General features: G+C 29.8%; 55 protein-coding genes and 3 other annotated features (1 of these 58 running past the window's edge). Of the genes, 16 read left to right on the top strand and 39 right to left on the bottom strand.

The window, feature by feature from the left end; all coding sequences use genetic code 11:
- The 5 genes from KM800_RS09125 to KM800_RS09105 form a co-directional block, all read left to right on the top strand.
- Positions 1–102 carry the 3' end of an NAD(P)/FAD-dependent oxidoreductase gene (locus KM800_RS09125; protein WP_217812801.1) on the top strand. Its footprint begins 1128 nt before the window's first position, so only the last 102 of its 1230 coding nucleotides appear in the window; its start codon lies off the left edge, out of view; the stop codon is at positions 100–102.
- Positions 99–467, top strand: a complete 369-nt coding sequence (gene aroH, locus KM800_RS09120) for a chorismate mutase (protein ID WP_217812800.1) — start codon at positions 99–101, stop codon at positions 465–467. Before KM800_RS09125 ends, aroH begins: the two co-directional genes overlap by 4 nt.
- A 96-nt stretch (positions 468–563) precedes the next feature.
- A complete protein-coding gene (cmk, locus tag KM800_RS09115) occupies positions 564–1235 on the top strand; it encodes a (d)CMP kinase (protein ID WP_217812799.1) in 672 nt (223 codons plus the stop codon).
- Between the two features lie 9 nt (positions 1236–1244).
- Positions 1245–3161 (top strand): bifunctional 4-hydroxy-3-methylbut-2-enyl diphosphate reductase/30S ribosomal protein S1, encoded by a 1917-nt coding sequence (locus tag KM800_RS09110; RefSeq protein WP_217812798.1) that lies wholly within the window; start codon positions 1245–1247, stop codon positions 3159–3161.
- A gap of 108 nt (positions 3162–3269) precedes the next feature.
- Positions 3270–4136 carry a GNAT family N-acetyltransferase gene (locus tag KM800_RS09105; protein WP_217812797.1) on the top strand — a complete coding sequence of 289 codons (867 nt, stop codon included), beginning with the start codon at positions 3270–3272 and terminating at the stop codon, positions 4134–4136.
- Between the two features lie 70 nt (positions 4137–4206).
- Here KM800_RS09105 and KM800_RS09100 read toward each other — a convergent pair whose 3' ends face one another.
- A complete protein-coding gene (locus tag KM800_RS09100) occupies positions 4207–4377 on the bottom strand; it encodes a hypothetical protein (RefSeq protein WP_217812796.1) in 171 nt (56 codons plus the stop codon).
- Positions 4378–4524: 147 nt separating this feature from the next.
- Here KM800_RS09100 and miaB point away from each other — a divergent pair, with 147 nt between their 5' ends.
- The 6 genes from miaB (at position 4525) to KM800_RS09070 (ending at position 13018) form a co-directional block, all read left to right on the top strand.
- Positions 4525–5850 carry a tRNA (N6-isopentenyl adenosine(37)-C2)-methylthiotransferase MiaB gene (gene miaB, locus KM800_RS09095; protein ID WP_217812795.1) on the top strand — a complete coding sequence of 442 codons (1326 nt, stop codon included), beginning with the start codon at positions 4525–4527 and terminating at the stop codon, positions 5848–5850.
- A 27-nt stretch (positions 5851–5877) separates the two neighbouring features.
- On the top strand, positions 5878–8487 hold the full coding sequence (mutS, locus tag KM800_RS09090; protein ID WP_217812794.1) for a DNA mismatch repair protein MutS: 2610 nt from the start codon (positions 5878–5880) through the stop codon (positions 8485–8487).
- Positions 8488–8506: 19 nt separating this feature from the next.
- On the top strand, positions 8507–10336 hold the full coding sequence (gene mutL / locus KM800_RS09085) for a DNA mismatch repair endonuclease MutL (protein ID WP_217812793.1): 1830 nt from the start codon (positions 8507–8509) through the stop codon (positions 10334–10336).
- Positions 10337–10361: 25 nt separating this feature from the next.
- Complete coding sequence (gene miaA / locus KM800_RS09080; RefSeq protein ID WP_217812792.1) at positions 10362–11309, top strand: tRNA (adenosine(37)-N6)-dimethylallyltransferase MiaA; 948 nt, start codon at positions 10362–10364, stop codon at positions 11307–11309.
- A gap of 107 nt (positions 11310–11416) precedes the next feature.
- Complete coding sequence (hfq, locus tag KM800_RS09075; protein WP_017753310.1) at positions 11417–11659, top strand: RNA chaperone Hfq; 243 nt, start codon at positions 11417–11419, stop codon at positions 11657–11659.
- Between the two features lie 75 nt (positions 11660–11734).
- The gene (locus tag KM800_RS09070; RefSeq protein WP_217812791.1) at positions 11735–13018 is read left to right on the top strand and encodes an aminotransferase class I/II-fold pyridoxal phosphate-dependent enzyme; all 1284 of its coding nucleotides are present in this window, start codon (positions 11735–11737) and stop codon (positions 13016–13018) included.
- Positions 13019–13027: 9 nt separating this feature from the next.
- Here the strand turns inward: KM800_RS09070 and lexA are convergent, their stop codons facing one another.
- Positions 13028–13636: a transcriptional repressor LexA gene (gene lexA / locus KM800_RS09065; protein WP_217812790.1), complete on the bottom strand. Its 609-nt coding sequence runs from the start codon at positions 13634–13636 to the stop codon at positions 13028–13030.
- Between the two features lie 142 nt (positions 13637–13778).
- Here lexA and KM800_RS09060 point away from each other — a divergent pair, with 142 nt between their 5' ends.
- Positions 13779–14240: a hypothetical protein gene (locus KM800_RS09060; RefSeq protein ID WP_217812789.1), complete on the top strand. Its 462-nt coding sequence runs from the start codon at positions 13779–13781 to the stop codon at positions 14238–14240.
- A gap of 35 nt (positions 14241–14275) precedes the next feature.
- On the opposite strand, the gene KM800_RS09055 is transcribed toward KM800_RS09060, so the two are convergent.
- Positions 14276–15268, bottom strand: coding sequence for a tyrosine recombinase XerC (locus tag KM800_RS09055; protein ID WP_217812814.1), 993 nt, complete (start codon positions 15266–15268; stop codon positions 14276–14278).
- A gap of 710 nt (positions 15269–15978) precedes the next feature.
- Between KM800_RS09055 and KM800_RS09050 the strand changes: the two genes are divergently transcribed.
- The 4 genes from KM800_RS09050 (at position 15979) to KM800_RS09035 (ending at position 20017) form a co-directional block, all read left to right on the top strand.
- Positions 15979–16878, top strand: a complete 900-nt coding sequence (locus tag KM800_RS09050) for an acyl-CoA dehydratase activase-related protein (RefSeq protein ID WP_217812788.1) — start codon at positions 15979–15981, stop codon at positions 16876–16878.
- Positions 16875–17972 carry an acyl-CoA dehydratase activase-related protein gene (locus tag KM800_RS09045; RefSeq protein WP_217812787.1) on the top strand — a complete coding sequence of 366 codons (1098 nt, stop codon included), beginning with the start codon at positions 16875–16877 and terminating at the stop codon, positions 17970–17972. Before KM800_RS09050 ends, KM800_RS09045 begins: the two co-directional genes overlap by 4 nt.
- Positions 17953–18921: an acyl-CoA dehydratase activase gene (locus tag KM800_RS09040; protein ID WP_217812786.1), complete on the top strand. Its 969-nt coding sequence runs from the start codon at positions 17953–17955 to the stop codon at positions 18919–18921. Before KM800_RS09045 ends, KM800_RS09040 begins: the two co-directional genes overlap by 20 nt.
- A gap of 238 nt (positions 18922–19159) precedes the next feature.
- Positions 19160–20017: a YitT family protein gene (locus tag KM800_RS09035; protein WP_217812785.1), complete on the top strand. Its 858-nt coding sequence runs from the start codon at positions 19160–19162 to the stop codon at positions 20015–20017.
- 74 nt (positions 20018–20091) lie between these two features.
- On the opposite strand, the gene KM800_RS09030 is transcribed toward KM800_RS09035, so the two are convergent.
- From KM800_RS09030 to hpsG, 36 genes are all read right to left on the bottom strand, one after another.
- Positions 20092–20313, bottom strand: coding sequence for a DUF3006 domain-containing protein (locus tag KM800_RS09030; protein ID WP_017753319.1), 222 nt, complete (start codon positions 20311–20313; stop codon positions 20092–20094).
- An 88-nt stretch (positions 20314–20401) separates the two neighbouring features.
- On the bottom strand, positions 20402–21157 hold the full coding sequence (locus KM800_RS09025) for an SDR family oxidoreductase (protein ID WP_330655584.1): 756 nt from the start codon (positions 21155–21157) through the stop codon (positions 20402–20404).
- 448 nt (positions 21158–21605) lie between these two features.
- Positions 21606–22394, bottom strand: coding sequence for a tryptophan synthase subunit alpha (trpA, locus tag KM800_RS09020; protein ID WP_217812784.1), 789 nt, complete (start codon positions 22392–22394; stop codon positions 21606–21608).
- Positions 22387–23568, bottom strand: a complete 1182-nt coding sequence (gene trpB / locus KM800_RS09015) for a tryptophan synthase subunit beta (RefSeq protein ID WP_217812783.1) — start codon at positions 23566–23568, stop codon at positions 22387–22389. Before trpB ends, trpA begins: the two co-directional genes overlap by 8 nt.
- On the bottom strand, positions 23565–24164 hold the full coding sequence (locus KM800_RS09010) for a phosphoribosylanthranilate isomerase (protein ID WP_217812782.1): 600 nt from the start codon (positions 24162–24164) through the stop codon (positions 23565–23567). Before KM800_RS09010 ends, trpB begins: the two co-directional genes overlap by 4 nt.
- 24 nt (positions 24165–24188) lie before the next feature.
- The gene (gene trpC, locus KM800_RS09005; RefSeq protein WP_217812781.1) at positions 24189–24977 is read right to left on the bottom strand and encodes an indole-3-glycerol phosphate synthase TrpC; all 789 of its coding nucleotides are present in this window, start codon (positions 24975–24977) and stop codon (positions 24189–24191) included.
- Between the two features lie 5 nt (positions 24978–24982).
- Positions 24983–25993 carry an anthranilate phosphoribosyltransferase gene (gene trpD / locus KM800_RS09000; protein WP_217812780.1) on the bottom strand — a complete coding sequence of 337 codons (1011 nt, stop codon included), beginning with the start codon at positions 25991–25993 and terminating at the stop codon, positions 24983–24985.
- Positions 25983–26564 (bottom strand): anthranilate synthase component II, encoded by a 582-nt coding sequence (locus KM800_RS08995; RefSeq protein WP_217812779.1) that lies wholly within the window; start codon positions 26562–26564, stop codon positions 25983–25985. The genes trpD and KM800_RS08995 overlap by 11 nt, the downstream gene beginning before the upstream one ends.
- Positions 26565–27995, bottom strand: a complete 1431-nt coding sequence (trpE, locus tag KM800_RS08990; RefSeq protein WP_419195465.1) for an anthranilate synthase component I — start codon at positions 27993–27995, stop codon at positions 26565–26567.
- A 47-nt stretch (positions 27996–28042) separates the two neighbouring features.
- Positions 28043–28356, bottom strand: a binding site (T-box leader).
- 82 nt (positions 28357–28438) lie between these two features.
- Positions 28439–28792 carry a stage V sporulation protein AE gene (gene spoVAE, locus KM800_RS08985; RefSeq protein WP_217812778.1) on the bottom strand — a complete coding sequence of 118 codons (354 nt, stop codon included), beginning with the start codon at positions 28790–28792 and terminating at the stop codon, positions 28439–28441.
- A 32-nt stretch (positions 28793–28824) separates the two neighbouring features.
- A complete protein-coding gene (spoVAD, locus tag KM800_RS08980; RefSeq protein WP_217812777.1) occupies positions 28825–29826 on the bottom strand; it encodes a stage V sporulation protein AD in 1002 nt (333 codons plus the stop codon).
- A gap of 1 nt (position 29827) precedes the next feature.
- Positions 29828–30307, bottom strand: coding sequence for a stage V sporulation protein AC (gene spoVAC / locus KM800_RS08975; protein WP_217812776.1), 480 nt, complete (start codon positions 30305–30307; stop codon positions 29828–29830).
- A 147-nt stretch (positions 30308–30454) separates the two neighbouring features.
- Positions 30455–31870 (bottom strand): FAD-binding oxidoreductase, encoded by a 1416-nt coding sequence (locus KM800_RS08970; RefSeq protein WP_217812775.1) that lies wholly within the window; start codon positions 31868–31870, stop codon positions 30455–30457.
- A gap of 49 nt (positions 31871–31919) precedes the next feature.
- Positions 31920–33131, bottom strand: coding sequence for an electron transfer flavoprotein subunit alpha (locus tag KM800_RS08965; RefSeq protein WP_217812774.1), 1212 nt, complete (start codon positions 33129–33131; stop codon positions 31920–31922).
- A gap of 56 nt (positions 33132–33187) precedes the next feature.
- Positions 33188–33976 carry an electron transfer flavoprotein subunit beta/FixA family protein gene (locus KM800_RS08960; RefSeq protein ID WP_217812773.1) on the bottom strand — a complete coding sequence of 263 codons (789 nt, stop codon included), beginning with the start codon at positions 33974–33976 and terminating at the stop codon, positions 33188–33190.
- A 58-nt stretch (positions 33977–34034) separates the two neighbouring features.
- Positions 34035–35309, bottom strand: coding sequence for a nickel-dependent lactate racemase (gene larA, locus KM800_RS08955; protein ID WP_217812772.1), 1275 nt, complete (start codon positions 35307–35309; stop codon positions 34035–34037).
- A 37-nt stretch (positions 35310–35346) separates the two neighbouring features.
- A complete protein-coding gene (locus KM800_RS08950) occupies positions 35347–36873 on the bottom strand; it encodes an L-lactate permease (protein ID WP_217812771.1) in 1527 nt (508 codons plus the stop codon).
- A 677-nt stretch (positions 36874–37550) separates the two neighbouring features.
- Positions 37551–38258 (bottom strand): FadR/GntR family transcriptional regulator, encoded by a 708-nt coding sequence (locus tag KM800_RS08945; RefSeq protein ID WP_217812770.1) that lies wholly within the window; start codon positions 38256–38258, stop codon positions 37551–37553.
- A 21-nt stretch (positions 38259–38279) separates the two neighbouring features.
- Positions 38280–38924 (bottom strand): ribonuclease H-like domain-containing protein, encoded by a 645-nt coding sequence (locus KM800_RS08940; protein WP_217812769.1) that lies wholly within the window; start codon positions 38922–38924, stop codon positions 38280–38282.
- 97 nt (positions 38925–39021) lie between these two features.
- Positions 39022–39747, bottom strand: coding sequence for an HAD-IB family hydrolase (locus tag KM800_RS08935; RefSeq protein ID WP_217812811.1), 726 nt, complete (start codon positions 39745–39747; stop codon positions 39022–39024).
- Between the two features lie 287 nt (positions 39748–40034).
- The gene (locus KM800_RS08930; RefSeq protein ID WP_217812768.1) at positions 40035–40418 is read right to left on the bottom strand and encodes a CBS domain-containing protein; all 384 of its coding nucleotides are present in this window, start codon (positions 40416–40418) and stop codon (positions 40035–40037) included.
- A 28-nt stretch (positions 40419–40446) separates the two neighbouring features.
- Complete coding sequence (locus tag KM800_RS08925; RefSeq protein WP_217812767.1) at positions 40447–41244, bottom strand: ribonuclease H-like domain-containing protein; 798 nt, start codon at positions 41242–41244, stop codon at positions 40447–40449.
- 42 nt (positions 41245–41286) lie between these two features.
- Complete coding sequence (argS, locus tag KM800_RS08920) at positions 41287–42978, bottom strand: arginine--tRNA ligase (protein WP_217812766.1); 1692 nt, start codon at positions 42976–42978, stop codon at positions 41287–41289.
- Positions 42979–43041: 63 nt separating this feature from the next.
- Positions 43042–43260: a binding site (T-box leader), on the bottom strand.
- A gap of 46 nt (positions 43261–43306) precedes the next feature.
- Complete coding sequence (locus KM800_RS08915) at positions 43307–44380, bottom strand: polyamine ABC transporter substrate-binding protein (protein WP_217812765.1); 1074 nt, start codon at positions 44378–44380, stop codon at positions 43307–43309.
- 18 nt (positions 44381–44398) lie between these two features.
- Positions 44399–45187 carry an ABC transporter permease gene (locus KM800_RS08910; RefSeq protein ID WP_217812764.1) on the bottom strand — a complete coding sequence of 263 codons (789 nt, stop codon included), beginning with the start codon at positions 45185–45187 and terminating at the stop codon, positions 44399–44401.
- Positions 45187–46044 (bottom strand): ABC transporter permease, encoded by an 858-nt coding sequence (locus KM800_RS08905; RefSeq protein WP_217812763.1) that lies wholly within the window; start codon positions 46042–46044, stop codon positions 45187–45189. Before KM800_RS08905 ends, KM800_RS08910 begins: the two co-directional genes overlap by 1 nt.
- Complete coding sequence (locus tag KM800_RS08900; RefSeq protein WP_303396674.1) at positions 46041–47120, bottom strand: ABC transporter ATP-binding protein; 1080 nt, start codon at positions 47118–47120, stop codon at positions 46041–46043. Before KM800_RS08900 ends, KM800_RS08905 begins: the two co-directional genes overlap by 4 nt.
- Positions 47121–47293: 173 nt before the next feature.
- Positions 47294–48352 carry a sulfate/molybdate ABC transporter ATP-binding protein gene (locus KM800_RS08895; RefSeq protein ID WP_217812762.1) on the bottom strand — a complete coding sequence of 353 codons (1059 nt, stop codon included), beginning with the start codon at positions 48350–48352 and terminating at the stop codon, positions 47294–47296.
- A gap of 1 nt (position 48353) precedes the next feature.
- Positions 48354–49181: a sulfate ABC transporter permease subunit CysW gene (gene cysW / locus KM800_RS08890; RefSeq protein ID WP_217812761.1), complete on the bottom strand. Its 828-nt coding sequence runs from the start codon at positions 49179–49181 to the stop codon at positions 48354–48356.
- 13 nt (positions 49182–49194) lie between these two features.
- Positions 49195–50013 carry a sulfate ABC transporter permease subunit CysT gene (gene cysT / locus KM800_RS08885; protein WP_217812760.1) on the bottom strand — a complete coding sequence of 273 codons (819 nt, stop codon included), beginning with the start codon at positions 50011–50013 and terminating at the stop codon, positions 49195–49197.
- 33 nt (positions 50014–50046) lie between these two features.
- Entirely contained in the window at positions 50047–51093 is a 1047-nt protein-coding gene (locus tag KM800_RS08880; protein ID WP_254906510.1) for a sulfate ABC transporter substrate-binding protein, read from the bottom strand.
- Positions 51094–51229: 136 nt separating this feature from the next.
- The gene (locus tag KM800_RS08875) at positions 51230–52249 is read right to left on the bottom strand and encodes an aliphatic sulfonate ABC transporter substrate-binding protein (RefSeq protein ID WP_217812759.1); all 1020 of its coding nucleotides are present in this window, start codon (positions 52247–52249) and stop codon (positions 51230–51232) included.
- A gap of 19 nt (positions 52250–52268) precedes the next feature.
- Positions 52269–53051 (bottom strand): ABC transporter ATP-binding protein, encoded by a 783-nt coding sequence (locus tag KM800_RS08870; RefSeq protein WP_217812758.1) that lies wholly within the window; start codon positions 53049–53051, stop codon positions 52269–52271.
- A gap of 20 nt (positions 53052–53071) precedes the next feature.
- The gene (locus KM800_RS08865; protein ID WP_217812757.1) at positions 53072–53827 is read right to left on the bottom strand and encodes an ABC transporter permease; all 756 of its coding nucleotides are present in this window, start codon (positions 53825–53827) and stop codon (positions 53072–53074) included.
- Entirely contained in the window at positions 53827–54744 is a 918-nt protein-coding gene (gene hpsH, locus KM800_RS08860; protein ID WP_217812756.1) for a (2S)-3-sulfopropanediol dehydratase activating enzyme, read from the bottom strand. The genes KM800_RS08865 and hpsH overlap by 1 nt, the downstream gene beginning before the upstream one ends.
- A gap of 28 nt (positions 54745–54772) precedes the next feature.
- On the bottom strand, positions 54773–57250 hold the full coding sequence (gene hpsG / locus KM800_RS08855; RefSeq protein WP_217812755.1) for a (2S)-3-sulfopropanediol dehydratase: 2478 nt from the start codon (positions 57248–57250) through the stop codon (positions 54773–54775).
- Between the two features lie 101 nt (positions 57251–57351).
- Positions 57352–57588, bottom strand: a binding site (T-box leader).
- Between the last annotated feature and the right edge of the window lie 83 nt (positions 57589–57671).

Raw genomic sequence — 57671 nt, 5'->3', positions numbered from 1 at the left:
GCAGGTGAGATTATAGATGTAGATGGATATACTGGAGGATTTAATATACAAATTGCATTATCCACTGGATTTAGTGCAGGAAATGGAGTAAAAAAAATATGATAGCATTAAGAGGAGCTACAACTATTGAAGATAATTCAATAACTGATATTAAAGATGCTTCTATTGAATTGTTTTCACAGATTTTTAAAAAAAATAATATTGAACTACAAAAAATAATATCTATAGAGATTTCTTGTACAAAGGATATTACTAAAGCATATCCTGGAAAATTCATAAGAGAATATTTTAAATTAGATAAAGTTGCTATAATGCATTTTAATGAAATGGAAGTTGAAAAAAATTTAAAAGGGTTTATTCCACTTTGTATAAGGTGCCTTTTATTAGTAGATGAAGATATAGATAAAAAAGAGTTTGTATATTTAAATAATGCAAAAAAATTAAGAATAGATTTGTTAAATGAATAATGGCATAAAATAAAGGATTTTATCATTTTTTATAGAATAGTATTATAGGATAATAAATCTTTAGTATTTCCTTTAATGAGAGGAGAGAATTCTAAATTGAATATATCTGTAGCAATAGATGGACCAGCAGCTGCGGGAAAAAGTACTATAGCTAGTTTAATAGCTAAAAAGTTTGAACTTATGTACATAAATACAGGGTCTATGTATAGAGCAATTACATTAATATGTATGAAAAATAATATTCCATATCAAAATGTAGAGGAAGTAGTTAGTATTATCAAAAATTTGGATATGTATTTTAATAATGACAGGTTGATAATTAATGGAAAAGATATGGAATATGAAATAAGAAGCTTAGATGTAACTAATAATGTATCAAATTACGCAGCTATTAAAGAAGTAAGAGATATTCTTGTATCTATACAGAAAAATATGGCATATAAATATAATGTGGTTATGGATGGAAGAGATATAGGTACTGTAGTTTTGAAAAATTCTCCATTGAAATTTTTTTTAACAGCAACTGCAGAAGCTAGAGCCAAGAGAAGATATAATGAATTAAACAAAAATGGCATTTTAGTAGAATATAATGACATATTAAATGATATACTAAAAAGAGATTATATAGATTCAAACAGAAGGGAATCACCATTAAAAAAAGCTGATGATTCTATAGAAATAGATTCGTCTAATCTCTCAATTGAAGAAGTTGTAAATATCATATCAAATCATATAAAAGAGTACATAGCAAGTTTATGTAGCAATTAAGGTGATAAAATGAAAGTTATATTAGCAAATAATGCTGGATTTTGTTTTGGAGTAAAAAGGGCTGTAGATGAAGTATTAAAAGCAAAGTATAAATATGAAAATAATAATATTTATACTTTGGGACCTTTAATTCATAACAATGATGTAGTAAATAAGCTAAAGTCCCAAAATATATATCCCATAAAATTAGAAGACATAAACAATTTAGACAAGAATGATGTACTTATAATACGTTCTCATGGAGTACCAAAAGACATATTTGATTTTTTGGATAAAAAGGGAATAACAGTAGTTAACGCTACTTGCCCCTATGTATTGAATATACAACAGAAAGTTCAAAAATATAATAAATTAGGTTATTCTATACTCATAGTTGGGGATAAAAATCATCCTGAAGTTATAGGAATAAATGGATGGTGTGAAAATACTGCCATTATATCAAAGGATGGAATGGACTTAATAGATATTCCAAATAAAGTTTGTGTAGTTTCACAAACTACCGAGAAACAAATAAACTTTGAGAAAGTATTAAATGTAGTTATAAAGAATTGTAAGGAATTTATAGCATTTAATACTATATGCAGTGCTACAGAAGCAAGGCAGAAGTCTGTGGAATCATTATCAAAGAAAGTTGATATGATGGTAGTTATAGGTGGAAAAAATAGTTCTAATACTACTAAGCTGTATGAGATATGTAAAAGCAATTGTAATAATACAATACATGTTGAAAATTCAGGAGAAATACCTGATAATATAATTCATTCAAAGAAAGTAAAAATTATAGGTGTTACAGCAGGAGCTTCAACACCGGATTGGATAATAAAGGAGGCAATTTTAAAAATGAGTGATGACAAAAATTTAGAATCAAATGAACAGTTATCTTATATGGATGCAAATGATAAACAGATAATATTAGGTGAAAAAGTAACAGGAAAAGTAATATCTGTAAATGAAAAAGAGGTATTTTTAAATATAGGATATAAGTCAGACGGAATATTACCTAAATCAGAAGTTACAAGAGATGAAAATAAAGAGTTGGAGCAATTAATTCAACCTGGAGATGAATTGGAAGTAAAGGTACTAAGAAGACAAAACGAAGATGGCTATGTAGTTTTATCAAAATTAGAGCTTGAAAGAGAAAATGCATATAAAGAATTAAAAGAGGCAAGTGGAAATAATGAAGTATTAAAAGTAAAAATAAAAGAAGCTGTAAAAGGTGGTCTTGTTGCAAACTATAAAGGCGCAAGAGTATTTATACCTGCATCTCATGTAGAATTGTATCATGTTGATGATCTTTCAATATATACAGATAAAGAATTCGATATAAATATAATAGAATTTAAATCAGAAAGAAAAGGTACCAGAGTTGTAGGATCAAGAAGAGATATATTGAGAAAAGAAAAAGAAAAACAGGAAGAAGCTACATGGAATGCTCTTGAAAAAGACAGCATTGTAGAAGGAGAAGTTAAGAGATTGACTAATTTTGGTGCATTTGTAGATGTACAAGGAGTAGATGGACTTTTACATGTTTCTGAATTGTCATGGGGAAGAATTTCTAAACCTAGTGATATTCTAAAAGCTGGTGATAAAGTAAAAGTTTATATACTTGAGGTAGATAAAGAAAAGAAAAAATTATCACTTTCAATTAAAAAGCTTCAAGAAAATCCTTGGATAAATGCAAATGTAAAATACCCGGTTGGTAGTGTAGTTTTAGGAAAAGTTGTTAGATTTGCAAGTTTTGGCGCATTTATAGAATTAGAACCAGGTGTTGATGCATTAGTTCATATATCACAGATAAGTCATAAAAGAATAGACAAACCAGATGATGTTTTAGAAGTTGGTCAAGAAGTAAAGGCAAAAATATTAGAAGTAAACAAAGATGATGAAAAAATAGCATTAAGTATAAAAGAAGTAGATGAACTTTAATTTTACAATTATATTTATGAGATAATATTAAATAAAATGCGTGTACATACAGATAGATTATTAATGCACGCATTTTTTACATAAAATTATATTTATGGGGAATAGCATATGTATGAGTGTGTAGGATTAGCAAAAAAAAATTTAAGCTATTTTAAAAAATTAAATGATAAAAGAACTTTATTTAATCCATTAAATAAAGATTTTTTTGAGAATTATTATAATTATAATTTTGCCAAACAAATTTTAATGAGAAGAAAAATAAAACTCATAAAAAACAATTTAAATTATATAGGATATATATGGACTGACATTATAGATAAAAAAACATGTTATATAAATTCTATGAACATGATAAATAATAATGACAAAGATTATTCATCATATAAATATCTAATAAATTTCACAAGAAAAAATTTACATATGATTTATATGTGTCAAAAAAAAAATAATAATTTTGAAATATTAACATCAATAGGTTTTAGTAAAAAAGATGGAACTTTGATTTTCAATAAGAAACTTCTTAATGATATTTCTATAATTACCAAAGATAACATAAATTTTCATGTACTTAAAAGAGGAATAGATGAAAAAATAAGATGTGATATACAAAATAAAGTTTTTGAAGATGAAGGAAGAATACCTTTAACTTTAGAAGATATATATTATGATGAACTTCAAAGTTATTATTACGATAATGGTGCAATTTTCATAAAAATAGGAAAAGAATATATAGGATATGGTCAAGTTATACTAGAAAATAAAACAACTCCTGTAGTAGTAAATTTTGGCATAATAAAAAAATATAGAGGAAACGGGTATAGTAAACTTCTTTTAACGTATTTAATTAAAATAAGTTATTTAAAAGGTTTCCAAAATATAAAAATAAAAGTTAAAAGTGCAAATTATGTGGCAGTTAATCTATATAAATCTATGGGTTTTAAAACACAAAATGAAATATATAATTGGGAACTTTAGTCCTAATTATAAGTGAATTATAGAGTATACTAAATTAATCTTAGAATTTAATATACTCTAATTTTTGCATTTAATATTTTATAAGATTTTCTGTAGGTATATGAATGGATTTTAATTCAAATATACTTGCAGACTTTATTTGTGTAAAATATGATCTATCACATATGCAATTAGCTCTTAATTTATTAATACTTTCCTTTGAAAATTCAATTGAATTTTCAATATCCTTTATATCGTACATATTCAAAACCTCCTTAAAAAAAGGTTGCCCTGAAATAAATATTTTTATACAAAATATAGTTATAATAAAAAGGACGTAATATTTACACCTGAACCTATTAACGATATAATTGTATAGTAAAAATACTACATACATTGGAGATTTAAAATGAGCAAAAAAAAATTTTTTATAGAAACATGGGGATGTCAGATGAATCAAGAGGATTCTGAAAAATTATCTGGTATGCTTAAAAATATAGGATATACAAAAACAGCACAAAAAGATATAGCAGATATTATAATATTCAATACATGTTGTGTCAGGGAAAATGCGGAACTTAAAGTATATGGCAACCTGGGAATGCTTAGAAAATTAAAAAAGAATAATCCTGAACTTATAATAGCTGTATGTGGATGCATGATGCAACAGGAAAATATGGCAAAAGATATAATAAAGAGATTTTCTTTTGTAGATATAATATTTGGTACCCATAATGCCTATAAGTTTCCTGAATACTTAAATAGGGTAAGATACGGAGAAAAATCTGTAATTGAAATACAAAGCAAAGAAGACGGAATTATAGAAGGAATACCTATAGATAGAGAAAGTAGTATTAAGGGATTTGTAACTATAATGTATGGATGTAATAATTTTTGTACATATTGTATAGTACCTTATGTTAGAGGAAGAGAGAGAAGCAGATCGCCTGAGAGTATAGAAAATGAAATTAAATCCATGGTACAAAAAGGATATAAAGAAATAACTTTACTTGGTCAAAATGTAAATTCATATGGCAAAAATCTTGAGCCTAAAGTAAGCTTTGCACAATTATTGAGAAGAATTGATACTATAAATGGTATTGAAAGAATAAGATTTATGACTCCTCATCCTAAAGATTTTACAGATGATGTAATAGAAGCAATAAAACAATGTGATAAAATTTGTGAACATATTCATCTTCCAGTACAATCAGGCTCTACTCGTATTTTAAAAAAGATGAATAGAAATTACTCAAAAGAACAATATTTGAGATTGGTAGATAAAATTAAGAAGTCAATTCCCAATGCATCTATAACTACAGATATAATTGTAGGATTTCCTGGAGAAAATGAATTGGATTTTGAAGAAACTTTGGACCTGGCAAAGAAAGTACAGTATGATTCTGCATTTACTTTTATATATTCAAAGAGAAAAGGCACACCTGCTGATGAAATGGAAGAACAGATATCCGATGATATAAAACATGAAAGGTTTAATCGATTAGTTGATATAATAAACGATTCCTCTGCTAAAAACAATAAACTTTATTTAGGAAAGATAGAAGAAGTTCTTGTAGAAGGATGGAGCAAAAATGACAACACTAAACTAATGGGAAGAACTAGAACCGGTAAATTAGTTAATTTTTTAGGAAACAGTGCTAATATAGGCAAGTTAACTAATGTACATATAAACAGTACAAATTCATTCTCACTTTCTGGAGAAGAAGTACAATAAAATTTTATATTTTAAGGGGGAATAATAATGTCATTAACTCCTATGATGCAGCAGTACTTAGAGGTAAAAGATCAATATAAAGACTGTATATTATTTTTCAGGTTGGGAGATTTTTATGAGATGTTCTTTGAAGATGCCAAAACAGCTTCAAAAGAACTAGAATTAGTACTGACAGGAAGAGATTGCGGACTTAAAGAAAGAGCCCCTATGTGTGGTATACCTTATCATGCTGCAGAAAATTATATAGGAAGACTTATAAATAAAGGCTATAAAATAGCCATATGTGAGCAGTTAGAAGATCCTGCTCAGGCAAAAGGAATAGTAAAAAGGGGAATTATAAAGGTTATAACTCCAGGTACATATACTAACTCTTCATTTCTAGATGAAAATCAAAATAATTATATAGCAAGTTTTTATATAAATTCAGAAAATAATACATTTTCCATATGCTTTTCAGATGTATCTACTGGAGAATTTAACTGTACAGAAGCAAAATTAAATACAGCAACTATTTTAGATGAAATATCAAAATACAATCCTAAAGAAATATTAATACAAAAAGATATTGATATTAAACTATACAGTAGAATAAAAGAAGTATTTAATCTATCTATTACTAAATTAGAAGAAGAATACTTTTCTTACGAAGATTCACTTGAAATTTTAAATAACCAATTTATTGATTTGTCAGTTAAAGATTATAGTCAAACTGCAATAATATGCTGTGGATCACTTTTAAAATACATAATAGATACTCAAAAAACATCTCTTTCACATATAAATAAACTTAATTATTATAATATAATTGACTATATGTTTATAGATGCAAATTCAAGAATGAATTTAGAACTTACTGAAAGTTTAAGAGAAAAAAGAAAAAAGGGATCACTTTTATGGATACTTGATAAAACAAATACGGCAATGGGTGGAAGACAAATTAGAAAATGGGTAGAACAACCTCTTATAAATAAAAAAGAAATAGAAAAAAGACTTAATTCGGTAGAAGAACTTTTAAATAATATATCTATACATGAAGATTTAAAGGATTCATTAAATAATATATATGATATAGAAAGATTAGTTGGTAAGATATCTTCTAAAAGTGTAAATGCAAAAGAGTTAATTTCACTAAAAAAATCTATAGAAAAAATACCTTCTGTCAAATCTATAATATCTAATTTTAAAAGTCCGCTTCTTTCAGATATGTATAAAAATCTAGATGAACTAACTGACATTTATAGTCTTTTGGATAAAGCTATTTCAGAAGAACCTCCGATATCAGTAAAAGAAGGTAATCTAATAAAAAAAGGATTTAATGATCAAATAGATCAACTTAAAGATATTAAATCCAATGGTAAAAAATGGCTGGCATCGCTTGAAAACGAGGAAAAACAAAAAACTGGAATAAAGTCTTTAAAGATAAGCTATAACAAAGTTTTTGGATATTATATTGAAGTAACTAAAAGTAATTTAGACTTAATACCCACTGAAAGATACATAAGAAAGCAGACACTTACAAATTCGGAGCGATATATAACTCCAGAGCTAAAAGATATGGAAGATAAAATATTAACTGCTGAAGATAAACTTATAAATCTTGAATATAACATTTTTGTAAGCATTAGAGAAAAGATAGAAGATCAGACAGATAGAATGCAGACTACCGCAAGAATAATTGCAGAGCTTGATTGTTTAAGTTCTCTTGCATCAGTAGCATTAGAAAATGATTACTATAAGCCTCAGATAACTTCATCAGATGAACTCTCCATAAATGATGGAAGACATCCGGTAGTTGAAAAGATGATTGAAAATGGAAATTTTGTATCCAATGATATAAATATAGATACAAATGATAATCAATTGTTACTTATAACAGGTCCTAATATGGCAGGTAAATCTACATATATGAGACAAACAGCTCTTATTGTGATAATGGCGCAAATAGGAAGTTTTATACCCGCTAAAAGTGCAAAAATATCTATTTGTGATAAGATATTCACAAGAATAGGGGCTTCGGATGATTTAGCATCAGGAAAGAGTACTTTTATGGTAGAAATGTGGGAAGTATCTAACATACTTAAAAATGCAACTCCTAAGAGTCTTGTGCTTCTAGATGAAGTTGGCAGAGGAACTAGTACATATGATGGATTAAGCATTGCCTGGGCTGTAATAGAGTATATCTGCAATAATACTAAATTAAAATGTAAAACATTATTCGCAACCCATTATCATGAATTAACAAAATTAGAAGAAAATATACATGGTATTAAAAATTATTCTGTAGCAGTAAAAGAAATGGATGGAGAAGTAATATTTCTTAGAAAGATTATACCTGGTGGTGCAGATCAATCCTATGGTATTGAAGTGGCAAAACTTGCAGGATTACCTGATAAGGTTATAAATAGGGCTAAAGAAATCTTAAATGACTTGAAAAGTGAAAAACATAGTGACAAAAGCGAAATTTGTGTTGATAAGGAAATTAAAGATAACTATAAACCTACAATGCAAATAAATATAGAAGATTTACAAAAACAAAATATACTAAGAGATATAGCTGATATAGATATACTAAATATGACTCCTATGGATGGATTTAATAAGTTATATGATATAATAAAGAAAGTAAAATCCATGTAAAACAAAGGAATGATATATAATGAAAAGAATAAATTTATTGGATATTACAACTTCAAATAAGATTGCTGCTGGAGAAGTAGTTGAAAAACCTTCTTCAGTTGTTAAGGAATTAATTGAGAATGCAATAGATTCAGGTGCCAAAAATATAACTATTGAAATATCAGATGGTGGGAAAAAACTTATACGAATAATAGATGATGGATCTGGAATACATCATGATGATATAAAAAAAGCTTTTCTTCCTCATTCTACCAGTAAAATAAAAAGCATAGAGGATATATCTAAAATAAATACCATGGGATTTAGAGGAGAGGCACTTGCAAGTATTGCTTCCGTATCAAAAGTAACACTTAAAAGTAAAACAGTAGGATATGACTATGGCAGGAAGATATCTATATATGGTGGGAAATTAAACAAGATTGAAGATACAGCTTGTAATTTAGGAACTACAGTTGAAGTGGAAGACTTATTTTTCAACGTACCTGCAAGACAAAAATTTTTGAAATCCAGTAGTAGGGAAACTGCCTATATTTCAGATATAATTCTAAGATTAGCCCTTGCAAATACTGATATTTCTTTTAGATTGTTTAGCAATGGGAAAAAATCAATTACTACTTTTGGTACGGGACATCTTATTGATACGATAAGGTGTCTTTATGGTAAAAATATATATGAAAATATTACTCCAATAGAAAAACATAGTGATATAGCTTCAGTATCTGGTTATATAGGTAATTCAGAAATTAGCAGGGGAAGTAGAAACAATCAAAGTATATTTGTAAATAAAAGATATATAAAAGATAAATCCATAACAGCAGCTGTAGAAAGAGCTTTTAAATCATTTTTAACTATAAATAAATTTCCCTTTTTTATAATATTTTTAGATATATTTCCTGAGTTCATAGATGTAAATGTTCATCCATCCAAGCTTGAAATAAAATTTACTGACTCCAGAATGATATTTAAATTTATATTTGATGCAGTACATGAATCTCTTAGAGAAAGTCTTAAAGATTCATTTACCATAGATACTGAATATGATTCTGAAAAAGCTAAAATCAGAGAAGAACTAGTTCAATTGCCAATAGATCTAAAACCAGCTGAAGATGCTTTAGACAAAATTGAGAGTTATAAAAACATAGGAAATGTAAAAGAACAACCAATACATGAATATAGAGAATCAAATAAAGGATTAGATTATAACTATAATAAAATAGCTGAAATTCCTGAAGAAATTTCAGAAAATGCCGAAGAACCTAAATCCCCTAAGTTCCCAAAACTTAGAATTATAGGACAGTTTAATAATACATATATAATAGGAGAAGCATTAAATACCTTGTTTTTAATAGATCAACATGCTGCACATGAAAAAATATTATTTGAAAAATATAAAAATGAGATAAAAAATAGTAATGTTGTTTCTCAATTATTAATATCTCCTATAGTAATAGAACTAAAAAATTATGACTATTCCTGCTATATAGAAAATAAAGATATATTTAAAAATACAGGATTTAATATAGATATATTTGGTGATAATACAATAAGTATAAGAGAAGTGCCAATAATACTCGGCAGTCCATACATCAAAAATTTATTTATAGATATACTGGATAATTTGAAAAATATGGGTTCAGGAGAAACTTGGGAAGTAAAATATCATCGTATTGCTACTATGGCATGTAAAGCTGCAATAAAAGCACATGATAAATTATCCCAAATTGAAATGGAAAATTTAATAGAAAAATTAAGATATATTGAGGATCCTTTTAATTGTCCACATGGAAGACCTACTATAATAAAATTTACAACGACAGATCTAGAAAAGAAATTTAAAAGAATACAGTAATATTAAATAAAACTATGGAGGTAAAATGAAAGATTTATTTATACTAGCAGGACCTACAGCTGTAGGAAAAACTGATATATCTATAAAACTAGCAAAAAAATTAGATGGTGAGATAATATCTGCAGATTCTATGCAGATTTACAAATATATGGATATAGGTTCAGCTAAAATTACAAAATCAGAAATGTGTGGAATTAACCATCATATGATTGATATAGTTAAGCCAGATGAAAGCTTCAATGTATCAAAATATAAAGATAGTGCCTTGAATTGTATACAAAAAATATATAATAATAAAAAACTTCCTATGATTGTAGGAGGAACGGGACTTTATATAAATTCTCTCATATTCAATTATGATTTTACTGAAGCAAAAGTTGATGAAAATTATAGAAAACATCTGGAATATCTATCTAATGAAAATGGAAAAGAGTATGTTCACAACCTTTTAAAAGAAGTAGATAGATATTCATATGAAAAATTATATCCAAATGACTTGAAAAGAGTAATAAGAGCTCTGGAAGTTTATAAACTTACTGGTAAACCTATAGGAGAATTCAGTAAAAATACAAATGAATATGATATTCCTTTTAATATACATTATTTTGTATTGAATATGGATAGAAATAAACTTTATGAAAGAATAAACATGCGTGTAGATATAATGATGTCAAATGGGCTGGTAGATGAGGTGAAAAAGTTAAAATCAATGGGTTATGATATATCCATGCAATCAATGAAGGGAATTGGATACAAGGAAATCTTAAATTATCTAGATGGAAAAATGTCTCTATATGATACTATTGACCTAATCAAAAAAAATAGCAGACATTATGCTAAAAGACAACTTACATGGTTTAGAAAAGATACTAGAGTAAACTGGGTAAATAAAGATGAATTTAAAAATGATGCTGCTGTAATAGATTATATAATCAACAAATTTCCAGCTACATCAAACTTGTATAAAAGTTAAATACTGGTATAATATAATTATATTATTTGTAAAGAGTTTCAGAATTCTTGAAGGAATTTTGTGATATCCATAGAATTATATATATAAGCAACGGAGGGAGAAAAAATATGAGTAAACCAATAAATAATTTGCAGGATATATTTTTAAATGGAGCAAGAAAAAATAGAGCTTCAGTAATAATATACTTGACCAATGGTTTTCAAATTAAGGGGAATGTAAAGGGCTTTGATAATTTTACGGTTATATTGGATTCAGATGGCAAACAACTTATGATATATAAACATGCCATTTCAACTATTACACCTTTAAAACCAATTTTATTTAACAACATACAAGATGGTGAAGTATAACAGGGGTGGGCAATTGCCTATTCCTTTTTTATATGTTACTATAATATTTGATTTATAAATTTGGAGGTAATAAATTTGTTGGACATAACTAAACAAAAGCTTAAAGATACATATAAAATAAATGATAAAGCAATAAAATTGTATGAAAAGGCATTTGATGATGTAAAGGATCAATTTGAATATTATGACAATATAAGAGAATACAATCAGATCAAAGTATTAAATGCAATGCAGAAAGAAAAAATAAGTGAATCTCATTTTACCAACTCATCAGGATATGGTTATGATGATATAGGAAGAGATGCTCTTGACAGAGTATATGCTGATATATTTAATGCTGAAAGCGCTCTTGTAAGACCTCATTTTGTAAATGGTACTCACGCCCTTGGTTGTGCGTTGTTTGGCAATTTGAGAACAGGAGATACACTTATTTCAGTGTGTGGAAAACCGTATGACACGCTCCATGGAATAATAGGTATAAATGGAGATGACAATATAGGGTCTCTAAGAGAATACGGTGTTAATTATGAACAGGTGGATTTAAATGAAGACGGAACTATAGACTTTGACTCTATAGAAAGTCATTTGAAGAATAATAAATCTATAAAATTGGTACATATACAAAGATCTACAGGTTATGGATGGAGAAAAGCACTCCTAATATCTGAAATTAAAAATATTATCGATATTGTAAAAAAGATAAATCCTAATGTAATATGCCTCGTTGACAATTGCTATGGTGAATTTATAGATACTAAAGAACCAACAGATGTTGGAGCAGATCTAGCAGCTGGCTCCCTTATAAAAAACATAGGTGGTGGAATAGCTCCTACTGGTGGTTATATAGTAGGGAAAAAAGAATATGTTACTCAGGCATCTTATAGATTAACTGTTCCAGGAATAGGAGGAGAATGCGGATCAACTTTCGGAGTTATGAGGCTTTTGTATCAAGGACTATTTTTTGCGCCTCATGTATCTATAGAAGCTTTAAAAGGTGCTTTATTGTGTTCTAGAATTATGGAACTTGCTGGATTTTCCGTGCTTCCTAAATATACGGATAAAAGAAGTGATATAATTCAGGCAATTAAATTTAATGATGAAGAAAAATTAATAAGATTTTGCAAGGGTATACAAAAAGGCTCACCTGTAGATTCATTTGTAGAATGTGAGCCTTGGAATATGCCTGGATATTCCGATCAGGTTATAATGGCAGCAGGTGCTTTTATTCAGGGATCATCCATAGAATTGTCAGCTGATGCTCCTATAAGAAAGCCTTATATAGCTTATCTTCAAGGAGGACTCACTTTCGATCATGCCAAAATAGGAATACTCATAGCGCTTTCAAATATATACGATTAATTTAAATAATTAGTATCGTCTATATATACCAACTAATTTTCCAATAATAGTGCAATCAGGTACTATTATTGGATCCATTGTTTTATTTTCCGGCTGGAGCCTAATATGATCTTCTTCCTTAAAGAATCTTTTCAGAGTAGCATCATTTCCAATTAAAGCTGCCACTATGTCTCCGTTATTAGCAAAGTTATTCTGTTCTAGTATAGCAAAATCTTCATCTAGAATTCCTACATCCACCATACTTTCTCCATGAATTTTCAGCATAAAAAGTTGATTCGTATTTTTTACATAATCTATAGGAAGTGGAAATGTATCTTCTATATTTTCAACAGCTAATATTGGTGTTCCAGCTGCGATGGTACCTATAATAGGTATATTTATCATTTCTTTTTTCTTCGTAGAATTTTCCATAATTTCTATAGTTCGAGGTTTAGTTGAATCCCTTTTTATAAGGCCTGATTTTTCTAAATTTTCTAAGTGTCTATGAACGGTTGATGTAGATCTCAATCCAACTGCTGCACATATTTCTCTGACAGAAGGAGGATATCCTTTATCTGCTACATAACTTTTTATAAATTTATATACTTCAGATCTTTTACTACTTCTTTGTTCTGTCATGAAAACACCCCTTGAATTTTATTCATTTGCATTATAACATATATATTAAGTAAAGACAAACTTATGTTCTGTTATTGACAATTTTTGAATTTATGTTCTATACTAGTCTCTGAGCTAATAATTAAGAAAGGAAAATAATTTTATGAATAGAAGCAATTGTATATTTAGCAGTGAAAAAATATGTACTAACTGTGGTGAATGTGATACCTGTGAATTAGATTCAAATAAAAAATGTAATAATTGTGGCAAATGCCTTGAGATGGAGGGCTATGATATGAGAGCCATAAAAATAGAAGGCATACTAGACAATAAAGATGAAATAGATGATTATGAAAATGAAGTTTCAAGGGAAAATAAAAGTGCTAGTACAGAACATATAAATGAATGTCATTATCATTTACAAGACAATATAAATAAGACTATAGAAGAGCAAAACGATCAAAAATATGAAGATGTTTTTGATAAATGCAATATTGAGTATATAAATGATATAGATGGTTTGAATGAAATTTTAGAAAATGAAGAAGATTTAAAGAAACTAACACAGGAAGAATATCCAGGACTTATAAAAATAAAAAATAGAAAGAGCAAAAATGGAGATTAGGCTAATTAAGCTGAACTCCATTTTATCTAATTCATTTAGCTTTCATCACTTAATGGGTTAGATTTAACTGCCTCCCTTAATTTTTCATCATCTACGTGAGTATATATTTGAGTAGTAGAAACATTTTCATGTCCTAATATTTTCTGTAAACTTCTTATATCTACATTACCATATTTATACATAAGCGTGGCCGCGGTATGTCTCAACTTATGTGGAGTATATTTTTGGGTATCAAGTCCTGCTGTTTTCAAATATTTTTTCAATATAAGCTCTACAGATCTTTTGTTTATTCTGGTATAATTTTTGCTTATAAATAAGGCGTCTTTATCTTTAATTTTGTCATATTCATAGTTTCTTACCGTTAAATAATTATTCAGTGCTTTCAGGCAAGCTTTGTTTAAATAAATAGTTCGTTCCTTGTTTCCTTTACCCACAACAGTTAAAGTATCATCTTTCATCTTAGATATATCAATTCCACACAGTTCGGATAATCTCATGCCACAGTTCAAAAACAATGTTATCATACAGTAATCTCGTTCTTTGAATCTACAGTTCATATATTCAATAGCATTTAATAACGATTTGCTTTCATTCAAAGATAAATAGATAGGATTTCTTTTGTTTATTTGTGGTGATTCCAATTCGGAAGCAGGGTTTTCTGAAATAATTTTAACTTTTCCATGAAGATATTTAAAGAATGACTTTAATGAAGCCACTTTTCTGGCTCTAGCATAATTTCCATTAGCTCTATAATTTTCAGTAAAAGATATAAAGGCAAATAAATCATTCAAATCAATACTTTTTATAATTTCTGTATCTACATCTGATATTTTTATATTCTGGAAGTCACATTCCTTAGGAACCAACCCCCTGTATAATTTTATGAATTTAAAAAACATTGTTAAATCTACCTTATATCCTTCAATAGTATTTTTCGATTTTCCCTTTATTGTTTCAAGGTAATTAAAAAAATCATTTAAGGATTTTGGAAGCTGTGTATTGTAAATATGTTCTAAATTATATTTGATAATGCTCATTCCCTTCTAAAAAAGTCAGTAACTTCGCTAAATGGTTATTTAGCGAACATAATATTTTATATAATTCTATATATTTAAGTAAAATTCCTGCTAATCAGTTAGATATTTTATTAACGATGTTATAATAATTGTCTAATTATATTTGATTTGCAAATATGTATATATCATTTATCGACTAAAAACTCATGAAATTTATATCTATTATTATTATATTAGTTATTGTATTAATTTGTAAAATTGTAGTTTCTTAATAATGCATTTAAATTCAATTGATAATATTGTCAATTGAATTTAAACGGGTACTAAAACTAAAATCATTTATGTCCATATAATGTAATTATTGTGGACATTTATGAAATTGAAAATTTTCCACAATATGGTGATAATTCTGTGACTTCATTTTTCCCTATTCTCCCCTTTTCTTCTCTTTTTTTAAAATTCAATTTAAAAAGAATACACTTTTATATCAAATGCAGGTAAGATTATTTATAAATTAAGAAAATAAAATTTATTGAATGTAGAATTCTGAGGTGCGAATTATTTTAAAAATATTATTTATAAATAATATGGGATCCTCTTCCCTTTCTTTATATCTTCCAAAATGCTGTTGTAATATATTATATTTATGTATATTTTTCTATAATTAAGGCAAAATATACTAGTATAAACACTTAATATAAAAAGGAGGTTTAATATTTTTTATGATACTTGGTATACCCAATGGATTATTACACTGTAAATACTATCCGTTTATAAATAAATTTTTTAGTGAACTAGGTGCTGAAATTATAACTTCACCAGATACAAATAAGCATATCCTAAATCTTGGAACTAAATATTGTGTAGATGAAGCGTGTCTTCCAATAAAAATTTTCCATGGACACGTAGCTTATATAAAGGACAAATGTGATATTATGCTTATTCCTAGAATTATGCAGTTAAATAAAAGAGAATTCATATGTCCTAAATTTTGTGGATTGCCTGAAATGATAAAAAACGATATACCGAATTTGCCTATAATAATTTCTGATCCAATATACGCCTTTTCTAAGTCTAGTATTAAATCATGGGTTAAACATACAGGACTTATATTTACTAAAAATTATATAAAAATAAATACTGCTTATAAAAAAGCTTTGGAAAGTCAATCTAATTATAAGATTGGATTGAGAGATAAAGGCTTTACAATAAATGTTGCATTAGTTGGTCATCCCTATAATATATATGATAATTTTGCAAATATGAATGTGATAAAAAAGCTAAATAATTTGGGAATCGGACTCTTAACTGAAGAAAATCTAAATGATACACAAATAAACAGTGAATCCAAAAATCTTTTTAAAAGGCCTTTTTGGACTTTTGCAAGAAATTCTTATGGATTTTCTACCTATATGGCAGAGCATAAAAAGGTAGCTGGTCTGGTATATATATCTTCTTTTGCATGTGGCATAGATTCTATAGTAATTGAACTTATAAAAGATAAATTAAAAAATTTTCCAATATTAATATTAAAAATAGATGAGCAAACTGGTGAAGCTGGTCTTGATACAAGATTAGAAGCTTTTTCCGATATGCTTAAAAGAAGGTGTGCTGTATCATGAAAGTAACTTTCCCTAATTTAGGTAATACTTGTTTGGCAGCAAAAGCTATATTTGATGGTTTGGGAATTGATTATGTTCTCCCACCTGAAAGCAATAATAATATACTGGAAACAGGGTGCTTACATTCTCCAGAAGAAATTTGTCTACCATTTAAAATAATGATAGGTTCATACATAGAAAGTATTAAAAAAGGGGCTGATACAATACTCTTAGTTGGAAGTTGTGGACCTTGTAGATTTGGAGAATATTGTGAACTTCAAATGACCGTTCTAAAAAAACTTGGTTATGATTTAAATTTCATAGTTCTTGATTCTCCAGGTGATATAGGAATAAAAGAATTTATAAGACGAATATCTCAGATAAATAAAGAAATTCAAGTATCTAATTATGAAAAATTAAAGGTATTATCAATAGGTTTTAAAATAATAAACTTAATGGATTCTATGGAAAAAGATGCTAAATACTTATCGGGATATGAGGTTAATAAAGGCCAATGCAAAACAATTTTAAAACAATGTAGAGAAAAAGCTTTTAGTACTAATTCTCCATATGAGATGTTATCTGTTTTAAAATATTATAAAAACGAACTTAAGAATGTAATTGTTGATAAAAATAAAAATCCACTTAAAATAGATATAATAGGAGAAATATATACTATAATCGAACCATTCTCAAATTTATTTATTGAAGACAGACTTATGAATTATGGAGTATCGGTATATAGAAATTTAACTCCGAGCTGGTGGGTAAAAAATACTATTTTATCTATTATTGGTTTAAATTCACCTTCTATAAAAAAATATTCTAAAAAGTATCTTCCTTTAAATATAGGCGGTCATGCAAGGGAATGTGTTGGAGAGGCCGTCATGGCAAGTAAAAAGAATATTGATGGTGCAATTCAAATTTTCCCTATGGGATGTATGCCTGAAATTGTTTCCAAATCAATATTACCTACTGTATCAAAGAATGAAAATATACCGATACTTTCATTAGTTGTAGATGAATTAACCGGAGAAGATGGTTATATTACAAGAATTGAAGCTTTTTTAGATTTACTTGAAAGGAGAAAAAACAATGTATTATATGGGAATTGATGTTGGATCAGTTAGTACAGATATAGTAATTGTAGATGAAAATATAAATGTAATTGAATCAATATATTTAAGGACAAAAGGAAGACCTATAGATGCAATTCAGGAGGGTTTCAAATTATTATATAATAAATATAAGAATATAAAAATAAACGGAGTAGGTACTACAGGAAGCGGTAGAAAAATAGCTGCTTCCATAGTTGGCGCAGATATTGTAAAAAATGAGATAACCACACATGCTGTAGCTTCATTAAATGTAAATAAAAATGTACGTACAATAATTGAAATTGGAGGTCAGGATTCTAAAATAATACTCTTAAACAACGGGATTGTATCTGACTTTGCCATGAATACAGTTTGTGCAGCTGGAACAGGATCTTTTTTGGATAGGCAGGCTGAAAGACTAGACATTCCAATTGAACATTTTGGAAATTATGCATTAAAATCAAAATCACATGTTAGAATAGCTGGTAGATGTGCTGTATTTGCTGAATCAGATATGATACATAAACAGCAGCTTGGTTATAGTAATAGTGATATAATAAAAGGTCTTTGTGATGCTTTAGTCAGGAATTATTTAAGCAATGTTGCAAAGGGAAAGGATATACAAGGAGATATATTCTTCCAAGGTGGGGTTGCTGCAAACATTGGAATCAAAACTTCATTTGAAGAAGTTCTAGGATGCAACGTAATAGTACCACCCAATTATAAAGTTATGGGTGCTGTAGGCTCTGCGATACTTGCAAAAGAATATATAGAAAAGTCCAAAAAAATTACTAATTTTAAAGGCTTTAATCTGGCAAATACTAATTTTACCTCAAAAAGTTTCGAATGTACTGGGTGTTCTAATAGGTGTGAAGTTGTAAAAATACTTGGAAGCAATGAAATAGTAGGTTTCTTTGGTGACAGATGTGGAAAGTGGAATGATAAAAATTCTAATCTTTCGGCCTAATTTTTACTTTAATTAAGCAGATATGCAAAGTTAAATGACTTTGCATATCTGCTTTCTATTTTATTTACTAATTGACAGTTTGTAAATATATAATATATAATATTTAGTATATAATATTTTAATACATTCATAGTATTTTAAACAAAAATTATATAGTATTCTAATATAATACGAATGTAATAGTTTAAATAAAATATTATTCAATATATAAAAATATTAATATAAAGGATGTGATCTAATGTCAATAAAATATCAGGGATTTTTTTCAGCAGTGAGAAGAGTAATATTTATGTTTATTGGTACTACATTAGCAGCAATAGGCTTAGAAACTTTTTTAATTCCAAATAATGTAATAGATGGAGGGGTAACTGGTATATCCATTATGTCTAGCTATATTACAGGTTTACCACTTGGATTGTTTATATTTATATTAAATATACCATTTTTAATAGTCGGATATAAGCATATTGGAAAAACATTTACCCTTTGTACCCTGTTTTCCGTAACATCATTATCTGTTATGGTATCTATTGTAAAACACTTAAACCCTGTAACAAATGATACACTTTTAGCAGCTATATTTGGAGGAATACTTATAGGAATAGGTATAGGACTAGTTATAAAAAATGGTGGATCAACAGATGGTACTGAAATTATTGCTATAATTTTTGATAAACGTACATCTTTCTCTGTAGGAGAAATAGTCATGTTTATAAATTTGTTTATATTAGGTAGTGCAGGATTAATATTCGGATGGGATAGAGCTATGTATTCTCTATTAACATACTATATTGCATTTAAGGTAATTGATATTACTGTTGAAGGATTAGATGAATCAAAATCTGTTATAATAGTTTCTAATGAATATCAGCAAATAACAGATGCTCTTTTAGCCAGATTGGGAAGAGGTGTTACTCTTTTAGAAGGAAAAGGAGCTTATTCTAATGTTCCTACTAATGTAATCTATGTAATAGTTTCTCGTTTGGAATTATCTAAACTTAAATCCATCGTAACTGGTTTTGACAAACACGCATTGGTAAGTGTATCAAATGTAGATGTATCAGGAAAAAGTCTCAAAAAGAAAACTATACATTAATTAATATTATATACAAAATGAAGATATTTAAACATCTTCATTTTGTATACTTACATGCATATATATAATCCATTTTATTTCCACAAATCCTTAGTAATATTCTTAGTTTTATTTTTTCGCTTTTCAGTTTCTTCTTTGTCTATAAATATACCATTTTGCTCTATTATTAATACACTGCCCTCTTTGGCATCTCTTGGTATATTTATACGTTTTATATCCATCATACTTTTGTCTTCTTTTTCACAGACCGCATATGGTCCTTCAAAACGATCTATTATAACTTTTATAGTGTCCACTCAATATCCCCCTCAATATTATTACTATGTTACCATTATATTACTATAATTATATACTTACAAGCTTAAATTAGAACAAATAAACAAATCAATTAATAGTTACACTCTCTTGAATCTTCCTAACTATTTTTGCACTTATATACCCTGGTAATAATTTAGAAAAAATTATAGCTGTTTTGTTAAAAGTACCTGGAATTATAACTCCCTTTTTCTTTTTTAGTCCTTTATAAGCTATTTCAGCTACTTTTTTCGGAGACATTGAATTTTTTATATCTTTTTTTCCTGCATTTTTTGAAAACGATGTAAGTGTAGCTCCAGGACATAATACTGATACATTAACTTTATAATTTTTTAATTCATTTCTGATAGCTTGAGAAAATGATAATACATATGCTTTTGAAGCATAATATGTAGATATATATGGCCCTGGCTGAAATGCTCCAGTAGAAGCAACATTTAATATATTGCCTTCGCCATTTTTCACCATTTCCTTAGAAAAAAGTTTGGTTAAAATAGTAAGACTTCGTATATTTGTATATATAATATACAAATCTTTTTCTATATTTGTATTATGAAATATTCCACAGTAACCTATTCCTGCATTATTAATTAATGTATGAACTTTTATTTTTTTCTCTTTAATTTCATTAAATATATCTTCTGCAGCGGTATCTTTATTTAAATCTTTTATAATAATTTTTATATCTACATGAAAAGTATTTATTAAATAATTAGATAGTTGTATTAATTTGGTTTTGTTCCTGGCAATTAATATTAAATTAAATCCGTTTCTAGCAAAAATTTTAGATAGTTCATAACCTATTCCACTGGATGCTCCTGTTATTAATACTGATTTTTTATTATTTTCTATAATTTTTCACTTCTTTCGTTTTTGTTTACTTTTTATTTTAATTAACATAATATTTATTATATAAATTAAAATTATTTTACAGTTAATCAATAAAAATATAAATTGTACTCGCCAGTTGGAATTTCATCTTCCAATCCTAAAATCCCAGGCTATAATCCTTATACTCCATAAAACACATTTTGTTTGATTTTTAATTATTTCAGTATAATTTGTTTCATTCATTAACATATACACCTTTCCAAATAATTATTTAAAATTTTTGTTTTGTATTAAATAAATTATATCATTATCTATACATTAATTTATATTTTATAGTTTTTTGTTTACTTTTATTTTTAATTTACATAATATTTATTGTGTAAATTAAGACCATGATTTTATAAATTAATTATAAAATCATGGTCCTGATTACATCAAATACCTATAATACTGACTTCACATCTTTGACAAACTCTTTTACATTTGCGAGCATTTCTTCTCTATTTTCAATTTCATCAACTTTCTTTACAATGGCACTTCCTATAATAATACCATCGCAATATTTTTTGAGCTTTTTAGCCATTTTTGCATTGGATATACCAAATCCAATAGCTTTAGGAATATCCGTACAGTTTGATACTATTCCCATATACTCATCCATATTTGTGCTTATCTCACTTCTTGTACCAGTAACTCCATTGGTTGAAACGCAATATATAAATCCACTTGCATTACCAACTATCTTCTTTATTCTTTCTTTTGAAGTTGGAGCTATTAGTGGAATAAGTGCAACTTCATATTTATTAGCAATTTTAAGAATATCTTTTCTCTCTTCTATTGGCAAATCAGGTATTATTATTCCGTCAATTCCTACTTCTTTGCACTGATTTATAAATTTTTCTATTCCATACTTAAATACTGAATTATAATATACTAAATATACCAACGGTACTTCTGTATTAGTGCGTATACTTTTTACACAATTCATTATTTTTAATATAGTTGTACCATTTTTAAGAGATCTGGCAGAAGATTTCTGTATTGTAGGTCCATCTGCTATTGGATCTGAATAAGGTACACCCAATTCTATTATATCCGCTCCTGCATTTTCCATAGAATATACAAGCTCTGCCGTAGTTTCAAAATCTGGATCCCCTGCAGTTATAAAAGATATCATTGCTTTCTCATTTTTTTCTTTTAATTCCTTAAACTTTGCATCTATTCTATTCATCTAAATTTACCCCCATTACTTTAGCTATAGTATTCATATCCTTGTCTCCTCTTCCTGATATGTTTACAATCATAATTTTATCATTTGATAGTGTTGGAGCTAATTTTATAGCATATGCAAGAGCATGAGAACTCTCAAGTGCAGGTATTATTCCTTCTACTCTTGATACTTCCACGAAAGCATTTACTGCTTCTTTATCATTAGCTGTTACATATTCAGCTCTTCCTATATCATGAAAATATGCATGTTCAGGTCCCACACCTGGGTAATCCAGGCCAGCAGAAATTGAATACGCTGGAAGTATCTGTCCATCATCATCCTGAAGAACATATGTCATCATTCCATGGATAACTCCGACAGAACCTTTTGTTATACTTGCTGCATGTTCATCAGTGTCAATTCCTTTTCCAGCCGCCTCTACTCCAATAAGTCTTACATTTTTATCTTCAGAAAATGGATAAAATATACCCATGGCATTACTTCCACCACCTATACATGCAACAATACAATCAGGTAATCTTCCTTCTTTTTCAAGTATCTGTTTTCTAGCTTCGTCTCCTATAACTCTTTGAAAGTCTCTAACCATAGTTGGATATGGATGTGGCCCCATTACTGTTCCTATTACATAAAATGTATCTTCGATTCTTGTAACCCAGTTTCTCATAGCCTCATTCACTGCATCTTTAAGTGTCCCAGTACCTGATGTAACTGATGTAACCTTGGCGCCAAGTATTTTCATTTTAAAGACATTAAGTGCCTGTCTTCTTATATCTTCTTCACCCATAAATATTTCACATTTCATATTAAACATTGCAGCTATGGTAGCTGTGGCCAATCCGTGCTGTCCAGCACCAGTTTCTGCAATTACTCTTTTCTTTCCCATTCTCTTTGCTAGAAGTACCTGACCTAAAGCATTATTTATCTTATGAGCCCCTGTGTGATTGAGATCTTCTCGTTTAAGATAGATCTTTGCTCCTCCTAATTTTTTTGTCAGATTCTCAGCATAATACAGTGGCGATTCCCTTCCTACATAATCCTTTAAATAATACTTGTATTCATTTATAAAATTTTCATCATTCTTAGCTTTATTGTACTCATCTTCCAGTTCAGTAATTGCATTCATTATAGTTTCTGGCACATATTGGCCCCCAAATTTTCCAAATCTTCCAATCACTTTACGTTCCTCACTCTCTCAATAAATTCTTTTATTTTATTTAAATCTTTATACCCTGATGTTTCAACTCCACTTGAAACATCTACAATATCAGGTTTTACCATGTTTAAAGCTGACTCTACATTTTCTGAGTTAAGTCCTCCGGCAAGTATCAAATCACGTTCAAACTTAAAGCTTCTTGTAATATTCCAATCAAAGCTTTTGCCGCTCCCTGCTACTTTACCATCTAAAACCAACCCATCTGCATATTTATAATTCAAATTTGAAATATCACTTTTATCACTTATTTTTAAAGCTTTCCACAGTCTAAAATTTTTAAAATATTTCATATAATTATTATCCTCTAAACCATGAAATTGAATTATATCCAGTTTAAGTGTTTTAGAAATATTATCTACATAATCTATTGGTTCATCTACAAAAATTCCAACGCTTTTAATATTTTTGTCCAAATTAAATACAAGCTTTTGGGCCTGTTCTAAATTTATCTGACGCCTGCTTTTAGAAAATATGAATCCAGCATAATCTGGTCTGTATCTATTTACATAATCAATATCTTCTATTCTTCTTAAACCACATATTTTAACTTTAACCAATATTGACTTTTCACCTCCAATCCATCAATTATTTTTAAGATCATATATGAATTTTTTCATGGTATCAACATTATCAAGTTTTCTCATAAATCCTTCCCCTATTAAAACACCATTTACAGGAAGACTTCTTATATATTTAAAATCTTCTAAAGTCTTCATTCCACTTTCAGAAATTATAACAGTATCCCCACTTATATATTTAATTAAATTTTCAGTATTTCTTAAGTTTACTGTAAAATTTTCAAGATTTCTGTTGTTTATTCCAATAATTTTAGGACCTATATCCAGTGCTATATCCAGTTCACTTTTATTATGAACTTCTACAATACAATGAAGTCCAATACTGGATGCTAAATTATAAAATTCTCCGAGTTTTTCCCCTAAAACTCTCACTATCAAAAGTATTGCATCTGCACCTAAAAGTTTTGATTCATAAATCTGATATTTATCTATAATAAAATCTTTTCTAAGTACAGGCTTTGAAACTATATTCTTAACTAACTCCAAATACTCATCTTTTCCCTTAAAATAATTCTCTTCTGTAAGTACTGATATTGCATCTATATCCAATTGTTCATATATTCTTGCTATATGTTCAGGATGAAAGTTTTGAACTATAATACCTTTTGAAGGTGAAGCCTTTTTTATCTCGGCTATAATTGATATATTATCTTTAACCAATGCTTTTTTAAAATCTCTTTTATATTCATTATTTAATATTTTAATTTCACTAATAATATTTTCAATGGTTTTTTTCTGCTTTCTAATTTTAAGTTCCTTCTGTTTTACTTCAACTATATCATCTAATATCATGATACTCACTCCTTGCTGTAGTTTAGCATCTCCTGTAATTTTTCATAGGCTTTGTTTGAATCTATAATTTCATTTACATTATCAATACCTTGTTTTATATTTGCAACCTTTTTACCTACATAAAGAGCTGCTGCACTATTCAATACTACTATATCTCTTTTTTTGCCTTTCTTGCCCTTTAATATGTCTAAAATTATATCTGCATTTTCTTTTGGAGTTCCACCTGATATATCTTCATAACTTGCTTTTTCTATTCCATATTCTTCAGGATCTATAGTATACTCTTTTATTTCTCCATCTTTTAATTCACTTACATATGTCAATGCAGTAGTTGTAATTTCATCCAATCCATCTGCCCCATGAACTACCATAGCTCTTTCACATCCCAAATTCATTAAAGTTTTGGCTATAGGATGTGTAAGTTCCTTTTTATATACTCCAAGTATCTGTCCCTTTACAAATGCAGGATTGGTAATTGGGCCCAATATATTGAATATTGTCCTGACACCAAGTTCCTTTCTTATACCAGCTACATTTTTCATAGCACTATGATACATTGGTGCAAATAAAAATCCCATACCTACATCGTCAATGGATTTTTCAACTTTGGACTTGTCTAAATCTATTTTAATACCAAGTTCTTTTAGAACATCTGCACTTCCACTCTTGCTAGATACAGCTTTATTGCCATGTTTTGCAACTTTTATTCCAGCTGCAGCTGCTATAATGGAAGCTGCAGTGGATATATTGAAAGTCTTTCCACCATCTCCACCAGTTCCACAAGTATCAATTGAATATTCAGATCTAAGATTTACAGGGACAGCCATTTTTCTCATTGCTCTGGCACAACCTGTTATTTCAGAAATTGACTCTCCTTTCATCTTAAGGGCTATTAATAGTCCAGATACAGTAGAAACTGGCTCTTTACCACTCATTATACTATTCATGACATCTTCCGCTTCATTTTCAGATAGATCATTGCCTGATACAATTTTTTTTATAGCTTCATTTAACATAACATACCTCCTGCAAAAAATTTTTTATTATATCATGTCCACATTCAGTCAATATTGATTCAGGATGAAACTGCAGTCCATATATAGGATAAGTCTTATGTTTAATGCCCATCAATACCCCATCTTCACTTTCAGCAATCTTGATAAACTGAGATTCTATTGAACTTTCTTCCACAATTAAAGAATGATACCTCATTGCCCTGATAGGATTCTTGATTTTTTTAAACAATTTATTATCCACGTGATTTACCATGGATGTTTTACCGTGTTTTATCTCCTTTGCCCTGATTACATTTCCACCAAATGCCTTGGCTATAGCCTGATGCCCAAGACATATTCCTAAAATCGGTATATGTTTTCCATATTTTTTTATTACATCAATACATATACCGGCATCATCAGGTACACCTGGCCCAGGAGATATTATTATTCCCTGAAGATCTTTAAGTTTTTCAATATCATCTACTGTAATTTCATCATTTCTAACTACCTTTATATCTTTATAAAGTTGTCCTATATATTGATAAAGATTATAAGTAAAAGAATCATAATTATCTATCATGAGTATCAACTATATCACCTCCGTAAGCGCTTTGGCTTTATTAAGTGATTCATTATATTCGTCCTCTGGATTTGAATCATATACTATACCTGCACCGGCCTGTATATATGCATATTTATCTTTGAGTACCAGGGTTCTAATAGCAATACATGTGTCCATATTTTTATTATAGGAAAAATATCCTACCGCACCCGCATACAAAAGTCTCTTTCTATTTTCGATTTCATCGATTATCTCCATGGCTCTTATTTTTGGCGCACCGGAAACTGTACCTGCTGGAATACATGATACAAAAGCATCAAAGCTAGATATATTTTTTTTCAATTTACCTTCAACCTCTGAGACTATATGCATAACATGAGAGTATTCTTCTACTTGCATAAATTTTGTAACTTGAACAGTCCCAAATTCACTAACCTTTCCTATATCATTTCTTCCAAGATCAACCAGCATAACATGTTCTGCTCTTTCTTTTTCATCATTTATCAGTTCAACTTTTAATTTTTCGTCTTCTTTTTTATCTGCTCCTCTTCTCCTGGTACCTGCAATAGGATTTGTACTTACTATACCATCGTGTACACTTACCAATCTTTCAGGTGAGGAGCCTACAATTTGAAAATCTTCAAAATCCATATAAAATAAATATGGTGATGGATTTTCATATCTTAATTTTCTATATATATCAAAAGCATCCAAATCAGTTTTACACTCAAGTCTTTGAGATACTACTACCTGAAATATATCTCCCTTCTTTATATACTCCTTGGCTTTTTCTACATTTTTACAAAACTCATCTTTAGTATAGTTTGAATTAATCTCTGCCTTTTTAGAATTATTATGAATATTATGAATACACGTTTTATTAGTAATTTTTTCATAAAGCTTTTTAAAGTAGTTGGTAATCTCAGAATATTCAATATTATCTTTTGGAAATACATTATATACTAAAATAACTCTATGTTTTAAATGATCATAGCATATGAATGACTTATAAAACATAAAATATGCTTCTGGTATATTCAAATCATCTTCATTCTCATCACTTATTCTTTCGTATTGTTTTATTACATCATAGCCTGCATATCCTATTGCTCCTCCAGTAAATGGTATATCAAGAATATTGTTATTGTAATTTATATCCATAAACTTTTTTACAAATTCAATAATTTTTCCTTTGAATTTTTTAGTTTTTCCTTTCTTTTCTATATATATTTCATTTTTAAAACTTTTCATCTTTATATATGGATTAGAGGCTATAAAAGAATATCTTCCCTTCTTTTTGTCAAATTCCACACTTTCCATTATAATTTTATTTTTACCCTCTAAATTATAAAATACATTTATTGGTGTTATTTCGTCTCCATTCAATTCATAAGTAACTGGAAATGCTTCTTTGTTTTGTCTTAATGTTTCAAATTCATTTTTTTGCATACATATCAAATTTATTACCTCCCAATAGAAAAAATAAAAAAAGACACCACATCCCTAAATGGGACGAAATGTCTTATCGCGGTACCACCCATGTTAATTTTATATTGAGATTAAAAAAGCATTTCTTCCACTAGGAAGAAATGCAAAATTTCTATTAAGCCACCCAAATATAAAACTCAACTCATAAAGTACAGAGATCACTCTCGATACTTTGCCATTTTTAACGGTAGGCAACCCGGTTTACAGCTACTATAATTCACCTAACACCTTGCAGATCCATTCAATACAAGTTTTAGCATCTAGATCTCATCACCCTAGACTCTCTGAAAGCTATAACATAATATTTACTACTTCTGTTCATAGGTTTTATTGCTTTATTTGATAAATTAATTTTAAAACCTTTTTCAAGATTTGTCAACAGTATTGATGAAAATTTTTATGTAATAGAGATTTTATCCTTTAGCTTTAAATAATAAAGATGCTATAAATCCAAAAATTATAGCAGCAGAAATACCTGCACTTGTTACTTCAAAAGTTCCTGTCAATACACCAATTATACCATATCTTTGAGCTTCCATAAGAGCTCCCTTTACCAATGCATTTCCAAAACTGCTTATTGGAACTGAGGCACCTGCTCCTGCAAATTTTATAAGTGGTTCATATAATCCAAGGCCTCCAAGTATAGCTCCTATAACTACAAAAGTTGTCATAGTATGTGCTGGAGTTAATTTAAATACGTCCATCATTATTTGTCCTATAACACATATACCTCCTCCTACTAAAAATGCCCAAAGAAATTTTTCCAAAATAATACACCTTCTTTTCAAAACTAATATAACTATTTCTCTATTGAAACAGCATGAGCAATACTAGGTATACTTTCTTTTTGTTGATAGGACATAGGGGACATTAGTGCTCCCGTTGCAACTACAAGAATTTTATTTATGTTTCCTCTTTCAATCTCTTTTAAGAAATGCCCATAAGTTACAACTGCTGAGCAGGCACATCCACTGCCGCCTGAAAAAACTGGTTGATTGTCATTGTATATGAGCATTCCACAATCCTTAAAACAACCATTTTTAAAATGGAATCCATCTTGTTCTAAAATTTCTTCTGCTATTTTATGACCTATTTTTCCCAGATCTCCTGTAACCACAATGTCATAATATGAAGGATCCCTATTAAGTTCCTTAAAATGAGTTTCAATAGTATCCACGGCAGCTTGAGCCATTGCCTCTCCCATATTAAATGGATCAGATACACCCATATCAACTACTTTTCCTATTGTTGCCGATGTCACTTTAGGTCCTATTCCTGATTTTCCTAAAACTACTGCTCCAGCTCCTGTTACAGTCCACTGCGCAGTTGGAGGCTTTTGGCTTCCATATTCGGTTGGATATCTAAATTGTTTTTCTACTGCTGCATTATGACTGGATGTACCTGCAAGTACGTAATTTGAAGATCCACTGTCCACCAATATAGATGCAGTAGCAAGGCTTTCCATGGAATTAGAGCAGGCTCCAAATACCCCTAAATATGGTATTGCAAGAGTTCTTGCTACAAAACTACTAGTTATTATTTGGTTCATGAGATCTCCACTTATAAAAAAATTTATATCTCCCTTTTTTATATTTGATTTAGTTATAGCCACATTACATGCTTCTTCTAATAATTTTTTTTCAGCTTTTTCAAAGCTGTCCTGACCCATCCATATATCATCAAAGAGTCTGTCAAACTCATGGCTTAACGCTCCTCTCGCTTCAAAGGGCCCTCCTACAGCGGAATGTCCTAATATCACAGGATTTGATTGAAACTTAAAAGACTGTCTCCCTGAAAGCATTTTACATACCACCTAACCATTTAATTACTATACTTAATATAGATACTACAAATGCAGAAAATACTCCAAAAGTTATAACAGCTCCTGCAACTTTAAACATATTACTGCCAACTCCAAGAACATAACCTTCTGTTCTATGTTCTATAGCTGCAGAAGCGATTGAATTTGCAAATCCAGTAATAGGAACGCTAGTTCCAGCCCCTGCCCATTGGGCAATATGATCAAATACACCAAGTCCCGTCAATAGTGCTGCTATGATTATAAGGATAGCTGAAGCAGGGTTTCCTGCAGTTTCCTCAGTAAAATTAAAATATTTTATAAACATGAATTGAAGTGCCTGATCGAATATGCATATTAGACCCCCTATAAGAAAAGCTCTCATACAATTTTTTAATACTTTTCTTTTGGGTATTTTAGTTTCTGCAAATTGCTGAAATTTTTTCTGCTCCGGAGTTAATTTATTATTTTTATTTGAACTCATAATATATGCTGTCTTGTTTTCACAGCGTCCTCCTTTCTCTTTCTTTAATTGATACTAAAAATAGTTTAACCATATGTTTTTCTAAATATACGAATAAAAGAGTCTTTGTGAATTTTCACAAAGACTCTTTTAAAAAACTATATAATTTTATTCACACACTTTACCTGGATTTAATATATTTTTAGGGTCAAAAGCTAATTTTATATTTTTCATCAATTGAATATAATCATCACCATATTGACGGAATAAATATTTTCTCTTAGCATATCCTATACCATGTTCTCCAGAAACAAGCCCATCTAATTCTTGTGATTTTTTATACATGGCATCAAATACATCACTTAATTTTTTATCCCATTCTTCTTTTGAAAGATCATCTCTTAAAATATATACGTGAAGATTTCCATCTCCTGCATGTCCAAAGCTTCTTATTCTTATATTGAACTGCTTTTGAGCATCATTTGTGAATTTAACAAACTCAGCTACTTTATTTCTTGGAACTACAACATCACATTCGTCCATTTCTGTAGTAGTTGCCTTAACTGCTTCAAGGAATGCTCCTCTTGCAGACCATACTGCTTCTTTTCTTTCATCCGTATCTGAAATATATACATCAAGAGCGCCTTCTTCTAAGCATATATCTGCAACTTTTTCATAATCAGCTTCTATTTGTTCTTTACTGTTTCCATCAAAACTAAGTAACAAATATGCATCTGACGAATTATCAGGGAATTTCTTTCCTAAAAATTCTTCTGCTGCAAGTATAACTTCTCTTTGCATGAATTCTATAGCAGTTGGTATTGATTTTGACTTTATTATTTTAGGAACTGTATTTATAGCTTTTTCCAAATTAGGAAATGGTACTAGAAGACTTATTACCTTTTTAGGAAGAGGAAGAAGCTTTAATATAGCTTTTGTAATTATTCCAAGAGTTCCTTCAGATCCACATATAATGTCTTTTATACTATATCCTGAACTGTTCTTTACAACTTTTCCTCCAACCTCTATAACTTTACCATTTGGCAGTACTACTTCAAGTCCTCTTACATAATCTCTTGTTACACCGTATTTAACTGCTCTCATTCCACCTGCATTGGTACTTATGTTTCCACCTATAGTAGCTGATTTTTCACCTGGATCTGGTGGATAAAACAAATCATGGTCTTCTACAAATTTAGCTATTTCCATAAGAAGTACACCCGGTTCTACTGTTAAAGTAAGATTTTCTTCATCTAACTCAACTATTTTATTCATAGGAGTTAAATTTATCATTATTCCTCCTTCAACTGGAACAGATGATCCAACAAGTCCTGTTCCTGATCCTCTTCCTACGACTGGAATGGTATTCTCATAAGCATAAGTCATTATCTTTGAAACCTCTTCTGTAGTTAAAACATTAACTACCGCATCAGGATATTTGCTAACTCCTCCTAATTCATCGTGGCTAAAATCATCGTTTATATCCTTGCCAGTAAAAACCCTATCTTCTCCTAATAAATTCTTTAAGAATTTTACATCTTTGTCATCCAATTTTTTATATTGTTTAGTATATGTTAATTCCATATTAATAACCTCCAAACTAAATTTTTAATTAAAATCTTCATGCCGGATTTTACATCACCTTACATTGAACACCTTGATCATTTTTTATATCTTCTATAAGTTTTGGTATTACTGCATATAAATCTCCTATTATACCATAATGAGCTACATTAAATATAGAAGCTTTAGGGTCGTTATTTATGGAAACTATAACGTCTGAATTATTCATTCCAGCAGCGAATTGAACTGCTCCTGATATACCACAAGTTATTATAAGTTTTGGTTTAACTGTTCTTCCACTAAGTCCAATTTGAAGCTTTGCATCAGCCCAGCCAGCTTCTACTAGTGGTCTGGTTACAGCTACTTGAGCTCCTAGTAAATCTGCAAGTTCTTTTATCATGTCCATATCTTTTTCAGATTTAACACCTCTACCAGCTGCTACTATAACATCTGCATCTGAAATTCCTACTTCAACTTCTTTCTTAGTTACTTTTAGTACGTCAATTCCAGACTTAAACTTGTTTTTATCCATATATTCTACATTTATTTTTCCTGAAATTTCATCTGACCTACAAGGTGCATCCATAACTTTATATCTTACAGTAGCAAGCTGTGGTCTGTGGTTAGGATTAACTATTTGTGCCATTATATTGCCACCGAAAGCAGGTCTTATTTGTACTAAATCTGTATTTTCCTTCATATCAAGTATTGTACAATCAGCTGTAAGTCCAGTTCTAAATCTAGCTGCAACTCTTGGTGCAAGAGATCTTCCAACTGTTGTTGCTCCAACAAGCAATGTTCCTGGTTTTGCTTTATTTATGAAATCTTCCATAGCTGCAGTATACGGTTCTATTCTGAAATCTTTAAGTTCCTCATAATCATATACAAATACTTCATCAACTCCATAATGAAGAAGTTCCTGTGCTTTGTCCTTTATATTGTATCCTACAAATACAGCATATACAGGTTGTTTTATCTTACCAGCAAGTTCTCTTGCTTTTCCTATAAGTTCATAAGTAACTGGATGTATATCACCTTCTACGTGATCTACATATACTGCTACACCTTTCCAAAGACTTTTATCTATCTGTTCAACTTTGTCTTCTACAAACTCCATTACACCTTTAGGACCTTTTTTAACACAGAGTCTGCACATTTTACATGCTGCAGTAACTTCAATCTTTCCATTTTTCTCTTCCATAGCTCCAAAAGGACATATATTAACCAATTCTTTTATAATTTCTGGATTTAATTTTTCTTCATGAACTACCAATCTACCCATATTAATTCCTCCTAAATTTATAAATATTTATAATTTATGATTTGTACTGAGTTTTATTAAACAAATTTAAGTTCTTTAAGTTTGCTCTCCAATCTATCAGCAAGTTCTTCTCCAGTACCTTCCCATTTTTCCTGATCAGTATTTACTTCTGGTGGGAATATTCTTTCAACTTGTGTTGGTGAACCATTAAGTCCATATTTATTTTCATCTTTATCTTCAAAATCTTTTAGAGCCAGCATTCCAACTTTTCTATCCTTAGTCTCTAATTTCTTCTTGTAAGATGGAAGCCTTGGTTGATATATATCTTTTTCTACTGTTAAAAGGCAAGGGAATTTTACATCTGCTATTTCTACTGTATTAGGCATATCCATTTTAACAACTATAGATTTATCTTTAACTTCTTCAATACTCAATACATTAGCTATATGAGGCATTCCAAGGTATTCTGCCATTTCAGGTCCTACTTGTGCAGTATCTCCATCGGTAGTCTGCTTTCCACAAAGTATTAAATCTACATGTCCCATTTTTCTTATACCTTGAGATATAGTATAAGATGTTGCCAATACATCTGCTCCTGCAAATTTTCTATCTGATAAAAGTGTACCTTCATCTGCACCCATCATATAAGCTTCTTTTATTACCTCTGAAGCCTGTGGTGGTCCCATGCTTATTACCTTTATTGTTCCACCTTTTTCAGTCCTAATTCTAAGAGCAGTTTCAAGTGCAAATAGATCATATGGATTCATTTTGGAATCTATTCCATCTCTCTTCAGTACGCCTGTTACTGGATCAACCTCAACTTTTGATGTTCCTGGAACTTGTTTTATACATACTAATATATCCATTTAAACTACCTCCAAAAATTTATTTTTTTATGTGAATGTTATAAAATCAGTTGACTTATTAACTTACAATTACAGCAACTCCATCTGGTACAACTGCTACTTTAGCATCTTTGCCCATAATGTCATAAGCTCTATTCAATGCTTCCTCAAAAGTATTAGCCTGCTGCATATGCATATTTTTTATAAGCTTTGGATCACACATATCAGTCACCATAATAACAATATGCTTGTCTAATATTCTCGCTAATATCTGGGACTCCCATTGATCTGGTACTGTTTCATTCCTTGGAACCTTAGAAACTTCATCCAAATATTCTCTAGGAGATTTAGCATTAGCTAGATTATTATAAAATCCCTCTCCACCATGTCCGTCATTACATGCAGCAACCATTATAATTACGCCACCATCTTTGCAAGTAGCTTCAGCTGCTGTCATTCCCTTAACTGACTGGTATATATTTTGATCTAACGGATATCCTCCATTAGTTGAAATAGCAATATCTGATTCAACCTTATTTACTTTAGATAAATTCAAAACAAATTTACATCCATCTTCATGAGCTAGTTTACTATGTCCTGCAAAAGCATTTATTATTTTTTTATTTCCATCTATAACTACATTTATTATAAAGGCCAATTTTGCCTTTTCTGCTGCATATAGCATGTCCTTATGAATGGGATTGTTCTTTAACTTTCCTGTTCTAGAATACGGACTAGCTATAAATTCAGCACAGTGATTTGCCATAACAGTTGTTGCAGAAGCTATTCCAGGAAGTATGCTTTTTCTACCTCCTGAAAATCCAGCAAAGAAATGTGATTCTATAAAACCTTCTGCAATTAACAATTCCGTCTCCACTGCAACCTTGTTAATTATAAGTTCGCCTCCAGATGGAAGAGTTCCTATTTTAACTAAACTTTTATTATCACGAGAATCGTGTATTATTATGTTTTCATTTTTTACTATTTCTTTTCCAAATTTATTTATAAGTTCTTCCCTGGTAGTAAGTCTATGAAATCCTGTAGCAATCAAAATTTTTATATCAATAGTAGGATTAACTTTTCTTATTCTCTTTAAAAGTATTGGCATTATGATTTTACTTGGAACTGGTCTCGTATGGTCACTGCTTATTATGACCATATTCTTTTTATTTTTAACCAACTCCTCTAATTTGGGAGAACTAATTGGATTATCCAATGCTTTCTCAACTATTTCAGATTCAGTAAGATCAGTTTTGTAAGCTTCTGCCTTAGATTCAAGAACTGTAGAAATATTCTTATCATCTATCTCTATATCAATTAATTTTTTATTATAAGGTAATCTTATCTTAGCCATGATGAATTCCCCTTTCACTTTAATACAATTTTATAAATTATCTAAATCCAAACATAGGGCCGGCAAAGTATGCCATAATACCTAAAATTACTACATATACTATACAGAATTTCAAAGTTGAATTTAGTATCTTTCCCTCTGAACCAACAAGCCCTGTAGCTGCTGTTGCTACAGCTATACTTTGAGGTGATATCATCTTTCCTGCTGTTGCTCCACCTGTATTTGCTGCTGCAAGCCAGAATTCATTTAGATGAAGTGATCTAGCTACTTCTACTTGCAATCCACCAAACAATACATTGGATGATGTATCACTACCAGTTACAAATGTTCCAAGTGCGCCTATTATAGGAGCAATAAGAGGATAGTAACCTCCAGTTATAACAACTAAAACTGCTGATATGGATTTTATCATTCCACTGTAACCCATTACTTTAGCCAGCGCAACTATTGCGACTATAGTAATAGCAGACTTGTACATTTGCTTAAATGTATTTCCCAATACTCCAGCTATTTCACCAAATTTAGCACCTTGAATAAGTCCACCAATGAATGTGGCTATTATAATAAGTGTACCTGGTGTAGATACCCAACTAAATACATATGGTGCTGCACCTTTTCCTGAATAAATTTGTACTGATGTCTTTATTGAAGATAATGCTTTGTTTATTGGTGGGAAAAGTGCACTACTAAGTATTACAAATATAAATACTAATATAAATGGAAGCCATGCTAAAACAGCTTGTTTAATTGGTATATTTTCAGCATCCTTCGAAGCTGTATTTTTATAGAATACCTTGGCAACTCCTATAGTTACTGCCATACAAATTACAGAACCAAGTATTGCTGGAAGTTCAGCTCCTAAATATTTTGCTGCAAATATCTGCGGAATAGCAAATGAAATACCTGAGGCCAGCGATATTCCCCAAACACCTTTTATTGCCTTAACACTTTTACCCGTAAGCATTACAAGTATAATTGGAACAACAATAATTAAAAGTGACAATTGAAGACCTACAGCATAGCTAAGCTGTGTAACATCAATATTGGCAACCTTTGCAAGAGTTGTTACTGGAATTCCTATGGCTCCAAAAGCAGTAGGAGTTGTATTGGCAATCAAACATATAATGGCTGCAAAGATAGGATCAAATCCAAGAGCAGCAAGTATACTAGCTGGTATAGCAACTGCTGTACCGAAACCTGCTATTGCCTCCATAAATCCACCAAATGCCCAAGCTAAAATAAGTACCAATATTCTTCTATCAGTAGTAATGTTTGTCATCATTTTTTTGATTACATCCATACTTTTAGTATAAACTGAAAGATTATAAGTAAACACTGCAGCTATAATTACAATTATAATAGGCCATAATGCAAGTGCTAATCCCTCTATTGCTGCGGTAATAGCATTAAATACTGGCATTTTCCATAAAATTATTGACAATAATATAGTAACTATTAATCCAATAGGACAGGCTTTATGTCCTGGCATTTTTAAAACTCCCAAAGAAACCATTAACCATATTATAGGTATTAATGCAATAAAAAATAACAAGTACATATTCATCTTTATTCCCCCCAAATCTTTATTATGGTACTATGGTAGTACCACCTTTTCTTTAAGTCTAGCACAGTTCCTAGGGTATTTCTATAATTGTTTTTTTATTAACATCGTTTTCAATCTCTGTGTTTTCCCTATAGAATAGAGTTTAATAACGTTTACATGGTTTTTTACTTTCTGAAATTTTTTTATTTTTTTTGTAAAAAGTATTATAAAGTTATAAACCTGTTAAAATATTAACGAATACATTCTAATATATTGTCTCATATCTCAATGCTAAACTTTAAAAACTTGTTGTGAGAAATAAAGTATCTTTGTTTAATTATCAAGTCTACAAATTTTATTATAAAGGATTTGGTATGATGGTATTACCAGTTCCTTTATGTATATACTATCATACATTTTATAATATTTCTATAATAGTTATAAAGATAACACTTTGAAAATATTATTTCGTCTTTAAATGTCAAATGAAAATATTTTCAATTAATATTATACTTTTTTATGTGTTATTATATAGTCCCATAATTTATCTTAATTTATATATTGATTTTTTTTAAACGATAATTGATATGATTTATCATTTGATAATTAGTAAAAAAAATAAAACATCTAATTTTAAAATATATATGTTAAAATACTCTTAATGGTATACATGTTAAAATTAAATGATATATTTTTAACTATTCATTGACGGTCCTCCTCATATATTCATTAGTGAAATCTAAATGCTTCTTCATCTCTTCGGAAGCTCTAACTTCATCTCCATCTCTTATTGCCTCATATATCAATTCATGTTGATTTGCAAGAACTATAACATTTTCTTCATCAACTAATATTTTTTTTCTAGCATCTTTTAAAAAAGAATCCATAAGTGACGACATTGCATTTAATATATTTACTATAAGTAAATTGCCAGAAGCCTTTGCAATTTTATAATGAAACTCCTTATCAAATCTAACATTATCTTCTTCATTTCTGGAAACTTTAAAAGCATCTGCAATATCTTTTAATCCTTTAAGTTCAGATTCATTTATTTTTTTTGCAGCAAGTACTACTGTACCTGTTTCTATTATTTTTCTAACATCAAGTATTTCTTCAGGATTATTTTTCTGAAGCATATACATTATGGATATAGGTTCCAATAGCGTATTCTCAAAATTTCGATTTATAAAATTTCCTTCCCCCTGTCTGCATTCTATAAGCCCCATAATTTGTAAAGATCTTATAGCTTCCCTTACAGAGGTTCTACTTACTTCCAAATGTTCTACCAATTCTCTTTCAGATGGAAGTCTATCACCCTTTTTCAAAGTACCATCAGCAATCATATTTTTTATTTGATCTATTACTTGTTCATAAACTTTTGTACTTTTTATTGGACGAAAAACCATAATCAAGCTCCCCCTATTCTATTAGTTTTTAAATACACTTTTCCAATTTACGTAAATATCAAACAAACTTACTACATCCTGTTCATTATATAACAATATTTTTTCTTTTTTCTCATCAGGCATTCTATTTATATAATCATTATCCTTTACTATTTTGCTGAAAGTTTTTGCTAAATTAGATCCACTTATAACTTCGCTTTCTCTTACAATTCCAAATTCTTTTTCCAATGCTTTTAAACCAATCGAAGAATGAATCTCTTTTTCATATTGCCTTTGTAAATCAATATGAAAAAAGTGTTCATTTATATCAAAGTCTAAGTTGTACTTCTTAAAAAGATAATTTATAACAGTAAAATCATTATTGCCTGAAAAAGTAACAATATATTTTTTACCATTGTTCCACATATTTATAAAATAATCTTCAGCCATCTTCAATATAGATTTTGCATCAGTTTTATTCTCTATCATATATTGAGTAACTTTTAATTTTTCAATATCCTTATCATAAAAACAGCATCCAAATACTCCTATACATATTGGCTTCTTATATATATAATGCTCTAAGTCAAAAAATAAAGCATCTTTAAAAACACATACTCCCTTAATTTCCAGAGCTTTTTGAATTGAAGGCTGCTTGATAAATATACTATCATATTTTTTTATCACTTTACCACTCTTTTCTAAGTCTTTTACTATACATATCTTATATTATATCATTTTTAAATATTAAGCTGATAAATTCAATTTAAAAAATATTAAAAATTTAAATTGGATTTATGTGTGAAGGATTCAAACAATATATCATATCCTTTCTCTCTATAACTATAGTTATTTTATCTTTTAGAGCTTCATTATTGACTGCTTCTCTTACAAGTTCTCTAGTAGGATTCACACAAACAGGATGACCTACTAATCTCAACATATCAAAATCACCAGCAGTATCTCCATAGCTATAACTCTCCTGTAAATTTATATCATATTTTTTTACTAGTTTATTTATAGAATTCATTTTACTCTTGCTATCCCACATTGGAATAACTTCTCCAGTATATATATCATTACTATCAATAATATATTTTGCTCCTATACAATCATCAAAGCCATATTTTTCAGACATTTCCCTAACTAATTCTATTGGGCTTCCAGATATAGTTATTATTTTATGTCCATTTTCTTTGTGCCATTTTATCCTGTCCCTGGTATAAGTATATACCCTGTCCCCTTTTTGTTGTATAACATTTCTTGCAATAAATTCTACTTGAGACTTGTGTAGTCCCTTTATGGCTTCTATATATATATCTGCCATTTTTAATAAATAATTATCATAATTTCCCTGCCTTTTATCCCATTTTTCATATTCAGGTTTTACTTCTTTGTACCATCTATCCGGTGGTATAATTTCATATTTTACAAGTTTTTTAAATACTTCTGTCATAAGTCCTTCCCTATAAAGTGTTCCATCTATATCAAAAAATGCTGCTTTTGCCATCATATTCATCTCCTTTTTTCTATTTAATTCAAAATAATTAATATATAATATTCTATCATAAATAATATGTGCTTTTAAGTAGAATATATAAAGATCCATTAGTTATAAACTTGAGAGGGTTAAATTTAACTATTCGCAAAACGGATGCAGGGAATATCTCAATTACAGATTGATTTTAAAAATTAAAGGAATATTTTAAATGTGTTAATAAATGCACTAGTAAATAATATTAATTTTTATTTATGCACTAAAAAACATATAGCTAAATACGATTAAAAAAATCCAGCTTATTTGCTGGATTTTTTTATAATATAATCGATAATATCTTCAATAGAAATAATTCCCTCTACTATTAAATCATTATCCACTACTGGAATTGCAATTATATTATTTTCTCTCAATCTTTTAGCTGCAGAAAGTATAGCCTCATCTTTATGTGCTGTTATTACCTGTTTTGACATTACCCATTCTACCGGGCAAGTATCAAAGTGACCTTCTTCCATCAAAAATCTATATATATCAGCTTTTACTATCATTCCTACCAACTTACCATTTTCATTTATTACAGGTGCTCCATTTATCTTGTGTTCATGCATTATATTTAGTGCTTTACTTAATATATCAGTATCTTTGATTCTAACTATATCAGAACGCATTATATCACCAATCAAATCAATCAACTCCTTTATAAATATTTGTTTAATAGCTATTATTTGAAATATCTATTATTTTTTCTGGATCTTTTCCGCCTTTTAGTATATAGTCTATTGTCCTTGATGCAGATTTTTTTGAAATTTTATTTATTTCAAAATCAACCTGAATATTATTTCTATTCAAAAGACTTGTCAAAAATTTAAGCTGCTTATAGGTAATTATATCAGATCTTACAAGAGAATCACTATTTTGAACTTTATATATAAATTCATGTATTTTAGGAAGATTTAATACATCTTCATAATTATGAAGCATTATAGTATTTTCCAACTTTTCATCATTAGTACTCAAAAACTGCTTGTATAAATCTACGCTGATTCCTCCATCTATCTGATCTTTTCTTTGTATACCTATATACTTTTCCACTGTTTTCAAATTACATCTTTCCATACCCAATTGTTTATAATAAGGCCTGATAAGCCTGTACAGATCTATATGTTTCTTAGGCGGTTCAAAAAATATATTTGCCTTTACCATTCTTTTACAAATAAATGGTTCATCAAAGGCTATTCCATTATAGGAACACCAGTTGTCATACTTTAAAATATCGCTTCCAAAACTATACAGGACTTCCCCTTCATCTTCCAGATTTTCAGCAAAATATTGTTTTATAGAAAATTTATTATAATCTATAAAGTTTCCAAAAGATATAAGAATTATATTATCATTGTTTTTATCAAATCCTGTTGTTTCTATATCAAAATACGCCACATTTTTCATTTTATAAGTATTAAATATTTTTTCAGGAATATTTAATGCTGTATCATATTTTTTAGTAAACATAATTACCTCCAAACTCACTAATAGAAGTAGAATAAATTACAGTTACATTTTTTCCACTACCTGTATACCAAGCAAGTTAAGTGCATTTTTTATTACCTGACATGAAGCTTCCACAAGATGAAGTCTAAAAGTTTTTATATTGTCATCTTCCGTATTAAGTATACTACAAGAGTTATAGAATTTATTAAAAGCTTTTGCAACCTCTATTACATATCTCGTTACAATAAATGGCTCTAATTTATTTATGGCATTTAATACATGCAAATTAAATTCGGAAAGAATTTTTACAAGATTGAATTCTTCAAATGAATTTATATCAGTATACTTCATTTCTCTATCGAAATCTCCTGCTTTTCTTATTATGCTCTTTCCCCTTGCATAGCTGTACTGAACATAAGGCCCTGTTTCACCATCAAAACTCAACATCTCATCCCAGTCAAAAATTATGTCTCTTTCCCTATTGTTTTTTAAATAAGTAAATATTATAGCACCTATTCCTATCTTTTTTGCTATTTCTGTCTTGTTCTCAAGTTGAGGATTTTTTTCTTTTATTATTTTAAGAGTAGTCTCAACAGACCTATCCAATAAATCTTCTAAAAAGATAACATCGCCCTTCCTAGTAGACAATTTCTTATTTGCAAATTTAACCAATCCAAATCCAACGTGTTTACAAGAATCAGCCCAATTTTTTCCCATAAGTTTTAATGTAGTAAATACCTGTTTAAAGTGGAGTGACTGATCCATTCCAACTACATATATACACTTGTCAAAATCATAAGTTTTCTTTCTATATATTGCAGCTGCTAAATCTCTGGTTGCATATATGGTTGCTCCATCTGACTTTCTTATTATACAAGGCGGAATATTATAATCATCCAGCATTACAACTTTAGCACCATTACTTTCTTTTAAAAGTCCACATTTGTCAATTTCTTCTATTACGGAATCCATCTTATCAGTATAAAAACTTTCACCTGCATAAGAATCAAATTCAACTCCTAATTCTTCATAAACTTTGTTGAACTTTTCCAAACTCATGTCTTTAAATTTTTTCCATAGTTCAACTTCCTCTTTATTTCCATCTTCTAATTTTTTGAAATACATTCTTCCCTTGTCTTCAAGAGAAGGATCTTTCTCTGCTTCTTCGTGAAATTTTACATATATCCTCAACAATTCTTTTATAGGATCTTTTTTTAAAGCTTCTTCATCACACCAAAGCTTATATGCACATATTAGTTTTCCAAATTGAGTTCCCCAATCTCCCAAATGATTTATTCTAGTACAATTATAACCTTGAGAACTCATCATTTTATAAAGAGAATTTCCTATGGCAGTACTAAAAAGATGCCCTACATGAAATGGTTTAGCAATATTGGGAGATGAAAATTCTATAACTACATTTTTCCCATTTCCAACAGATGATTTTCCATAACTATCACCTTCGGATAAAATTTTGTTTAAAGTGTCTTTTGCAAAAATACTTTTATCTACAAAGAAATTAAGATAAGGTCCTAAGTTTTCTATTTTTTCAAAATATTTATTATCAATTTTTCCCTTTAGTTCGCTGGCTATTATGTTAGGTGCCTTTTTATATATTTTAGCTAGCTGAAAACAAGGGAATGCATAATCTCCCATGTCAGACTTAGGTGGTATTTCAATAATTCTTTCTATATCCTTCAATTCTAAATTTAAGTTTTCTTTTAATCTCTCTACAATTATTTTTTTATAATCCATATTATTATAACTCAACTCCTGATTTCATAAATTTTACAACAAAAAAGATTCATCTTCTTTATTCAAAGAGACGAATCTTTCGCGGTACCACTCTAATTGATAGCAAGCTATCCACTTTCAACTTTAACGCAGTGAACGACTTACTTTTTATTTGAATACTCAAATATTCTTCATAAGTTCCTAAGAGACTCTCTTTCTCTTTAATATATTGTAGACTTTCACCATTTTCTACTCGCTTAAAATAAGACTTTAAAGATACTCGTTTCTCAATTATAGGCTCAGTTATTACTTATTATATTACCCTAACATATATATTGTCAATACAAAATTACTGTTGTTTAAATTCTGACCATATTCTATCATAAGTTTTAGTTGCACTTCCTACATCTTTAAATCTTTCTGCTCTTTTAAGTTCTTCATCGGGTATATACACTGCTTTATTATTCAAGTATTCTTTAGACATATACTGTTTAGCTGCTTTGTTCGTATTTACATATTCATTTGAAGTTGTTGCTTCATTACTTATTTTACCATTCAGCATAAAGTTTATAAATTTTTCTGCATTTTCCTTATGAGGCGCTTTAACAGGTATTATAAAATTATCTTCCTCAGAATTCATTCCTTCTTCAGGGTAAACTATCTTGAATTTTGGATTGGCTTTAACTGCTGCTGATGCCTGAGAACCATACATATATCCTACACTTACATCTCCATTTATCAAACTGTTATGAGGAGTATCTGCATCAAAAACTTTTACATTTGACTTTAATTTTTTTAATTCTTCACTTGCCTGATTCAATTTTTTAGAATCTGTTTCATTCATAGAATAACCTAATTTTTTAAGTGTCATACCTATTACTATTCTTGGGTCATCTACTAATACAATTGAATCTTTCAATTGTGGATTCCAAAGATCCTTGTATCCCTTTATGTCAATTTTGACTTTTTCAGGATTGTAAACTATCATCTGGGTACCAAGTGTATAAGGTATAGAATATTTATTTTGTTTATCATAATCCTGAGCCAAAAATTGAGGATCTACATTTTTATAATTTGGTATGTTTTTTTTATCTATTGGCTGCATCAAAATTTCTTTTTGTTTTGACATAACTTCAATAATATAATCACTGCATATGACTACATCATATTGAGAACCTTTAGTAGCTTGAAGTTTTGCAAGCATTTCTTCGTTAGTCGAGAAATTACTATAATTTACTTTTATGCCAGTTTGCTTCTCAAATTGTTTTACTACAGAATCAGGAACATAATTTGCCCATGTAAATATATTAACTACTTTGTCACTACTTTGAGTTGATTTTTGTGATCCACATGCTGCAAATGATAAAATTAAAAATACCATTGCTGCACATACACTTAAAGATTTCATTAATTTATTCTTCATAATTTTCCCCCTAAAAATTTATAATCTTCTTTCTTCTATTAATTTTATACTCTGTACCATAATTAAAATTATAAAAGTAATAATTAACATTATGGTACAAAGGGCATTTATCTCTGGTGATAGTCCAAATCTAAGCATTGAAAATATTTTTATTGGAAGAGTAGTACTTGCAGGTCCAGATACGAAAAAATTTATTATTACATCATCAAAAGACAATATAAAGGCAATCATGGCTCCTGCAGCTATTCCCGGCAATATATTTGGAAGTACAATTGTAAAAAACACTTTTAGTCTGTTGGCACCCAAATCCATAGCTGCATCTTCTATGGAAGAGTCAAATCCTGAGATTCTTGCTCTAACTATTATTAATACAAAAGGAATACTGAAAGTAGCATGAGAAAACACAAGTGTTCCTATACCAAAGGGTATGTTGAGTTGTGTAAAATATACAAGGAGTGCAATTCCCATTATTATTTCAGGTATAATTATGGTTATATTTAAAAGTGCTTCTACTATACTCTTTCCTTTAAATTTATACTTATAAAGTCCAAATGCACCTATAGTTCCTACTAAAGATGATATTATGGTACTCATAATTGCAATTGACAAACTATTTTTAAATGCTGTAATTACATCACTATCATTGAATAGACTATGATACCAATCTAAAGTAAATCCAGTCCATAATGCCCCTGTTTTAGCTTGGTTAAAAGAATAAAAAACTATTACAAATATAGGCAAATATAAAAACATAAATACCAGTACAATATATAAATATCGTATTAGCTTATTAATTTTATTGCTCATTAAAAGACCTCCATATCCGTTTTTTTACCAACTAATTTTATACTAATAGTAGTTAAAATTAATGTAACTACTATCATAAAAATAGATATGGCTGCTCCAAAAGGCCAGTCACGAGATACCAAAAATTGATTTCTTATAAGATTTCCTATAAGCATAACTTTACTGCCACCCATAAGATCTGAAATATAAAATAGACCTAATGATGGTATAAATACTAAAATACATCCTGCTAAAACTCCCGGCATAGTAAGAGGAAGCATTATAGTAAAAAACGTTCTAAATTTTCCGGCACCTAAATCCTTAGCTGCATCAATATAACAACTTTCAAGTTTTTCAATTGAATTGTAGATTGGCAGAACCATAAAGGGGAACAAAGTATATATCATTCCTAAAAGTACAGCTCCATAAGTATAAAGCATCTTTAAAGGGTCTTTTATTATATTCAATTTTATTAGTATGTTGTTTATAACACCTTCTGTACTCATTAAATTCATCCATGCATAAGTTCTTATAAGAGAATTGGTCCAAAATGGAATGATTATAAGTATAATAGCCAATGTTCTAAACTTTTTAGGGATTTTAGACACAAAGTATGCGAAAGGATATCCTAAAATCAATGTAAACATCATGGTTATAAATGCTATGGATAAAGAATTGGAAAATACTTTAAAATACAGTGGTGACATAATTCTCTTGTAATTGCTAAATGAAAATACAAAATCTATACCACCATTTACTCCTCTTTGAAGAAAACTTATAAATACAATATATATAATAGGAACTGCCATAAATATAATCATCCATATACTAACAGGCAGTATAAACGTATATTTTTCAAAGCTAATTCTTTTCTTCAACTACAGGTCACCCCTTTAATTAAGACCCCGTCTGATGTATCCCAGAATATCCATGTTTCTGTTCCTACTTCTGGAATTTCAAGATTTTTAGTATAACTCATCACAGATACATTAGTACCATCTTTGAGTTTTAAAATGGTTTTAGTATTTGAACCCAGGTATATATTTTCCACCACTGTAGCTTTCAAATTAAAAAAATCTACAGGACTAAAAGAATATTTTATATTCTCAGGTCTCACTATTATTGAAACATTCTCTCCTTTTTCAAGTAGACTATCCTTTGTAATTATAGTACCATTTATATTGTTTAAATATATTTTATCCTTTTCCATAGATTGTACATTACAATCAAATATATTTGAATCTCCTATAAACCCCGCTACAAATTTGGTTTTAGGCCTTTTATATATGTCTCTTGGTGTTCCAAGCTGTTCTATTTTCCCATCATTCATTACAACTATACTATCTGACATATTAAGAGCTTCTTCTTGATCATGGGTTACATATACAAAAGTTGTTCCAAGTTTTTTTTGGAGTCTTTTAAGTTCAATTTGCATCTGCTTTCTGAGCTTAAAATCAAGAGCTCCAAGAGGCTCATCCAATAGAAGTAAATCAGGACTATTAATAAGCGCCCTTGCAATTGCTACCCTCTGTTTTTGTCCACCACTTAGATTACTTGGCATCCTTTTCTGATAACCTTCAAGTTGTACAAGTTTTAACATATTTTCTACACGTGTTTTTATCTCATCTTTATTAATTTTCTTGATTCTAAGGCCATATGATATATTATTATATACATTCATATGAGGGAAAAGTGCATAATTTTGAAATACAGTATTTACATTTAGTTCATAAGGCTCCTTATCTTCTATATGTTTTCCATTTAAAATTATACTTCCACTTGTAGGTTTCTCAAAACCTGCTATCATACGCAATGTAGTAGTTTTCCCACATCCACTTGGTCCTAGAATTGTTAAAAATTCTCCTCTTTTGATATTTATAGAAATATCTTTTACTACAGTTTGTCCATTGAATTTTTTTACAATATCTGTAAGTTCAAGGATATTATCCAGCATTCCCACCTCCAATAAAATAATAAAAAAACTTCTACCTCCTTATATCAGAGGCAGAAGCTAACTTCTGCGGTCCATTCCACCCTGCTTATAATAAATATTTGCTAATATTTATTTAAATCTAACATAAAATTATAATAGCATATTATATGATAAAATGCAAAATATAACATAATCTATATAGAGTAGGATTTTATATTATTTTTAAATTTATTTTCAACAACTTTAACTTTATTATTGTCAAATAAATATAATCTGTGTATGAGAACTGCTACTTTATCACCTATATTAAGATTATTTTTTGCCAATGATCGTATACCTTTTATTATATTGTCACCTAATTTTACAGTTACTATCCAATTGGATCCACCAAAGGATATATCAGTAACTATACCACTTTCATAGACAGTTCCAGATTTTACTTCATCATCTTTATAAACTTCAACGAACTCCGGTCTTGTAATAGCTTTTGTTCCTTCAGGAATATTCTTGAATGCCTTAAATTGGCCAAATTTTTTAATAGCATTGGACTCACCAATAAATTTAGCTACAAAAACCGTTTTAGGATTATTATATATTTCTACTGATTCTCCTTTTTGCTCAATAGCTCCTGAATTTGTTATTATAATTTCATCAGCTACATCTACTGCTTCTTCTTGATCATGTGTAACAAAAATACTAGTTATCTCCAATTTGTGTATCATATTTTTAAGCCATGTCCTAAGCTCTTTTCTAACTTTTGCATCAATAGCTGCAAAAGGCTCATCCAAAAGAAGCAATTGTGGATTTGGAGCAAGTGCTCTAGCAAAAGCAACTCTCTGCTTTTGTCCTCCAGACAACTGACTGGGATATCTTTTATCAAGGCCTTTAAGTCCTATGAGTTCTATAAGCTGCATAACTCTTTCCCTTTTATATTTTTTATCCACTTTTTTAATAGAGAGTCCAAATTCTATATTTTGATATACTGTCATATTTCTAAAAAGTGCATAATTTTGAAATACAAATCCTATTCCTCTTTTTCCTGGATTTATATTGTTAACCAATTTACCATCAATATAAATCTCTCCACTATCAGCAGTTTCAAGTCCGGCAATCATACGAAGTATTGTAGTTTTTCCACTTCCGCTTGGCCCAAGCAATCCTACCAACTTGCCTTTTTCTATTCCAAAAGATACATCTTTTGATGCTTGATAACTTCCAAAACTTTTATTGAGATTTTTAACTTCAACATACATTTTATATCACCTCTTTTTTCACTTTCCACTCTATAATATTTCTAATAATCAAAATAACAATAGCTATAAATACTAAAATTGATGATACTGCAAATGATGCAGAAAATTGATATTCATTATATAATATTTCCACATGCAATGGCAAAGTATTAGTTTCACCTCTTATATGTCCTGACACTACAGAAACAGCTCCAAATTCTCCTATGGCTCGTGCACTACACAATACTATTCCATATAAAAGTCCCCATTTTATATTAGGTAAAGTTATTCTACTAAATATTGTCCATAAATTTGCACCCATAGAAGCTGCTGCTTCTTCTTCATCAGTTCCTTGAGCAATCATAAGCGGTATTATCTCTCTTGATACAAAAGGAAAAGTTACAAATATCGTAGCTAATATTATACCAGGAAGTGCAAAAATTATATTTATATCATGTTTAAATAGAAAATTATAAAATAACCCCCCTCTACCAAAGGTCAGTACATATATCAATCCAGCTATAACCGGTGAAATTGCAAAAGGAAGATCTATTAGTGTAATTAAAAAATTTCTGCCTTTAAATTTAAACTTTGTTACAGCAAAAGCCATCATAATGCCAAATATAGTATTAAAAAGAACTGCCAGACCCGATGCTACCAAAGTCAGTTTTATAGCCGAAATAGTATCTGCATCTGTAATAGCTGTCATATACGCATCTTTGCCTTTTCTGAATGCTTCCGAAAATATAAGAATCAATGGCATACCAAGCATTATAAACAAAAATGCTATCGTTATTGCAATAAGTATATATTTCACTATATTAAATTTAGTATGATATGATTTTTCCAATTTTTCCACTCTCCTATGCATACTTATTGGCTTTCCATTGAATTAAATTTATAACAAACAACATCAAAAATGAAAAAACAAGCATAACCAGTGCTATAGCTGTAGCTGATGAATAGTCAAACTGTTCAAGTTTTGTCATTATCAAAAGCGGAGCTATTTCAGTTTTCATAGGCTTGTTACCTGCTATAAATACAACAGATCCGTATTCCCCAATTCCTCTTGCAAAAGCAAGGGAGAATCCTGTTAGAAGAGGAGCAATAAGTTGTGGTAATATTACTTTTATAAATATCTGTATTCTAGATGCACCTAAAACAGAAGCTGCTTCCTCTATGCTAACATCCAAATCTTCTAGAACTGGTTGTATTGTACGTACTACAAACGGTATTCCTATAAACACCAATGCTACAGTAATTCCAAAAGTCGAAAATGATCCTTGTATGCCAAATTTAGCTAATATGGAACCAATCCATCCATTTTTTGAGTATAGTGTTGTCAATGAGATACCTGCAACAGCCGTAGGAAGAGCAAAGGGCAAATCTATGCATCCATCTAGAAATCTTTTAAAATGGAACTCATATCTTACTAATACCCAGGCTATAATAAGCCCAAAAGCAGCATTTATAGCAGCTGCTATAAATGCACATCCAAAACTTATTTTATAAGATGCCACTACTCTTGGATCTGTTATAGTTTTAAAAAAACCCTCTATTCCCATCTTGGATGTTTGAATAAATATCGTACTAAGTGGAATTAAAACTATTAAACTCAAATATAAAATGGCCAGTCCCATAGATATATTAAACCCTGGTATAACTCTTGTTTTTTTAACCATTTTTTGTCTCCTCTCCACATTGCCCAATTATTGTTACTTTTTAGGTTGATATATTTGATCAAATGTTCCTCCATCATCAAAATGAGTTTTTTGTGCTTTTGCCCATCCACCAAACATGTCATCTATAGTAAATAAATTAATTTTAGGAAATTTATCTTTATATTTCTCAGAAACCTCTTTATCTCTTGGTCTATAATAGTTCTTAGCTGCTATTTCTTGTCCTTCTTTTGAATAAAGATAGTTCAAATATGCTTCTGCAACTTTTCTTGTGCCTTTTTTATCTACTACTTTGTCTACAACAGCAACTGGTGGTTCAGCAAGTATGCTGACTGATGGAACTACTATGTCAAATTTATCTGCTCCAAGTTCTTTTACAGATAAAAAGGCCTCATTTTCCCAAGCTATAAGTACATCACCTACACCTCTTTCAACAAATGTAGTAGTCGCACCTCTTGCTCCAGAATCCAGTACTGCCACATTTCCATACAATTCTTTAACGAATTCTTTTGCTTTATTTTGATCATTGTTATTTTTCTTCAAAGCATATCCCCACGCTGCAAGATAATTCCATCTGGCACCACCTGATGTTTTAGGATTTGGAGTTACAATTGAAACGCCTTTTTTGGTTAAGTCATCCCAATCCTTTATATGCTTTGGATTACCCTTTCTTACAAGAAACACTATAGTTGACGTATAAGGAGAACTGTTATCCTTGAACTTTTTTTGCCAACCTTGATTAATAAGTCCAGCCTTTTGAATAGCATCTATATCATAGGCAAGAGCTAAAGTTGCAACATCTGCCTGCTGTCCTTCTATTATTGATCTTCCCTGTTTACCTGAACCACCATGTGACTGCTTTATAGTAACATCCTGTCCTGTTTTTCCTTTCCAATACTTTGCAAAAGCTTTATTATAGTTTTCATACAGTTCCCTTGTAGGATCATAAGATACATTTAGAAGTTCAACAGATTTTTTATCTGTTGTTGACTTCTCAGCATTTTTGCTGCCGCATCCTGTAAAAGAAGTTATTACCAGAATACTGATTAATGAGATTAAAATACTAAACTTGAATTTTTTCATAATGAATTCCCCCAATATTTTTTTATTAAAAAAGGCCAAGTAGCACCTAATGCAGAAATTATATAAAATAAAAAATATACTTCCTGTACTAAATGTAACTTGACCTCTAGTTTTTCTAGTCAGTCAGCTAAAAGTATTAATTTATTTCTTTAATGCCCGCCTGTTGTAAATAATCCTTATTTACAAATTTGTCAACATCAACTGATGTAGTAATCAAATTAGATTCTTTCATAAACTCCTGTGTTTTTTTAAGTTCTTCAACATCACTATTTGTCAAATAAGGATTAAAATTATATTTAGGTAAAACCTTAACAAGCTGATCCTGCGGCAAATTTACTTCAGTGCTTATCAATTTGGCTGTTTCATTTAAATTTTGCTTTTCAAATTCTGCTCCTCTTTGTACATCTTTAAGGAATATTTTAACAAGTTCAGGATTTTCTTCAGCAAATTTGTTTCTAATTACATAAATACATATTCCCAGTTTTACGTCTGTACCATCTACCAGTACTTTCCCTGTTCCTTTGTTTTCCATTTGAGTTATAGTAGGTTCCCATACTACTCCTGCATCAATATTTTTATTTGCAATGGCGGAACTTATATCACCATTTGTATCCATATTTATAAGTTGAACATCATCAGTTGTCATATTGTTGTTCTTTAATATAAGGTATAGAAGATGATGAGCATATGATCCCTTTACTACTGCTACTTTTTTGCCTTTCAACTGTTTTGGTGAAGTAATTTTTGAGTCTTTTGATACCATTACAGCAAGTGCCTTAGGGCCTATGGAGCTTGATGCAATTATGCTTGTATCCTGACCAACGGACTTACCTATAAAAGCCGGTGAGTCTCCCATCATTCCAATGTCCTGGCTTCCTGATGCCAGTGATTCATTCTCTGGCGGCCCTGATGCAAATGATGTCCATTTCACTTTTACCCCAACTTTTGCCATATCCTGTTCAATCCATTTTTTCTGCTTTGCTACAAAGATTGGAGCATAATTTGGTATAGGCTGAGTTGCTATTCTAATTTCCTTAACCTTGACACCTTTGACACCAGAAGAGTTATTACTGCTATTATCACTACTGCATCCTACTGCCAAAATAATAGATAATGACATAATTGCTGCTATAATTCTATTTTTATTTTTTAACATTTTATTTTCTCCCTAAATTTTATATTGTATAATTAAAAACCTCTTTTTGATTTGAAAAAAATTCTTTATATATTAATTTTCTTATCTCTGAAAAATCATGACTATTTCTATCTCTTGGTCTTCCAACATCTATAGGAACTATTTTTTTCACCTTTCCAGGTCTCTGGGATATAATTACAATCTTATCACCTAGATATATGGCCTCATCAATATCATGAGTTACAAATATTATTGTAAGGTTCTTTTTATTCCATATTTTAAGACATTCTTCCTGCATCTGAATCCTCGTAAGTGCATCCAGTGCACCAAATGGTTCATCCATCAGAAGAACTTCTGGATCATTGGCCAATGCTCTAGCTATAGAAACTCTTTGTGACATTCCTCCTGAAAGCTGTCCTGGATATGCCTTTTCAAATCCATTTAATCCAACCAGCTCCAGATGCTGTTTTACTATATCCTTCTTTTCATCTCTGGATTTATTTTTCAATCCAAAGGATATATTTTCACTTACAGTAAGCCATGGAAAAAGTCTATGTTCCTGAAAAACAACTCCCCTTTTCAAGCTTGGTTTTAATATTTTTTGCCCATCCATTTCAGCTGTTCCTTCATAATCATTGTCCAATCCTGCAATTATACGAAGAAGTGTACTTTTTCCACATCCACTGCTGCCAATTATACTCACAAATTCGCCCTGTTTTATATCAATATTTATATTTTCAAGTATGGATACTTGCTTTTTATCAATAGTAAATTTTTTATTTAAATCTTTTATAGAAATTCCACTTTCAATTGGCACATTCATCTGCACACTCCTCCTGATTTTTACCATCTTATTAAATTTTTCTGGAGTCTTATAAGTAAAACATCCATTACCTTTCCAATTATTCCTATTATGAGCATTCCAACTATTACAACATCAGTTTGGGAAAGTTGTCTCGCATCAGAAATCATATATCCCACTCCACTTGTAGATGCTATAAGTTCTGCAGCCACTACACACATCCATGCTCCGCTTAATCCAATTCTTATACCTGACATTATAAATGGCAATGCTGATGGTATTACTACTTTTCCTATAAGTTTTTTCTTTGGTATTTCAAGGACACAAGCTACTTCCACCAATTTTTTGTCAACCTGTCGAATTCCTTCAACAACATTCGTAAATATAGGGAAAAATGCACCTAAAAAAATTATATATACCTTTGAATTTTCTCCTATTCCAAACCAAAGTATTGCAAGTGGAATCCATGCAATTGGAGGTATTGGTCTGATAACTTGGATTACAATATTTGTTATTCTATCAAAATGTTTTGACAGACCTACAAATATACCTATTACTATTCCACTTGCAGCAGCAAGCAGAAATCCTTCTATAACTCTAAGAATACTCATGCCTATATTTTTATATAGAGTTCCTGTTTTTATAAGATTTATAAATGAGTTCCATATTCTTTCAGGACCTGGCAACAATATAGGATTTACTATCCCGGTTTTAAATAATATCTGCCAGATAATTATTATAGCTATGGGTAAAACTAGATATTCTCCAATTTTATAAATTTTTTTTATTTTATGCATCAGACACTTCTCCTTTTATCAGCTATGGTATTTATGGCCTCTAATCTTTTAAATTTTTCTTCATTTAATTTTATTTCACCCATAATATATTGCTTCCCGATGTATGTATATTTAGGTTGTCCTAAACGATGATATGGCAAAAGTTCATATTCTACATTTGGTTTGTTCTTTATAAAATCGACAATTTCAGTTATATCTTCGATGGAATCGTTGAATTCAGGAACAATAGGGGTTCTTATCAATTTTAATTTTTCAGGAAATACTTCACATAATTTATTGAAATTATCAAGTATCAATTTATTGTCTACACCTGTATATTTCCTATGCTTTTCTGAATCAATACACTTTATGTCAAATATAATCGTATCCAGGAATTCGCTTCCATGCCTTAAATACTGCCATTTAGTATAGCCGCAGGTTTCTACTGCCGTATTTATCCTTCTCTCTTTTGCCATTTTCAGTAAGCATATTGTAAAATTTGGTTGATTAAAAGGCTCACCACCGCTTATAGTCAATCCGCCACCGGATCTGCTATAGAACATTCTATCTTTTTCTACTATATTCAATATTTCATCTATTGTCATACGCTTTCCATATACTGATAATGATTTTGATGGACATACATCCTGGCATTTATGACATTGTATGCAATGTCCTCTATCTATTAATATTTTGCCATCAAATTTTTTTATAGCCTTGTATTTGCATACGTCAATACACTTTCCACATTGGTTGATGCCTATACATTTATCAGAATTGTATGCAAGTTCAGGATTGTTTTTTTGAGATTCAGGATTGCTGCACCATCTGCATTTAAGTGGACATCCTTTTAAAAAAACCAATGTTCTAATACCGGGACCATCATGTACTGAATAATGCTGTATATTTATAACATAACCTTCATTAAGTTCTTTCATAGAGTCCTCCACAATCTCATAACAATAGTTATAAATTTTCATGCTCAGTTCTGGCTATTATATCATTTTGAAGATCAGGAGAAAGATCTACAAAATATGCACTGTATCCTGCAACTCTTACAAGTAAATTGCTGTATTTCTCCGGTTCTTTCTGTGCATTTACAAGTGTTTCTCTATTTATAATATTGAACTGCAAATGCCATAATTTTAAATCACACCACGTTCTTATAAAAGATATAAGTTTTTGAGTACCTTCTTCGCCTTTGACACAAGACGGACTCAATTTTATATTTAATAGTCTTGATGCCCTTTCCCTGTAATTATAATTTTTTGATTTTACATTTGAAAGAAGTATGGCAGTAGGGCCATTTATGTCTGCTCCTTGTGATGCAGATGAACCATCTGCAAGTGGTGTCCATGCCTTTCTTCCATTTGGAGTTGCACTGACAACTTTTCCAAAAGGAACATGGGATGTAAACGGAACATATCTTAAATCAAGGTGTACTCCAAGTTCTTTGGAATATTTTTTTGTAAATTCGAGTGCCTCCCTGTCAAGCTTTTTGGCAATTGAATCAGTATATGGATCATCATTGCCGTAACTTGGTGCATTAAGCAGAAGCTGTCTTATGACTTCCTTGCCTTCAAAATTTGAATATACTGCATCTATAAGTTCATCCATAGTTATCTTTTTGTCTTCATATACAATCTTTTTAATAGCAGCAAGAGAATCAACAACTGTGCCATAGCCTATAAATTCAAAGTATCCAAGGTCGATTCCGCCTTCTATGTGTGGCTCATGCAGATCTTTTAGATTTTTCATGCACAGATCATGAAGTGCTGAGCCAAGTGGTGTTGCAAAATGTTTCGGCCTTATATTTATTATCGCATGCTGTTGTATGAAAGCATGCTTTAAAAAATTGGTTTGCTGGGCTATATAGGCATTCCAGAATTCTTCCCATATTTCAAAATTTCTTGGATTTCCAGTTTTAAGTCCTATATCCTCATTTCCATAAAGTTTCATTCTTCCATTATAAAGTGTCATCTCAATTGCTGCTGCAAAATTTATATATGCACATGGACTCGTATAGGTATCTCTATTTGGCATTCTGCATTCTGTACACCCTGAAACTGCATAATCATATGCTTCTTCAAAATTTGCTCCTTTAGATACAAGTAATGGAATTACTTCTTCATCATTAATTAATTTAGGGAATCCAGATCCTTCTTTTATGGTTTCGGAAACTTCATATAAATAACGTTCATTTGAACTCGAATGAATTCTCGCTGCAAGATCAGGATAATTTAATGGAAATTCTCGTTTTGATTTTAAAAATAAATATGTCAGCTCGTTTGTAGCATCCAGTCCATCCTTTGTTTGTCCACCAATTGTCACTGCCTCCCAGTGTGCATACCCTTCATTAAAAGCTCCTCCCGTTGGAGATATATACAAGTCTATAAATTGTGCCATAGCAACCCATACACATTCAAGCAACTCCTGTGCCTTCTCATTTGTTATTCTTCCTTCATCTATATCTTTTTTGTAATATGGATATAGATACTGATCCATTCTCCCATTTGAAATTACTGTTCCAGTCTTTTGTTCAATTCTTGAAAACATCTGCGTAAACCACTGAGATTGTACAGCTTCATAAAAATTACGTGCAGGATTTTCAGGCACCCTGGCACATATATCCGCTATCTTAATCAATTCCTGTTTTCTTGCAGTATCTTTTTCAATGGATGCTTTCTCTCTTGCAAGCTCAGAATGTCTTCTTGCCCATATTATAATTGCTTCGCTTATATTTATGACTGCTTTGAGAAATGGAACTTTTTCTGTATTATCTATAGGGCTTAATGGATCAAGTGCTTCCAGTTTTTTCTCTGCAAGACTTTTTATCCCCTTAAAGCCTATCTTCAATACTTTTTCATAATCATGTACCCATTGTATTGAAGATCTGAAAGATGCTGTTTCATTTACTATGAATCTTGATTGCAAAGTATTTTCCGGATTATATGTTAACTTTATTGTCTCTTCTGGAAGGGATTTTGCAAGATCTTCATGAAAAGTTTTCCCCTTCCAATATGGAGCTATATCCTCTATGACAACACTGGCATCTTCTTTGGAAATATCAAAGGGAGATTGTACCCTATCAGGAAGTTCTTTTATTGCAGAATCCAAAAAATCTCCATCCAATTCTGGATATAGAAGTCCATATCTTCCCTCATATCCACCTCTACCTACAATAAGTTGATCATCATCAATATACACAGTTATATTTTCTGCAATATATTTTAATGCCTTTGACCATCTTAAAACAAGAGGTTCACCTTCTGTTTTTTTAAATGATTCCGTAAAATATTTTGCTCTTTCTATATCAATAATTGGTTTCTTTGTTTCAAATCTTTTTAAAATTTTAAATACTCTGTTATTACTGTATAAATTGAATTTTCCATTAATTTCGTCAACTATTCTCTTCTCTTGAGGTGACAAAATCGTATTTGACATATTATTATCTCCCTTCCATTTCAAATATACTTATTATTAATATGGCAATAAGTATATTTGACAAATAAAAAAGCCTCATCTCTATAATATTATACAAATACTATAGAGACGAAGCTCAATCCTCGCGGTTCCACTCTAATTAGACAATAAGTCTCACTTTATTCAGATACATAATAATACCTAATCACTATAACAGGTGAACCTGATGCAGCCTACTATCATTTCGGTACACAACTCAAAAGGGCACTTCATTTAAATTAAATCTAGAAATCTTTCAGCAGATAATTTCCTCTCTTAAAATTTATATTTAAACTACTTTCCTTTTTCAAAGTCTTTAATTATTCGGTCACTGTATTAAATTTATACTTTATATTATACCTCCTTTGGTAGCTTTGTCAATAACTTTTTAATAATATATAAA

The sequence above is a fragment of the Clostridium tyrobutyricum genome, assembly GCF_019144085.1.
GTDB classification, from domain to species: domain Bacteria; phylum Bacillota; class Clostridia; order Clostridiales; family Clostridiaceae; genus Clostridium_B; species Clostridium_B tyrobutyricum_A.
The sequence above is the reverse complement of the archived record's forward strand: the minus strand, read 5'-3'. Positions and strand labels throughout refer to the sequence as shown.

Coding starts and splice junctions, on each gene's coding strand:
- aroH (WP_217812800.1), top strand. CDS start 99: ATGATAGCATTAAGAGGAGCTACAACTATTGAAGATAATTCAATAACT.
- KM800_RS09110 (WP_217812798.1), top strand. CDS start 1,245: ATGAAAGTTATATTAGCAAATAATGCTGGATTTTGTTTTGGAGTAAAA.
- KM800_RS09105 (WP_217812797.1), top strand. CDS start 3,270: ATGTATGAGTGTGTAGGATTAGCAAAAAAAAATTTAAGCTATTTTAAA.
- KM800_RS09100 (WP_217812796.1), bottom strand. CDS start 4,377: ATGTACGATATAAAGGATATTGAAAATTCAATTGAATTTTCAAAGGAA.
- miaB (WP_217812795.1), top strand. CDS start 4,525: ATGAGCAAAAAAAAATTTTTTATAGAAACATGGGGATGTCAGATGAAT.
- mutS (WP_217812794.1), top strand. CDS start 5,878: ATGTCATTAACTCCTATGATGCAGCAGTACTTAGAGGTAAAAGATCAA.
- mutL (WP_217812793.1), top strand. CDS start 8,507: ATGAAAAGAATAAATTTATTGGATATTACAACTTCAAATAAGATTGCT.
- miaA (WP_217812792.1), top strand. CDS start 10,362: ATGAAAGATTTATTTATACTAGCAGGACCTACAGCTGTAGGAAAAACT.
- hfq (WP_017753310.1), top strand. CDS start 11,417: ATGAGTAAACCAATAAATAATTTGCAGGATATATTTTTAAATGGAGCA.
- lexA (WP_217812790.1), bottom strand. CDS start 13,636: ATGACAGAACAAAGAAGTAGTAAAAGATCTGAAGTATATAAATTTATA.
- KM800_RS09060 (WP_217812789.1), top strand. CDS start 13,779: ATGAATAGAAGCAATTGTATATTTAGCAGTGAAAAAATATGTACTAAC.
- KM800_RS09050 (WP_217812788.1), top strand. CDS start 15,979: ATGATACTTGGTATACCCAATGGATTATTACACTGTAAATACTATCCG.
- KM800_RS09045 (WP_217812787.1), top strand. CDS start 16,875: ATGAAAGTAACTTTCCCTAATTTAGGTAATACTTGTTTGGCAGCAAAA.
- KM800_RS09040 (WP_217812786.1), top strand. CDS start 17,953: ATGTATTATATGGGAATTGATGTTGGATCAGTTAGTACAGATATAGTA.
- KM800_RS09035 (WP_217812785.1), top strand. CDS start 19,160: ATGTCAATAAAATATCAGGGATTTTTTTCAGCAGTGAGAAGAGTAATA.
- trpA (WP_217812784.1), bottom strand. CDS start 22,394: ATGAATAGAATAGATGCAAAGTTTAAGGAATTAAAAGAAAAAAATGAG.
- trpC (WP_217812781.1), bottom strand. CDS start 24,977: ATGATATTAGATGATATAGTTGAAGTAAAACAGAAGGAACTTAAAATT.
- trpD (WP_217812780.1), bottom strand. CDS start 25,993: ATGTTAAATGAAGCTATAAAAAAAATTGTATCAGGCAATGATCTATCT.
- spoVAD (WP_217812777.1), bottom strand. CDS start 29,826: ATGCTTTCAGGGAGACAGTCTTTTAAGTTTCAATCAAATCCTGTGATA.
- spoVAC (WP_217812776.1), bottom strand. CDS start 30,307: ATGAGTTCAAATAAAAATAATAAATTAACTCCGGAGCAGAAAAAATTT.
- KM800_RS08970 (WP_217812775.1), bottom strand. CDS start 31,870: ATGGAATTAACATATACTAAACAATATAAAAAATTGGATGACAAAGAT.
- KM800_RS08965 (WP_217812774.1), bottom strand. CDS start 33,131: ATGGGTAGATTGGTAGTTCATGAAGAAAAATTAAATCCAGAAATTATA.
- KM800_RS08960 (WP_217812773.1), bottom strand. CDS start 33,976: ATGGATATATTAGTATGTATAAAACAAGTTCCAGGAACATCAAAAGTT.
- larA (WP_217812772.1), bottom strand. CDS start 35,309: ATGGCTAAGATAAGATTACCTTATAATAAAAAATTAATTGATATAGAG.
- KM800_RS08950 (WP_217812771.1), bottom strand. CDS start 36,873: ATGAATATGTACTTGTTATTTTTTATTGCATTAATACCTATAATATGG.
- KM800_RS08945 (WP_217812770.1), bottom strand. CDS start 38,258: ATGGTTTTTCGTCCAATAAAAAGTACAAAAGTTTATGAACAAGTAATA.
- KM800_RS08935 (WP_217812811.1), bottom strand. CDS start 39,747: ATGGCAAAAGCAGCATTTTTTGATATAGATGGAACACTTTATAGGGAA.
- KM800_RS08925 (WP_217812767.1), bottom strand. CDS start 41,244: ATGTTTACTAAAAAATATGATACAGCATTAAATATTCCTGAAAAAATA.
- argS (WP_217812766.1), bottom strand. CDS start 42,978: ATGGATTATAAAAAAATAATTGTAGAGAGATTAAAAGAAAACTTAAAT.
- KM800_RS08915 (WP_217812765.1), bottom strand. CDS start 44,380: ATGAAGAATAAATTAATGAAATCTTTAAGTGTATGTGCAGCAATGGTA.
- KM800_RS08910 (WP_217812764.1), bottom strand. CDS start 45,187: ATGAGCAATAAAATTAATAAGCTAATACGATATTTATATATTGTACTG.
- KM800_RS08900 (WP_303396674.1), bottom strand. CDS start 47,120: ATGCTGGATAATATCCTTGAACTTACAGATATTGTAAAAAAATTCAAT.
- KM800_RS08895 (WP_217812762.1), bottom strand. CDS start 48,352: ATGTATGTTGAAGTTAAAAATCTCAATAAAAGTTTTGGAAGTTATCAA.
- cysT (WP_217812760.1), bottom strand. CDS start 50,013: ATGGTTAAAAAAACAAGAGTTATACCAGGGTTTAATATATCTATGGGA.
- KM800_RS08880 (WP_254906510.1), bottom strand. CDS start 51,093: ATGAAAAAATTCAAGTTTAGTATTTTAATCTCATTAATCAGTATTCTG.
- KM800_RS08875 (WP_217812759.1), bottom strand. CDS start 52,249: ATGTTAAAAAATAAAAATAGAATTATAGCAGCAATTATGTCATTATCT.
- KM800_RS08870 (WP_217812758.1), bottom strand. CDS start 53,051: ATGAATGTGCCAATTGAAAGTGGAATTTCTATAAAAGATTTAAATAAA.
- KM800_RS08865 (WP_217812757.1), bottom strand. CDS start 53,827: ATGCATAAAATAAAAAAAATTTATAAAATTGGAGAATATCTAGTTTTA.
- hpsH (WP_217812756.1), bottom strand. CDS start 54,744: ATGAAAGAACTTAATGAAGGTTATGTTATAAATATACAGCATTATTCA.
- hpsG (WP_217812755.1), bottom strand. CDS start 57,250: ATGTCAAATACGATTTTGTCACCTCAAGAGAAGAGAATAGTTGACGAA.